At 74.4% G+C, this 54,612-nt stretch carries 54 protein-coding genes (2 of these 54 running past the window's edge); 15 read left to right on the top strand and 39 right to left on the bottom strand.

The genetic code is table 11. The annotated features are described in order from the left end of the window. From ACIA8Q_RS26205 to ACIA8Q_RS26195, 3 genes are all read right to left on the bottom strand, one after another. A protein-coding gene (locus tag ACIA8Q_RS26205) for an SPFH domain-containing protein (protein ID WP_360211876.1) crosses the window boundary here: on the bottom strand, positions 1-786 show its 5' portion. 267 nt of this gene lie to the left of the window's left edge; the window shows 786 of its 1,053 coding nt (coding positions 1-786); the start codon lies at positions 784-786; the stop codon falls past the left edge of the window. Positions 787-796: 10 nt separating this feature from the next. Beyond that, positions 797-1,219: an NfeD family protein gene (locus tag ACIA8Q_RS26200; protein WP_360211874.1), complete on the bottom strand. Its 423-nt coding sequence runs from the start codon at positions 1,217-1,219 to the stop codon at positions 797-799. 120 nt (positions 1,220-1,339) lie between these two features. Next, on the bottom strand, positions 1,340-2,131 hold the full coding sequence (locus ACIA8Q_RS26195) for an ABC transporter ATP-binding protein (RefSeq protein ID WP_360211872.1): 792 nt from the start codon (positions 2,129-2,131) through the stop codon (positions 1,340-1,342). A gap of 148 nt (positions 2,132-2,279) precedes the next feature. Between ACIA8Q_RS26195 and ACIA8Q_RS26190 the strand changes: the two genes are divergently transcribed. Further along, a complete protein-coding gene (locus ACIA8Q_RS26190) occupies positions 2,280-3,083 on the top strand; it encodes a hypothetical protein (RefSeq protein ID WP_360211870.1) in 804 nt (267 codons plus the stop codon). 29 nt (positions 3,084-3,112) lie between these two features. On the opposite strand, the gene ACIA8Q_RS26185 is transcribed toward ACIA8Q_RS26190, so the two are convergent. The 3 genes from ACIA8Q_RS26185 to ACIA8Q_RS26175 form a co-directional block, all read right to left on the bottom strand. Then, positions 3,113-3,763, bottom strand: a complete 651-nt coding sequence (locus ACIA8Q_RS26185; RefSeq protein WP_360211868.1) for a response regulator transcription factor — start codon at positions 3,761-3,763, stop codon at positions 3,113-3,115. Beyond that, the gene (locus tag ACIA8Q_RS26180; protein WP_396317756.1) at positions 3,756-4,955 is read right to left on the bottom strand and encodes a GAF domain-containing sensor histidine kinase; all 1,200 of its coding nucleotides are present in this window, start codon (positions 4,953-4,955) and stop codon (positions 3,756-3,758) included. The genes ACIA8Q_RS26185 and ACIA8Q_RS26180 overlap by 8 nt, the downstream gene beginning before the upstream one ends. 228 nt (positions 4,956-5,183) lie before the next feature. Next, the gene (locus ACIA8Q_RS26175; protein ID WP_360211866.1) at positions 5,184-7,760 is read right to left on the bottom strand and encodes an FHA domain-containing protein; all 2,577 of its coding nucleotides are present in this window, start codon (positions 7,758-7,760) and stop codon (positions 5,184-5,186) included. A gap of 213 nt (positions 7,761-7,973) precedes the next feature. Between ACIA8Q_RS26175 and serB the strand changes: the two genes are divergently transcribed. Then, positions 7,974-9,230 (top strand): phosphoserine phosphatase SerB, encoded by a 1,257-nt coding sequence (gene serB / locus ACIA8Q_RS26170; RefSeq protein WP_360211864.1) that lies wholly within the window; start codon positions 7,974-7,976, stop codon positions 9,228-9,230. A 296-nt stretch (positions 9,231-9,526) separates the two neighbouring features. Here the strand turns inward: serB and ACIA8Q_RS26165 are convergent, their stop codons facing one another. The 3 genes from ACIA8Q_RS26165 to ACIA8Q_RS26155 form a co-directional block, all read right to left on the bottom strand. After that, entirely contained in the window at positions 9,527-10,054 is a 528-nt protein-coding gene (locus tag ACIA8Q_RS26165; protein ID WP_360211862.1) for a histidine phosphatase family protein, read from the bottom strand. A gap of 145 nt (positions 10,055-10,199) precedes the next feature. Further along, a complete protein-coding gene (locus ACIA8Q_RS26160; RefSeq protein WP_360211860.1) occupies positions 10,200-10,322 on the bottom strand; it encodes an SGM_5486 family transporter-associated protein in 123 nt (40 codons plus the stop codon). Between the two features lie 163 nt (positions 10,323-10,485). Further along, on the bottom strand, positions 10,486-11,772 hold the full coding sequence (locus tag ACIA8Q_RS26155) for an MFS transporter (protein WP_396317755.1): 1,287 nt from the start codon (positions 11,770-11,772) through the stop codon (positions 10,486-10,488). 141 nt (positions 11,773-11,913) lie between these two features. Between ACIA8Q_RS26155 and ACIA8Q_RS26150 the strand changes: the two genes are divergently transcribed. After that, complete coding sequence (locus ACIA8Q_RS26150) at positions 11,914-12,588, top strand: FadR/GntR family transcriptional regulator (RefSeq protein ID WP_360211856.1); 675 nt, start codon at positions 11,914-11,916, stop codon at positions 12,586-12,588. Between the two features lie 73 nt (positions 12,589-12,661). Here the strand turns inward: ACIA8Q_RS26150 and fabI are convergent, their stop codons facing one another. Beyond that, complete coding sequence (gene fabI, locus ACIA8Q_RS26145; RefSeq protein ID WP_360211854.1) at positions 12,662-13,429, bottom strand: enoyl-ACP reductase FabI; 768 nt, start codon at positions 13,427-13,429, stop codon at positions 12,662-12,664. Between the two features lie 2 nt (positions 13,430-13,431). Then, complete coding sequence (gene fabG / locus ACIA8Q_RS26140) at positions 13,432-14,151, bottom strand: 3-oxoacyl-[acyl-carrier-protein] reductase (RefSeq protein WP_360211852.1); 720 nt, start codon at positions 14,149-14,151, stop codon at positions 13,432-13,434. A gap of 318 nt (positions 14,152-14,469) precedes the next feature. On the opposite strand from fabG, the gene ACIA8Q_RS26135 reads away from it, so the two are divergent. The 6 genes from ACIA8Q_RS26135 (at position 14,470) to ACIA8Q_RS26110 (ending at position 20,405) form a co-directional block, all read left to right on the top strand. Continuing rightward, the gene (locus ACIA8Q_RS26135; protein ID WP_360211850.1) at positions 14,470-15,615 is read left to right on the top strand and encodes an MBL fold metallo-hydrolase; all 1,146 of its coding nucleotides are present in this window, start codon (positions 14,470-14,472) and stop codon (positions 15,613-15,615) included. A 136-nt stretch (positions 15,616-15,751) separates the two neighbouring features. Further along, complete coding sequence (locus ACIA8Q_RS26130) at positions 15,752-17,305, top strand: TldD/PmbA family protein (RefSeq protein ID WP_360211894.1); 1,554 nt, start codon at positions 15,752-15,754, stop codon at positions 17,303-17,305. Continuing rightward, positions 17,305-18,702: a metallopeptidase TldD-related protein gene (locus tag ACIA8Q_RS26125; RefSeq protein ID WP_360211848.1), complete on the top strand. Its 1,398-nt coding sequence runs from the start codon at positions 17,305-17,307 to the stop codon at positions 18,700-18,702. Before ACIA8Q_RS26130 ends, ACIA8Q_RS26125 begins: the two co-directional genes overlap by 1 nt. A 32-nt stretch (positions 18,703-18,734) precedes the next feature. After that, complete coding sequence (locus ACIA8Q_RS26120; RefSeq protein WP_360211892.1) at positions 18,735-19,283, top strand: RNA 2'-phosphotransferase; 549 nt, start codon at positions 18,735-18,737, stop codon at positions 19,281-19,283. Positions 19,284-19,471: 188 nt separating this feature from the next. After that, positions 19,472-19,873: a DUF3099 domain-containing protein gene (locus ACIA8Q_RS26115; RefSeq protein ID WP_360211846.1), complete on the top strand. Its 402-nt coding sequence runs from the start codon at positions 19,472-19,474 to the stop codon at positions 19,871-19,873. A gap of 277 nt (positions 19,874-20,150) precedes the next feature. Further along, the gene (locus ACIA8Q_RS26110) at positions 20,151-20,405 is read left to right on the top strand and encodes a hypothetical protein (RefSeq protein WP_396317754.1); all 255 of its coding nucleotides are present in this window, start codon (positions 20,151-20,153) and stop codon (positions 20,403-20,405) included. 7 nt (positions 20,406-20,412) lie between these two features. Here ACIA8Q_RS26110 and moaA read toward each other — a convergent pair whose 3' ends face one another. The 4 genes from moaA to ACIA8Q_RS26090 all read right to left on the bottom strand — a co-directional run bounded on the left by moaA (position 20,413) and on the right by ACIA8Q_RS26090 (position 24,745). Next, positions 20,413-21,402, bottom strand: a complete 990-nt coding sequence (moaA, locus tag ACIA8Q_RS26105; RefSeq protein WP_360211842.1) for a GTP 3',8-cyclase MoaA — start codon at positions 21,400-21,402, stop codon at positions 20,413-20,415. A gap of 78 nt (positions 21,403-21,480) precedes the next feature. Further along, complete coding sequence (locus tag ACIA8Q_RS26100; protein ID WP_360211840.1) at positions 21,481-23,085, bottom strand: cation acetate symporter; 1,605 nt, start codon at positions 23,083-23,085, stop codon at positions 21,481-21,483. Continuing rightward, positions 23,082-23,438, bottom strand: a complete 357-nt coding sequence (locus ACIA8Q_RS26095; protein ID WP_360211839.1) for a DUF485 domain-containing protein — start codon at positions 23,436-23,438, stop codon at positions 23,082-23,084. The genes ACIA8Q_RS26100 and ACIA8Q_RS26095 overlap by 4 nt, the downstream gene beginning before the upstream one ends. A 263-nt stretch (positions 23,439-23,701) precedes the next feature. Beyond that, positions 23,702-24,745: a zinc-dependent alcohol dehydrogenase family protein gene (locus ACIA8Q_RS26090; RefSeq protein ID WP_360211837.1), complete on the bottom strand. Its 1,044-nt coding sequence runs from the start codon at positions 24,743-24,745 to the stop codon at positions 23,702-23,704. Positions 24,746-24,903: 158 nt separating this feature from the next. On the opposite strand from ACIA8Q_RS26090, the gene ACIA8Q_RS26085 reads away from it, so the two are divergent. Together ACIA8Q_RS26085 and ACIA8Q_RS26080 are read left to right on the top strand one after the other, a co-directional pair. Continuing rightward, entirely contained in the window at positions 24,904-25,899 is a 996-nt protein-coding gene (locus ACIA8Q_RS26085) for a DEDDh family exonuclease (RefSeq protein WP_360211835.1), read from the top strand. 31 nt (positions 25,900-25,930) lie between these two features. Continuing rightward, positions 25,931-26,731 carry an SURF1 family protein gene (locus ACIA8Q_RS26080; protein WP_360211833.1) on the top strand — a complete coding sequence of 267 codons (801 nt, stop codon included), beginning with the start codon at positions 25,931-25,933 and terminating at the stop codon, positions 26,729-26,731. A 40-nt stretch (positions 26,732-26,771) separates the two neighbouring features. Here the strand turns inward: ACIA8Q_RS26080 and trxA are convergent, their stop codons facing one another. Both trxA and ACIA8Q_RS26070 read right to left on the bottom strand, forming a co-directional pair. After that, positions 26,772-27,104: a thioredoxin gene (gene trxA, locus ACIA8Q_RS26075; protein ID WP_360211831.1), complete on the bottom strand. Its 333-nt coding sequence runs from the start codon at positions 27,102-27,104 to the stop codon at positions 26,772-26,774. 3 nt (positions 27,105-27,107) lie between these two features. After that, the gene (locus tag ACIA8Q_RS26070) at positions 27,108-27,536 is read right to left on the bottom strand and encodes a MerR family transcriptional regulator (RefSeq protein WP_360211829.1); all 429 of its coding nucleotides are present in this window, start codon (positions 27,534-27,536) and stop codon (positions 27,108-27,110) included. A 167-nt stretch (positions 27,537-27,703) separates the two neighbouring features. On the opposite strand from ACIA8Q_RS26070, the gene ACIA8Q_RS26065 reads away from it, so the two are divergent. Next, positions 27,704-28,471 carry an SDR family oxidoreductase gene (locus ACIA8Q_RS26065; RefSeq protein WP_396317753.1) on the top strand — a complete coding sequence of 256 codons (768 nt, stop codon included), beginning with the start codon at positions 27,704-27,706 and terminating at the stop codon, positions 28,469-28,471. A 56-nt stretch (positions 28,472-28,527) separates the two neighbouring features. On the opposite strand, the gene ACIA8Q_RS26060 is transcribed toward ACIA8Q_RS26065, so the two are convergent. The 9 genes from ACIA8Q_RS26060 to ACIA8Q_RS26020 all read right to left on the bottom strand — a co-directional run bounded on the left by ACIA8Q_RS26060 (position 28,528) and on the right by ACIA8Q_RS26020 (position 35,642). Then, on the bottom strand, positions 28,528-29,172 hold the full coding sequence (locus tag ACIA8Q_RS26060; RefSeq protein ID WP_360211824.1) for an alkaline shock response membrane anchor protein AmaP: 645 nt from the start codon (positions 29,170-29,172) through the stop codon (positions 28,528-28,530). Continuing rightward, complete coding sequence (locus ACIA8Q_RS26055; protein ID WP_360211821.1) at positions 29,169-29,780, bottom strand: DUF6286 domain-containing protein; 612 nt, start codon at positions 29,778-29,780, stop codon at positions 29,169-29,171. Before ACIA8Q_RS26055 ends, ACIA8Q_RS26060 begins: the two co-directional genes overlap by 4 nt. Positions 29,781-29,953: 173 nt before the next feature. Continuing rightward, positions 29,954-30,304, bottom strand: a complete 351-nt coding sequence (locus ACIA8Q_RS26050) for an Asp23/Gls24 family envelope stress response protein (RefSeq protein WP_360211818.1) — start codon at positions 30,302-30,304, stop codon at positions 29,954-29,956. Next, positions 30,304-30,495 carry a hypothetical protein gene (locus tag ACIA8Q_RS26045; protein ID WP_063349611.1) on the bottom strand — a complete coding sequence of 64 codons (192 nt, stop codon included), beginning with the start codon at positions 30,493-30,495 and terminating at the stop codon, positions 30,304-30,306. The genes ACIA8Q_RS26050 and ACIA8Q_RS26045 overlap by 1 nt, the downstream gene beginning before the upstream one ends. 54 nt (positions 30,496-30,549) lie before the next feature. After that, positions 30,550-31,056, bottom strand: coding sequence for an Asp23/Gls24 family envelope stress response protein (locus ACIA8Q_RS26040; RefSeq protein WP_360211815.1), 507 nt, complete (start codon positions 31,054-31,056; stop codon positions 30,550-30,552). Positions 31,057-31,204: 148 nt separating this feature from the next. Next, positions 31,205-32,011: an enoyl-CoA hydratase/isomerase family protein gene (locus ACIA8Q_RS26035; protein ID WP_360211812.1), complete on the bottom strand. Its 807-nt coding sequence runs from the start codon at positions 32,009-32,011 to the stop codon at positions 31,205-31,207. A 243-nt stretch (positions 32,012-32,254) separates the two neighbouring features. Continuing rightward, complete coding sequence (locus ACIA8Q_RS26030) at positions 32,255-32,488, bottom strand: helix-turn-helix domain-containing protein (RefSeq protein ID WP_030059940.1); 234 nt, start codon at positions 32,486-32,488, stop codon at positions 32,255-32,257. A 327-nt stretch (positions 32,489-32,815) separates the two neighbouring features. Further along, entirely contained in the window at positions 32,816-34,414 is a 1,599-nt protein-coding gene (gene abc-f, locus ACIA8Q_RS26025) for a ribosomal protection-like ABC-F family protein (protein WP_360211809.1), read from the bottom strand. Between the two features lie 205 nt (positions 34,415-34,619). Continuing rightward, positions 34,620-35,642, bottom strand: coding sequence for a hypothetical protein (locus ACIA8Q_RS26020; protein WP_360211806.1), 1,023 nt, complete (start codon positions 35,640-35,642; stop codon positions 34,620-34,622). 359 nt (positions 35,643-36,001) lie between these two features. On the opposite strand from ACIA8Q_RS26020, the gene ACIA8Q_RS26015 reads away from it, so the two are divergent. After that, positions 36,002-37,249: a glycosyl hydrolase gene (locus tag ACIA8Q_RS26015; protein WP_387901650.1), complete on the top strand. Its 1,248-nt coding sequence runs from the start codon at positions 36,002-36,004 to the stop codon at positions 37,247-37,249. 19 nt (positions 37,250-37,268) lie between these two features. On the opposite strand, the gene ACIA8Q_RS26010 is transcribed toward ACIA8Q_RS26015, so the two are convergent. From ACIA8Q_RS26010 to ACIA8Q_RS25970, 9 genes are all read right to left on the bottom strand, one after another. Further along, positions 37,269-38,429, bottom strand: coding sequence for a GNAT family N-acetyltransferase (locus ACIA8Q_RS26010; protein WP_360211800.1), 1,161 nt, complete (start codon positions 38,427-38,429; stop codon positions 37,269-37,271). Further along, positions 38,426-39,250, bottom strand: a complete 825-nt coding sequence (locus ACIA8Q_RS26005; protein ID WP_360211797.1) for a Wzz/FepE/Etk N-terminal domain-containing protein — start codon at positions 39,248-39,250, stop codon at positions 38,426-38,428. Before ACIA8Q_RS26005 ends, ACIA8Q_RS26010 begins: the two co-directional genes overlap by 4 nt. A gap of 46 nt (positions 39,251-39,296) precedes the next feature. Next, positions 39,297-40,412, bottom strand: coding sequence for a glycosyltransferase (locus tag ACIA8Q_RS26000; RefSeq protein WP_360211794.1), 1,116 nt, complete (start codon positions 40,410-40,412; stop codon positions 39,297-39,299). Then, the gene (locus ACIA8Q_RS25995; RefSeq protein WP_396317752.1) at positions 40,409-40,717 is read right to left on the bottom strand and encodes a polysaccharide deacetylase family protein; all 309 of its coding nucleotides are present in this window, start codon (positions 40,715-40,717) and stop codon (positions 40,409-40,411) included. The genes ACIA8Q_RS26000 and ACIA8Q_RS25995 overlap by 4 nt, the downstream gene beginning before the upstream one ends. A 178-nt stretch (positions 40,718-40,895) precedes the next feature. After that, complete coding sequence (locus ACIA8Q_RS25990) at positions 40,896-42,620, bottom strand: lipid II flippase MurJ (RefSeq protein ID WP_396317751.1); 1,725 nt, start codon at positions 42,618-42,620, stop codon at positions 40,896-40,898. Next, the gene (locus tag ACIA8Q_RS25985; RefSeq protein ID WP_360211786.1) at positions 42,617-43,966 is read right to left on the bottom strand and encodes an O-antigen ligase family protein; all 1,350 of its coding nucleotides are present in this window, start codon (positions 43,964-43,966) and stop codon (positions 42,617-42,619) included. The genes ACIA8Q_RS25990 and ACIA8Q_RS25985 overlap by 4 nt, the downstream gene beginning before the upstream one ends. Before the next feature lie 5 nt (positions 43,967-43,971). After that, positions 43,972-45,495: an exopolysaccharide biosynthesis polyprenyl glycosylphosphotransferase gene (locus ACIA8Q_RS25980; RefSeq protein ID WP_360211783.1), complete on the bottom strand. Its 1,524-nt coding sequence runs from the start codon at positions 45,493-45,495 to the stop codon at positions 43,972-43,974. Positions 45,496-45,866: 371 nt separating this feature from the next. Further along, positions 45,867-47,021, bottom strand: coding sequence for a glycosyltransferase (locus tag ACIA8Q_RS25975; protein ID WP_396317750.1), 1,155 nt, complete (start codon positions 47,019-47,021; stop codon positions 45,867-45,869). A 161-nt stretch (positions 47,022-47,182) separates the two neighbouring features. After that, positions 47,183-47,623 carry an SRPBCC family protein gene (locus tag ACIA8Q_RS25970; protein ID WP_360211777.1) on the bottom strand — a complete coding sequence of 147 codons (441 nt, stop codon included), beginning with the start codon at positions 47,621-47,623 and terminating at the stop codon, positions 47,183-47,185. A 129-nt stretch (positions 47,624-47,752) separates the two neighbouring features. Between ACIA8Q_RS25970 and ACIA8Q_RS25965 the strand changes: the two genes are divergently transcribed. Then, positions 47,753-48,655: a HipA family kinase gene (locus ACIA8Q_RS25965; protein ID WP_396317749.1), complete on the top strand. Its 903-nt coding sequence runs from the start codon at positions 47,753-47,755 to the stop codon at positions 48,653-48,655. Positions 48,656-48,710: 55 nt separating this feature from the next. On the opposite strand, the gene ACIA8Q_RS25960 is transcribed toward ACIA8Q_RS25965, so the two are convergent. The 4 genes from ACIA8Q_RS25960 to ACIA8Q_RS25945 all read right to left on the bottom strand — a co-directional run bounded on the left by ACIA8Q_RS25960 (position 48,711) and on the right by ACIA8Q_RS25945 (position 53,578). Beyond that, entirely contained in the window at positions 48,711-49,139 is a 429-nt protein-coding gene (locus tag ACIA8Q_RS25960) for a hypothetical protein (protein ID WP_360211771.1), read from the bottom strand. Positions 49,140-49,254: 115 nt separating this feature from the next. Then, the gene (locus tag ACIA8Q_RS25955) at positions 49,255-50,745 is read right to left on the bottom strand and encodes a S8 family serine peptidase (protein ID WP_360211769.1); all 1,491 of its coding nucleotides are present in this window, start codon (positions 50,743-50,745) and stop codon (positions 49,255-49,257) included. Between the two features lie 250 nt (positions 50,746-50,995). After that, complete coding sequence (locus ACIA8Q_RS25950; RefSeq protein ID WP_360211766.1) at positions 50,996-52,114, bottom strand: amidohydrolase family protein; 1,119 nt, start codon at positions 52,112-52,114, stop codon at positions 50,996-50,998. A gap of 3 nt (positions 52,115-52,117) precedes the next feature. Beyond that, positions 52,118-53,578: a glutamine synthetase family protein gene (locus tag ACIA8Q_RS25945; protein WP_360211763.1), complete on the bottom strand. Its 1,461-nt coding sequence runs from the start codon at positions 53,576-53,578 to the stop codon at positions 52,118-52,120. Between the two features lie 548 nt (positions 53,579-54,126). Here ACIA8Q_RS25945 and ACIA8Q_RS25940 point away from each other — a divergent pair. Beyond that, on the top strand, positions 54,127-54,612 hold the beginning of the coding sequence (locus ACIA8Q_RS25940) for a 3-hydroxybutyryl-CoA dehydrogenase (RefSeq protein WP_360211760.1). It continues 1,290 nt past the right edge of the window; only the first 486 of its 1,776 coding nucleotides appear in the window; it begins with the start codon at positions 54,127-54,129; its stop codon lies off the right edge, out of view.

Here is a 54,612-nt window from a genome sequence, read left to right as displayed (position 1 = left end):
CTTGGCCAGCTCGGGCAGGGTCTGCAGGTACTGGTAGGCGAGCAGCTTCTGGTCGGCGTCGCCGTCGTGGATGGCCTCGAAGACCGTCCGGATCGCGGCCGCCTCACCGTCGGCGCGCAGCACCGCGGCCTGCGCCTCACCCTCGGCCTTGAGCACCTCGGCCTGCTTCTCACCCTCGGCCTTGAGGATCTGCGCCTGGCGCTGGCCCTCGGCGGTGAGGATCGCGGCGCGCTTGTCACGGTCGGCGCGCATCTGCTTCTCCATCGAGTCCTGGATGGAGGTCGGCGGCTCGATGGCCTTCAGCTCGACGCGGTTGACGCGGATGCCCCACTTGCCGGTGGCCTCGTCCAGGACGCCTCGCAGGCCCGCGTTGATGACCTCGCGCGAGGTCAGTGTGGACTCGAGGTCCATCGAGCCGATGATGTTGCGCAGCGTGGTGACGGTCAGCTGCTCGATGGCCTGGATGTAGCTGGCGACCTCGTAGGTGGCCGCGCGGGGGTCGGTGACCTGGTAGTAGATCACCGTGTCGATGTTGACGACCAGGTTGTCCTGGGTGATCACCGGCTGCGGGGGGAACGGCACGACCTGTTCGCGCAGGTCGATGCGGTTGCGGACCCTGTCGATGAACGGGACGACGATGTTCAGCCCCGCGTTGAGCGTCCGGGTGTAGCGGCCGAAGCGCTCCACGATCGCGGCGCTGGCCTGCGGGATGACCTGGATCGTCTTGATCAGCGCGATGAAGGCCACCACGACCAGGACGACCAAAACGATAAGGACGGGTTCCACGGACTCTCCCCTAGACGACCAGGGCGGTCGCGCCCTGGATTTCGACGACGTCGACCTGCTGCCCCGGTTGGTACACGCTGTCCGGGTGGAGCGCGCGGGCCGACCAGATCTCGCCGTTGAGCTTGATCCGGCCGCCCTCCCCGTCGACGGTTTCCGCGACGACCGCGGTGGCGCCCTGGAGCGCCTCGATGCCCATCTTCACGTGCGGGCCCCGGCGCAGCTGCCGGTACGCGATCGGGCGCACCACCACCAGCATCGCGACCGAGACCCCGACGAAGGCCAGGGTCTGCCAGACCACTCCCGCACCCAGCCCGGCCACGCCGGCGGCGGCCGCCGCACCGACCGCGAACATGGCGAACTCCGGCATCGCGGTCAGCACCAGCGGTATGCCGAGCCCGACGGCGGCCAGGAGCCACCAGATCCAGCTGTCCACGCGTCCATCCTAGGGAGCGAAGGGTCTTCCAGGCGGACAGTTCCCGCAGGTCGAGGGGCGGAAACCGGTCGCACGTGCGACCGGTCTCCGCGGTCTCCCGGCGGCGTCGCGGACGGCGGGTCAGCCCAGCGGCAGGCCCTGCGCCGACCAGCGGTCCCCGTGGCGCTCCAGGGTGAGCGGCAGGCCGAAGCACTTGGAGAGGTTGCGGGCGGTCAGCTCGGTGTCGATCGGGCCGGCGGTGAGCACCTTGCCCTGCCGGATCATCAGGACGTGGGTGAAGCCCGGCGCGATCTCCTCCACGTGGTGGGTGACCATCGCCATGGCGGGCGCGAACTCGTCCTGGGCGAGCGCGCCGAGCCGGCGGACCAGGTCCTCGCGGCCGCCGAGGTCCAGGCCGGCCGCGGGCTCGTCGAGCAGCAGCAGCTCGGGGTCGGTCATCAGGGCGCGGGCGATCAGGGTGCGCTTGCGCTCGCCCTCGGAGAGGGTGCCGAACTTGCGGCCGGTCAGGCCCGCCATGCCGAGGCGGTCGAGCAGCGCGAGGGCGCGGGACTCGTCGGACTGCTCGTAGGTCTCCTGCCAGCTGACGGTCATGCCGTAGGCGGCGGTGAGCACGGTCTGCAGCACGGTCTGCTCGGCCGGCAGCTTGTCGAACATGGCGGCGCCTGCCAGCCCGATCCGCGAGCGCAGCTCGAAGACGTCGACCTCGCCCAGCTTCTCGCCCAGCACGGACACCTTGCCCGCGGTCGGGAACAGGTAGGTGGCGGCGATCTGCAGCAGCGTGGTCTTGCCGGCGCCGTTGGGGCCGAGGATGACCCAGCGCTCCCCCTCGGAGATGGACCACGAGACCTGGTCGACCAGCGCGCGCCCCTCCCGGACCACGGATACGTCCACCAGCTCCAGCACGTCGCTCATGCCTACGCCTTCCCCAATACAAGAATTTCGGCCGTCGGTGCGGGCGGCGAGCCTACTCCGGCAGCCGGTGGGCACGGGGTGGGTGCGCCGCACACGCATGGGCAAACCTACGCCACGCGGATGACCGCCGATTCCGTAGGCTGGCCGGATGCTCGTGACTCCTGCCGACAATCCGTACGAAGAACCCCGTTCGGGGCGGCTGACCGCCTGGGGCAACGCCCTGCTGGCCGGTCTGGTGCCGCCCGACGACGCCGCCGCGGCCGTGCTGGGCGACGACGAGAGCCATCGGGTCACCGGTCTGCCCGGGGACGGACCGGGCGAGCTGCACGGCCTCACCTGGGCCCTGGGGCGGCTGCGGGTCCTCGGCGTGAAGGGCCTGCGGCTGGCCCTGCCGTCCGCCGGGCACCCGCTGGGGCTGACCGGCCCGGCGCCGTTCAACGAGCGCGCCATGGGCGCGGGCGAAGCGGTGCTGGCGGTGGGGGTGCCGCTCGGCCTGGTCCCGGAGGTGGAGGTGTTCGGCCCCGCCGGTGACCGTTCGGCCACCGTCCTGTGGCGCTGCACCGAGGTCGAGGACGCCCCGCCGGCCGACGTGCCCTCGCTGCACGAGGCCGAGCGGGAGCTGGTGGACGGTCTGCGCGAGGCGACGCTGCTGCTGACCCGGCTGGACGTGGCGGGCGCGGGCCCGGAGGCGCTGCGGGCCCTGGAGGCCCACCGGCGGCGCGGGCACGTCGAGCTGCTGGCGCCCGGCTACCCGCCGCGGGCCGTGCGGGTGCTGGAGTCGGCCCGGCAGGTGTCGGCGCTGCTGGCGATCGCCGCGGGCGGGCACGGCGCGGCCGTGAGCGCCTCCGAGATGGCCGCGCGCGGGGCGGTGCTGGCGCCGCTGCGCCGCACCGCCCGGCGGGCCCAGGTGGCCGCCTACAACGCGTTGGTGGACGAGCGCGAGGCGCGCTGACCGCCCGGGGCCGGCGCGGGACTCGGACGCTAGCGGGCCTCGCCGTTGCGGACGGCCCACAGCGCCGCCTGGGTGCGGTCCGCGAGGTCCAGCTTCATCAGGATGTTGGAGACGTGGGTCTTCACCGTCTTCTCCGACAGGTGCAGGCTGCGCGCGATCTCCCGGTTGGAGCGGCCGTCGGCGATGTGGCCGAGGACCTCGCGCTCGCGCTCGGTGAGGGTGCCGCCGCGGCCCTGCGGGGCCCGCGGCCCCTCGTCGGCGAGCAGTGCCTCGGCCAGTTCCGGCTGGAGCAGGACGTGGCCCGCGTGCACCGAGCGGATCGCACCGGCCAGCGCCTCGGGGTCGACGTCCTTGTAGACGTACCCGGCGGCGCCGGCCCGCAGTGCCGGGACCATGGTGCGGTGCTCGGTGAAGCTGGTGACGATCAGGATCCGGGCCCGACTGCCCTCGCCCTTGAGCGTGCGCAGCGCCTCGATGCCGTCGACGCCGGGCATCTTGAGGTCCATCAGCACGACGTCGGGGTCGAGTTCGCGGGCGCGGTCGACGCCCTCCGCGCCGTCGGCGGCCTCGCCGACCACCTCGATGTCGTCCTGGACCTCCAGGAAGGTGCGCAGGCCGCGGCGGACCACCTGGTGGTCGTCGACCAGCAGGACACGGATCGACGCAGCGCTGTCAGGCACCGGGGACCTCCATCTCGACGAGCGTCCCCCGACCGGGGGCGGAATCCAGCATGAGCGTGCCGCCGACGGCGGCCGCGCGGTCGCGCATCGAGGCGAGGCCGAGGTGGCGGCCGGCCCGGCGGACGGACTCGGGGTCGAAGCCCCGCCCGTCGTCGCGCACCCGCAGGACGGCGCCGCGCCCCGGGGTGCCGGCCAGGGTGACGGTGACCCGGCCGGCGCCGGAGTGGCGCAGCGCGTTGTGCAGCGCCTCCTGGGCGACCCGCAGCAGTGCGGCCTCCTGGGCGGGCGGCAGGGCGCGGACCCCGTCGGCGGCGAAGGCGACGTCGGCGGTGTGGGCCCGGTCGAGGACCTGCACCTGGGAGGCGAGGGTGGCGCTCAGCCCGTCCTCCTCGAGGGCGGCCGGGCGCAGTTCGACGACGACGGCGCGCAGTTCGTCGGCGGCCTCGGCGGCCAGCCGGGCCACCTCGGCGAGTTCGGCGCGGGCCCGGGCCGGGTCGCGGTCGACGAGGGTGGCGGCGGCCTTGGCGGTGAGCCGCAGCGAGAAGAGCTTCTGCGAGACGGCGTCGTGCAGGTCGTGGGCGATCCGGGCGCGCTCGCCGGCGAGGGTGAGTTCGCGGCTGCGCTCGTAGAGGCGGGCGTTGGACAGGGCGAGGGCGGCGTGCGCGGCGAGGATCCGCAGCAGTTCCTCGTCGTGGTCGGTGAACAGGCCGCCGCCGCGCTTGTTGGCGAGGAAGACGACACCGATGACCTGGGGTTCGTCCTCGGCGGCCTCGGAGTCGAGGATCGGCATGCCGAGGAAGGCGTCCATCTCGGGGTGGGCGGCGGGCCAGCCGCCGAAGGCGGGTGCCCGGCGGACGTCGGCGAGCCGGGTGGAGCCGGTCTCGTGCAGCATCTTGGCGAGCACGCCGTGCTGGCGCGGCAGCGGGCCGATCGCCCGCCACTGCTCGTCGGTGACGCCGTCGACGACGAACTGGGCGAAGCCGCCGTGGTCGTCGGGCACTCCGAGGGCGGCGTACTCGGCGCCGAGGAGGTCGCGGGCGGAGGCGGTGATGCGGCGCAGCACCTCGCGGACCTCCAGGTGCCGGCTCATCGCGAGCAGCGCCTGGCTGACCTCCTCGATGCCGGCCAGGCAGGGGTCGCAGGCGGGCACGGGGCCGGCCGGGCTCCGCTGGTCACTGGGCGTGCTGGGCATGACGCCAAACTACCGCCGTCGCGGGGGCGGCCGCGTCCGTCCACGGCCGCGCGGGACGCAGGTCCCGGGACCTAGGTCGTCTGGCCCGGGCCGGGCGGCGGGGGCGACGGGCGACCGGGGGCGACGGGGGCTGCCGGGCCCGGGCCGGGCGGGGCCCGCCCCGGGAACGCCGGAGGGCGGCCCTCCCCGGGTGGGAGGGCCGCCCTCTGCTGGCCGGGCTGGCGGGGCTCAGCCCTTCTGCATGACCTCGGGCTCGTGGCGGCGCTGGAGCCTGGTGACGACGACGCCGATGACGATCGAGATGACCACCAGGGCGCCCGCGTCGATCGCCCACTGGGCGACGCTGTGCGTCCAGAGCGGGTCGTACTCGGGGTTCTGGAAGTCCTTGTTCCAGGGGCCCATGAGCTTCGACAGGTCGAGCGTGGTGGACACGATGCCGGTGCCCCAGCGGGCCGGCATCAGCCAGGCGACCTGCTCCAGGCCGGGCTTGCTGAAGATCTGGAACAGGCAGCCGGTGAAGACGACCTGGACGATGGCGAACATGACCAGCAGCGGCATGGTCTTCTCGGCGGTCTTCACCAGCGCGGAGATCATCAGACCGAACATCATCGCGGCGAAGCTGAGCAGGATCATGCCGATGGTCATCTCGATCAGCGGCACGTCCTTGACGATCAGGCCGTGCTCGGGCAGCTTGCGCGGCAGGAAGCCGACGGCGGAGATGATGGCGCCCTGGATCACGCTGAAGATGCCCAGCACGATGATCTTGGACATCATGTACGCCGACCGGGAGAGCCCGGTGGCCCGTTCCCGTTCGTAGATCGCCCGTTCCTTGATCAGCTCACGGACCGAGTTGGCCGCGCCGGAGAAGCAGGCGCCGATCGCCAGGATCAGCATGATCGTCGCGGCCCCGCTGTTGAGGTGGAGCTGCGTCTTCGGGTTGGGGGCGAGCCCCGGTTCGTTCGGGATCAGCACGCTGACCGCGCCGATGACCGCGGGCAGCAGCACCGACAGGGCCAGGAACCCCCGGTCGGAGGCGAGCACCGACATGTAGCGGCGCATCAGCGTCCACAGCTGCGAGCCCCAGCTCTGCGGCTTCGGCGGGCGGACGGCCTCCTGCGCGACCTGGGCGTGCTGCACCTCGCCGGACTCCACGTCGGGGGCGGAGTACTGCTGGTAGTGCACCGAACCGCGGTAGCGGCCGGCCCAGTCGTGGTCCGGGTAGTTCTCGAAGGCCTGGAAGACGTCGGCCCAGGTCTCGTACCCGAAGAAGTGCAGCGCCTCGTCCGGCGGCCCGAAGTAGGCCACCGAGCCGCCCGGCGCCATGACCAGCAGGCGGTCGCAGAGCGCGAGTTCGGCCACCGAGTGGGTGACGACCAGGATGGTGCGCCCGTCGTCGGCGAGGCCCCGCAGCATCTGCATGACCTCGCGGTCCATGCCCGGGTCGAGGCCCGAGGTGGGCTCGTCCAGGAAGATCAGCGACGGCTTGGTGAGCAGTTCGAGGGCGACCGAGACGCGCTTCTGCTGGCCGCCGGAGAGCGCGGTGATCTTGTTGTCGGCGCGCTTGTCCAGGCGCAGCTCGTAGAGCACCTCGTCGATCCGGGCCTCGCGCTCGCGGGCCTCGGTGTCGCCGGGGAAGCGCAGCCGGGCCGCGTACTTGAGGCCGGTGCGGACGGTGAGCTCCTTGTGCAGGATCTCGGACTGCGGCACCAGGCCGATCCGCGAGCGGAGTTCGGCGAACTGCTTGTAGAGGTTGCGCCCGTCGTACAGCACGTCGCCGCGGTCGGCCGGGCGGTAACCGGTGAGGGCGCGCAGCAGGGTCGACTTTCCGGAGCCGGAGGGGCCGATGACGGCGACCAGGGACTTCTCCGGGACGCCGAAGCTGACGTCGTTGAGCAGGATCTTCTTGGCGCCCTTGTGCTCGACCTCGACGGTCAGGTGGCGGGCGGAGAAGGAGACCGCACCGGTGTCGACGAACTCCTGCAGCTGGTCGCCGACCAGGACGAAGCTGGAGTGGCCGACGGTCAGCCGGTCCTGCGGGCCCATCAGCTGGCGCTGGACCCGCTGGCCGTTGAGGAAGATGCCGTTGTGGCTGCCGAGGTCGACGATCTCGTAGCGGCCGTCGGGCAGCTGATGCAGTTCGGCGTGGTGGCGGGAGACCTGGAGGTCGGAGACCACGATGTCGTTGTCGAGCGCACGACCGATCCGGACGGTGCGCATGGCCGACGTCAGGTTGCGGATCATCGTCGGCTGCGGACCGCCGCCGCCGCCGTGCTGCGGCGCCGACGGGAAGGCCTGCTGCTGCGGGAAACCGCCCTGCTGGGGCGGGAGGCCGCCCTGCTGCTGCGGGAACGGCTGCTGCTGGCCCGCCCACCCCTGCTGCGGCTCGGGCTGCGGGGCGTACGGGGCCTGCGGCGACCAACCCTGCTGCGGGGCCGGCGGCTGCGGCGTCGGGGTGGCGCTGCGGCTGGTGGCGGCCTCGTGCCAGGCGGGGGCCTGCGGGGCGGCGGCCTGGGCGGGCGCGGAGAAGCCGAGCCGGGGGCCGTTCTCCGGGTTGCCGAGGTTGACGGCGGCACCGGGGAACAGCTGGGCCTGCATCGTGCGGGCACCGGCGACGTAGGTGCCGTTGGTGCTGCCGTGGTCGTCCAGCTGCCAACCGCTGCCGTTGAAGGTGATGGTCCCGTGGTGCCAGGAGACCCTGGCGTCGTCGAACGGGAAGTCCGACTGCGGGTTGCGCCCGATGGTGTAGGACCGCCCGGGCTCCAGAGTCCGCTGCTGTCCGTTGATCTCAATGACGAGTTGCGGCACTGCTCGCCTGCCCCGCTCTCTCGGTCCCCCGAATTGTGGCCCCCGACCAGGGGTGCGATGTTCCTGAAACTGACGGGGGGAATCATTCCAGCCCGCCGACCGCCAATAAAAGTCACCCCGGGTGACTGTGACCAGGCTGCTACCCGGGCGCGCGTCCGCGACGTGGGACGGGTGCTCTGGGGCCCGCGGCCGACGGGTAGCGTGGGAGGCACCATGAACGCATCGCCCCTGGCCGCTGAGCCCCTCCCCGCCGCCCAGCCCCGGACCGCGGACGAGCGCACCCTGCTCGTCAAGGTGTTCGGCAAGGACCGCCCCGGCATCACCGCCGGCCTCTTCGCCACCCTGGCCGGCTTCGGCGTCGACGTGATCGACATCGAACAGGTCGTGACCCGTGGCCGCATCACCCTGTGCGCCCTGGTCACCCCGCCCACCGCCCCCGGCGCCGAGGGCGGTCTGCGGGCCACCGTGCACCGCTGGGCCGAGGAGCAGAAGCTCCAGGCCGAGATCCTCTCCGGCATCGGCGACAACCGGCCGCGCCGCGAGGGCCGTTCGCACGTCACCGTGCTCGGCAACCCGCTGACCTCCGCCGCGGTCTCCGCGCTCACCTCGCGGATCACCGCCGCCGGCGGCAACATCGACCGCGTCTTCCGGCTCGCCAAGTACCCGGTGACGGCGGTCGAGCTCGCCGTGTCCGGCGTGGCCACCGACGAGCTGCGGGCCGAGCTCGCCCAGGAGGCGGCCGCCCAGCGGGTGGATGTCGCGGTGGTCGCGGCCGGGCTGGAGCGCCGGGCCAAGCGCCTGGTGGTGATGGACGTCGACTCCACGCTGATCCAGGACGAGGTGATCGAGCTGTTCGCGGCCCACGCGGGCTGCGAGGAGGAGGTCGCCGGGGTGACCGCGGCCGCGATGCGCGGGGAGCTGGACTTCGCCGAGTCGCTGCGGGCCCGGGTGGCGCTGCTGGCCGGCCTGGACGCCTCGGTGACCGAGAAGGTGCGCGCGGAGGTCCGCTTCACGCCGGGCGCCCGCACCCTGATCCGCACGCTGCAGCGACTGGGCTTCCAGGTCGCGGTGGTCTCCGGCGGGTTCACCCAGGTCACCGACCACCTGGTGGAGCAGCTGGGGCTGGACTTCGCGGCCGCCAACACCCTGGAGGTGGTGGACGGGAAGTTCACCGGCCGGGTGGTCGGCGAGATCGTGGACCGCGCCGGCAAGGCCCGCTGGCTGGCCCGGTTCGCCGAGCAGGCCAAGGTGCCGCTGGAGCAGACGGTGGCGATCGGCGACGGCGCCAACGACCTGGACATGCTGAACGCGGCCGGGCTCGGCGTGGCGTTCAACGCCAAGCCGGTGGTGCGCGAGGCCGCCGACACCGCGGTGAACGTGCCGTTCCTGGACACCGTGCTGTACCTGCTGGGCATCACCCGCGAGGAGGTCGAGGCGGCCGACGCGCTCGACGGTACCCCGACCGAGTAGGGCCCGAGGACGTACGAGAGGGGGGGGGGGGCGGGGGCGCGCGCCCCCCCCCCCCCGGCCCGCCCCCCCCCCCCCCCCCCCCCCCGCCGGGGGGCGCCCCCCCCGGGGGCCCCGCCGGGGGGGGGGGGGGCCCCCCCCGGGGGGCGGGGGCCCCCGCCCCCCCGCGCGCCCGGCCCCCCCCCGGGGGGGGCCCCCGGGGGGGCCGGGGGGGGCCCCGGGGGGGGCCCCCCCCCCCCCTCTCCCGTGCCCGGCCAGGCCGGCCCGCCGCGCTCCGGCGGGGGCCGCTCCGGCGGATCTCAGTCCTGCGGCGTGTGGTACGCGACGAGCGCGGCGGCGCCCGGCTCGACGCCCTTCCAGGACCCGTTGAAGTCGAGCACCGCGATCGCCGCCGTCGGGAAGCCCCCGAGGCGCAGCCGCTCCAGCGCGTCCCGGTCGCCCTCGTCCCCGGCCAGCACCTGGGTCAGGCCCAGCACGCCGGGGTTGTGCCCGACCAGCACCACGTCCGAGTACTCCTCCGGGGTCTCCTGGAGGACGGCGATGATCTCGCCCGGGCTGGCCTCGTAGATCCGGTCCTCGTACACCGTCTTGCGGGCCCGCTTGGGCAGCTCGTGCGCCGCCAGCTTCCAGGTCTCGCGGGTGCGCAGCGCCGTGGAGCAGAGCACGTAGTCGGGGTTGATGCCGGAGTCGGACAGCCAGCGGCCGGCGTCCGGGGCCTGGTGACGGCCCCGGTCGGCCAGCGGCCGCTCGTGGTCGTCCACGCCGTTGGGCCAGTCGGCCTTGGCGTGGCGGAGAACGATGATCCTGCGGGGCGTGTCGGCGCTCATACCCAGCAAGCTTGGCAGAAAAGCCGCTCGGCGGCGCGACGCTCCCGGCCGCCGCCACTCCCAGGGGTGGCGGGTGCCGTCACGCGCCGTTCACCGCCGGGTCACCCCGGGTACGGCGGCGGGCGGGCTCCGACGGGCGGGCGGGTCAGCCCATGGACGAGGCGACGGAGGCGATGACCGCCACCAGCACCACGACGCCGGCGATCGCGAGGGCGAGGCGGCCGAGCTGCTTGCGGCCGTCGGTGGGGTTGGGATCGAGAACGGGCATGTCCGGAATTCTCCCACCCCGAACGCGCCCGCCCGGCACCGGCCCCTCGATCCGGGGCAGCCGTTGGCCCGCGCTTGGCCGGGCCTTGACCGACGCGGCCGGACCCGCACCCGGACGGGGCGGGGTCCGGCCCCGCCCCGCGCGGTCGGACCCCGCCGAGCGGTCAGGCCCTGACCCGCTCCGCGGGGTGGACCGCCTCGTCCTCGATGTGCCGGGCCCTCGCGGCCCGGAGCCCGAACAGCATCTGCGGCACCAGCAGCAGCGCCAGGAAGCCCAGCGGCAGGTACCACTCGCCGGTGAGGCCGTAGATCCGACCGATCAGGATCGGGCCGGGGACGGCGATCAGGTAGCCGACGCCCTGGGCGAAGGCGGACAGCTGCGCGACCCCGCCCGCGGTCCGGGCGCGCAGTCCGATCATGGTCAGCACCAGCGGGAAGGCGCAGTTGGACAGGCCCACCAGGACCGCCCAGACCCAGGGGGCACCGGCCGGGGCCAGCGCCAGCCCGGCGTAACCGGCGATGCCGAAGGCCGCCAGCACGACGACGAAGAGCCGCTGGTCGCCGCGGCGGGCGGCCAGGTTGGGCAGCACGAAGGAGACCGGCACGCCGATCACCATGGTCACGGCGAGCAGCACCCCCGAGGTGCCCTCGTCGACCCCGGCGTCCTGGAAGATCTTCGGCAGCCAGCCCATCACCACGTAGGCGCCGGTGGCCTGGAGGCCGAAGAAGCAGGCCATCGCCCAGGCCGTCCGGCTGCGGGTGATCGGCAGCCTGGCGGGCGCGGCGGGCGGGCCGTCGGCGCGTTCGCGCCGCTCGCGGTTGGCGCGCAGCACCGGCAGCCAGAGCAGCAGGGCCAGGGCGCCGAGGCCGGCCCAGACGCCCAGGCCGACGCGCCAGTCGCCGCCGAGCGCGCTGGTCATCGGCACGGTGACGGCGGCGGCCAGCGAGGTGCCGGCCGACAGCGACATCGAGTAGAGGCCGATCATCGGCCCGACCTTCTCCGGGAAGTAGCGCTTGATCACCACCGGGATCAGCACGTTGGAGACGGCCACACCGGCCAGCGCGAGCGCGGTCAGCAGCAGGAACACCGCGGTGCCGCCGGCGAAGGAGCGGGCCAGCACGCCCGCGGTGATCGCACCCATGCCCGCGGTGATCACCGCGATCGGGCCGATCCGCCGGGCCATCGAGGGCGCGGCGAAGCCGAACAGCCCGAAGCAGAGCGAGGGGACGGCGGTGAGCAGCCCGGCGAGCGTGGGGTTCATCCCGAGCTCGGAGCGGACCGGGTCCATCAGCGGCCCGAGGCTGGTGACCACGGGGCGCAGGTTGAAGGCGGCGGCGGCGATCGCGACGGCGAACAGCACGCCCAGGTAGCGGGAGGGGTGGGAGGGCCGCTCGGTCTGCGGCCGGGCCTCGGTTCGTGGGGAGGCGGCGGTGTCTGCTGCGGGAGGCATGGCGCCATCATAGAATGATGGGATGAATTGATGCACCTCGGACTTGGCATGATGTGCCGACCCCGTTCGTTCCCCCACCGGACGTCGGCCCCCACCGACCGGACCCGTTCGTCCTCCCACCCGCAGCCGCAAGGAGTCCCCGTGGCGCTGTCCTCGCCGAGGCGCACCCCCCTGTCCGACCAGGTGATCGCGCAGCTGCGCGCCCAGATCACCTCCGGGGAGTGGCCCGTCGGCTCGCGCATCCCGACCGAGGCCGCGCTGGTCGAGCAGCTCGGCGTCGCCCGCAACACCGTCCGCGAGGCCGTCCGCGCCCTCGCGCACAACGGGCTGCTCGACATCCGCCAGGGGTCCGGCACCTACGTGCTCGCCACCAGCGAACTCGCGGGGGTGATGCACCGCCGGTTCGCCGACGCCGACCAGGCCCAGGTCGCCGAGCTGCGGGCCGCCCTGGAGACCTCGGCGGCCGGCCTGGCCGCCGCCCGTCGCACCGACCGCGACCTCGGCCTGCTGGACGCCGCGCTGGACCGCCGCGAGGCCGCCTGGCACTCCGGCGACGCGGAGGACTTCGTCCAGGCCGACGCCGCGTTCCACCAGGCCGTGGTGGCCGCCGCCCACAACGACGTGCTCGCCGCCGTGTACGCCGACCTCGGCGAGGTCACCCGCGCCCACCTGCGGCACGACGTCGGCCCGGAGCTGATCGCCGAGCGTTACATCGGCCACGACACCATCCTCGACGCCATCCGGGCGGGCGACGCCCAGCGCGCCTCGGTCGAGGCCGGCCGCGCCATCGGCGCCTGCGGCCCGGCCGACGCCTGAGCGGCCCCGGACGCGGGAACGCCGCTGCCCGGCACCCCCACGGGGTACCGGGCAGCGGCGTACGGCGGAGCGGTCAGGCGCCGATGGCGTGCAGACCGCCGTCGACGTGGACGATCTCGCCGGTGGTCTTCGGGAACCAGTCCGACAGCAGCGCGACGACGCCGCGGCCGGCCGGCTCCGGGTCGCTCAGGTCCCACTTCAGCGGGGAACGGTGGTTCCAGGTGTCGGCCAGGTCGCCGAAGCCCGGGATGGACTTGGCGGCCATCGAACCGATCGGGCCCGCCGAGATCAGGTTGCAGCGGATGTCCCGGGAGCCCAGGTAGCGGGCCAGGTAGCGGTTGGTCGACTCCAGGGCGGCCTTGGCCGGGCCCATCCAGTCGTACTGCGGCCACGCGTACTGCGCGTCGAAGGTGAGGCCGACGACCGAGCCGCCGTCCTGCATCAGCGGCAGCAGCGCCATGGTCAGCGACTTCAGCGAGAAGGCCGAGACCTGCATCGCGGTGGCCACGGACTCCCACGGGGTGTCCAGGAAGTTGCCGCCCAGCGCGTCCTGCGGGGCGAAGCCGATCGAGTGGACGATGCCGTCCAGGGTCGGCAGGGTCTCGCGGACCTGGTCGGCGATGCCCGCCAGGTCCTCCTCGCTGGAGACGTCCAGCGACAGCACCTTGACCGGCTTCGGCAGCTTCTTGGCGATCCGCTCGGTCAGGCTCGGGCGCGGGAAGGCGGTGAGGATGATCTCCGCGCCCTGTTCCTGCGCCAGCCTGGCGGTGTGGAAGGCGATGGAGGACTCCATCAGCACACCGGTGATCAGGATCCGCTTGCCCTCGAGGATTCCACTCATGATCAGTGACCCATGCCCAATCCGCCGTCGACGGGAATGACGGCTCCGGTGATGTACGCGGCCTCGTCCGAACCGAGGAACCGCACGGTGGAGGCGACCTCGGCGGGCGACGCGTAGCGGCCCAGCGGCACGCCCGAGACGATCTCCGCGCGGCGCTCGTCGCTGAGCACGGCGGTCATGTCGGTGTCGACGAAGCCGGGGGCGACCACGTTGACGGTGATGTTGCGCGGGCCGAGCTCGCGCGCCAGCGAACGGGCGAAGCCGACCAGGCCCGCCTTGGACGCGGCGTAGTTCGCCTGGCCCGGCGAGCCGGAGAGGCCCACGACCGAGGAGATCAGCACCACGCGGCCCTTGCGGGCGCGCATCATCAGCTTGGAGGCGCGCTTCACGACCCGGAAGGCACCGGTCAGGTTGGTGTCCAGGACGGAGGTGAAGTCCTCCTCGGACATGCGCAGCAGCAGGGTGTCGTTGGTGATGCCCGCGTTGGCGACCAGCACCTGGACGGCGCCGTGCTTCTCCTCGATCTCGGTGAACGCGGCGTCGACCTGGGCGGCGTCCGTGATGTCGCAGCGCACCGCGAGGACGTCGTACTTCTCCAGGGCCTCGGGCACCTCGCCCGAGCGACTGGTGATGGCCACCTTGTCGCCGGCTTCGGCGAAGGCCTGGGCGATCGCGAGGCCGATGCCCCGGTTTCCTCCGGTGACGAGAACCGAGCGGCTCAACGATCCACCTCTCTCCGTGTGTGAGCGCGTACGTCGGAAACGCGTACGCAGTGTGACGCTATCGGGCGGTCGGCGGTGTCGACGCATCGAGCTCCCACAGCGCCGCACGATCGGAACTGTCGCAATCCGACAATCCGTACCCGGAGCGCCCGGTGCCCGCTCACCTGCCCCGATCGGGTCGAGGCCGGAGCCGGGCCGGGGGTACCGTACGGGAACAACACCCCCGGGCGCACCCGTTGCCCCCGTGGTGCGGACCGACCCGGGACCGGCCGTACCGCCTCCCCCCGTGAGTCCCGGCGAGGAACGAAGGCAGGGCGCATGACCAAGGCACGGCCCGGGAGCACCCCCCGGCGCGGACGACTGCTGGCCCTGACCGCCCTGGCGGCCGGCCTGGGAGCGGCCGCCTGGTCGCTGCGCGACCTGCCGGCGGCGTTCGGGCGCCGGCCCGACGGCGAGCGCGAGGAGCGGGTGCGCGACTCCCCGCAGTACCGCGACGGCGTCTTCCACAACGCCCCCTCGACCCTCGCCCGCGCCGCCGCCGGGCCGGGCTTCGACCGCGGGACGGCCCGGCGGATGCTGTTCGAGCGCGAGGGCCGCGTCCCCGCCAACCCGGTGCCCACCGTCCGCCCGGCCGGGGCCGCGGACGCCTGCGCCGAGGGGGTCGCGATCACCTGGTACGGGCACGCCTCGGCGCTGGTCGAGATCGAGGGCGCCCGGGTGCTGCTCGACCCGATCTGGAGCGATCGCTGCTCCCCGTCCGCGCACGTCGGGCCCAAGCGGCTGCACCCGGTGCCGGTCGAGCTGGAGGAGCTCCCGCAGGTCGACGCGGTGCTGATCTCGCACGACCACTACGACCACCTGGACATGGCGACGGTCAAGCGCCTGGTGCGCAGCCAGTCCGCGCCGTTCGCGGTGCCGCTGGGCATCGGCGGCCACCTGCGCCGCTGGGGCGTCCCGGAGCACCGGATCATCGAGCTGGACTGGGACGAGACCTGCACGCTCGGCGAGCTGGTGCTCACCCTCACCTCCGCGCACCACTTCTCCGGCCGCGGCCTGACCCGCAACACCACCCTGTGGGGCTCCTGGGTGATCGCCGGCCCGACCCGCAAGGTCTTCTACACCGGCGACTCCGGCTACTTCGAGGGCTACGCCAGGATCGGCGCCCAGCACGGCCCCTTCGACGCCGCACTGGTGCAGATCGGCGCCTACGACGCGGCCTGGGCCGACATCCACATGACCCCCGAGGACGCCGTGCTCGCCCACCGCGACCTCGGCGCCGGCCTGCTGGTGCCGGTGCACTGGTGCACCTTCAACCTCGGCCTGCACCCGTGGGCCGAGCCGGTGGAGCGGCTGCTGGCCGAGGCGAAGACGCAGGCCGTCCCGCTGGCCGTGCCGCGCCCCGGCGAGCGGGTCGACGTGGACAACCCGCCGGAGCTGGACGGCTGGTGGGAGGCGGTCGGCTGACCCGGCCGGCATGACGGCGGCGCACCGGTCGAAATGCGCTGGCCGAAACCCCCTGGACGGGCCATGATGCGGTGCGGGCGCCCCTGTGCGGCGCCGCACCGTCACCCTCCGCGACCAGGGAGCCCGATTGCCTCCGATCCCTCCGGCCGACAGCGTCGGCGCCCCGCACGGGCGCGCCGTCGACCCGCTGTTCCTCGAGCTGCCGCTGCGCACCCTCGCCGACGCCGCCCTCACCCGGGCCCGCGAACTCGGCGCCGGCCACGCCGACTTCCGCCTGGAGCGGGTCCGCAGCGCCTCCCGGCGACTGCGTGACGCCCGCCCGGCCGGCACCTCCGACAGCGTGCAGCTGGGCTTCGCCGTCCGGGTCCTGCTGGACGGCGCCTGGGGCTTCGCCGCCGGGGTCGACCTCACCCCCGCCGCGGCGGCGAGGGTGGCCGAGCAGGCCGTCGCGGTGGCCCGGCTCTCCGGGGGGATCAGCCGGACCGCGGGCTCCACCGAGCGGGTCGAGCTGGCCGACGAACCCGTCCACCGGGACGCCACCTGGGTCTCCTCCTACCGGGAGAACCCCTTCGAGGTGCCGGACGCGGAGAAGACGGCGCTGCTCGCCGACTGGAGCGCGCGGCTGCTGGCCGCCGAGGGCGTCTCGCACGTCCAGGCGAGCCTGCTGACCGTCCAGGAGAACAAGTTCTACGCGGACACCGCCGGCACCGTCACCACCCAGCAGCGGATCCGGCTGCACCCGACGCTGGAGGCCACCTCGGTGGACGAGCGCACCGGGGCCTTCGACTCGATGCGCACGCTGGCCCCGCCGGTCGGGCGCGGCTTCGAGTACCTGCGCGGCACCGGCTGGGACTGGGACGCCGAGCTCGCCGAACTGCCGTCCCTGCTCGCCGAGAAGATGCGGGCGCCCAGCGTCGAGGCCGGCCGCTACGACCTGGTGATCGACCCGTCCAACCTCTGGCTGACCATCCACGAGTCGATCGGCCACGCCACCGAGCTGGACCGCGCGCTCGGCTACGAGGCCGCCTACGCCGGCACCTCCTTCGCCACCTTCGACCGGCTGGGCTCGCTGAAGTACGGCTCCGAGCTGATGCACGTCACCGGCGACCGCACCGCCGAGCACGGCCTGTCCACCATCGGCTACGACGACGAGGGCGTCGCCACCCAGTCCTGGGACCTGGTCCGCGACGGCATCCTGGTCGGCTACCAACTCGACCGCGGCATGGCGCGGTTGAAGGGCTTCGAGCGCTCCAACGGGTGCGCCTTCGCGGACTCCCCGGCGCACGTGCCGGTGCAGCGGATGGCGAACGTCTCGCTCCAGCCCGCCGCGGGCGGCCCGGACACCGAGGGCCTGTTCGCCGGGGTGGAGAACGGCCTGTACATCGTCGGCGACCGCTCCTGGTCGATCGACATGCAGCGCTACAACTTCCAGTTCACCGGCCAGCGCGCCTACGCCATCCGCAACGGCGAACTCGCGGGCCAGGTCAAGGACTTCGCCTACCAGGCGACCACCACCGACTTCTGGGGCTCGATGACGGCGGTCGGCGGCCCGCAGACCTACGTCCTCGGCGGCGCCTTCAACTGCGGCAAGGCGCAGCCCGGCCAGGTCGCGGCGGTCAGCCACGGCTGCCCGTCGGCGCTGTTCCGCAACGTCAACGTGCTCAACACCCAGCAGGAGGCGGGTCACTGATGACCGCGATGCAGCCCCACGAACTCGTCGAGCTGGCACTCGGCCTCTCCCGCGCCGACGGCTGCGTGGTGATCGCCGACGAGGAGTCCACCGCCAACCTGCGCTGGGCCGGCAACGCGCTGACCACCAACGGCGTCACCCGCGGCCGCAGCCTCACCGTGATCGCCACGGTGGCCGGCGCCGAGGGCACCGCGTCCGGCGTGGTCTCCCGCGAGGCCGTCGCCCCGGAGGAGGTGGAGGGCCTGGTCCGGGCCGCCGAGGAGGCCGCCCGCGCGGCCGGCCCGGCGGAGGACGCCCAGCCGCTGCCCACCGGGCGGCCGTCCTCGCCGCACTTCACCGAGCCGCCCCGCGAGACCTCGATCGAGGTGTTCGACGCCTTCGGTCCGGCCCTCGGCGAGGCCTTCGCCCGGGCGGCCGCGCAGGGCGAGCTGCTGTACGGCTTCGCCCGGCACGAGATCGTCACCAGCTACCTGGGCACCTCGACCGGCCTGCGGCTGCGGCACGACCAGCCGACCGGCATGGTCGAGATCAACGCCAAGACCGCCGACCTGTCCGGCTCGGCCTGGGCCGGCGCCGCCACCCGGGACTTCACCGACGTGGACGTCGCCGCCCTGCACACCGAGCTGACCAAGCGCCTCGGCTGGGGCGCCCGCCGGGTGGACCTGCCGGCCGGCCGGTACGAGACGCTGCTGCCGCCCTCGGCGGTGGCCGACCTGATGATCTACATGCACTGGTCCTCCGGCGGCCGGGATGCCCACGAGGGCCGGACGGTCTTCTCCCGGCCCGGCGGCGGCACCCGGATCGGCGACAAGCTCGCCGCCCTGCCCCTGACGCTGCGCTCCGACCCGGCCGAACCCGGCCTGGAGACGGCCCCGTTCGTCCTCACCCACTCCACCGGCGGCGACTCCTCGGTCTTCGACAACGGTCTGCCGATCACCGCCACCGAGTGGATCCGCGAGGGCGCCCTGGCCGACCTGGTCACCAGCCGGCATTCCGCCGGCCTCAGCGGGCTGCCGCTGCGCCCGGCCGGCGACAACCTGGTGCTGGAGGCGGCCGACCAGGACGCCGCGCCGACCCTGGACGAGATGATCGCCCGCACCCGGCGCGGCCTGCTGCTCACCTGCCTCTGGTACATCCGCGAGGTGGACCCGGCGACGCTGCTGCTCACCGGCCTGACCAGGGACGGCGTCTACCTGGTCGAGGACGGCGAGGTCGTCGGCGCGGTCAACAACTTCCGGTTCAACGAGTCCCCGGTGGACCTGCTGGGCCGGATCACCGAGGCGGGCCGCACCGAACGCTGCCTGCCCCGCGAGTGGAACGACTACTTCACCCGCACCGCGATGCCACCCGTGCGTGTCGCGGACTTCAACATGAGTTCGGTCAGCCAGGCCTCATAGCCGGCGGCCGACGGGGGGATACGAGAGACATGATGGACGAGAAGCGGCTGGTCAAGACGAGCAAGATGCTGTCGCGCATCCTGCGGCACGACCCCGACCGGGTGGGCATCACCCTGGACGGGGCCGGCTGGGTCGGCATCGACGTGCTGCTCGGCGCGCTCGCGGCCAAGGGCAACCGGCTGACCAGGGCCGAGCTCGACCACGTGGTGGCCACCAACAACAAGCGCCGCTTCGGCTACTCCGCGGACGGTCTCTCGATCCGCGCCAACCAGGGGCACACGGTGGCGGTCGACCTCGGTCTGTCCGCTACCGTGCCGCCCCCGGTCCTGTACCACGGCACCGCCGACCGCCACCTGGCGTCGATCTTCCACGAGGGCCTGCGCCCGATGGCGCGCCAGGACGTCCACCTGTCCGCGGACACCGAGACGGCGGTGCGGGTGGGCGCCCGGCACGGCCGCCCGGTCGTGCTCACCGTGAACGCGGCCGCGATGTCGGCGGCCGGCCACGAGTTCCGGATCAGCGACAACGGGGTCTGGCTCACCGACGCCGTCCCCCCGCAGTACCTCTCCCGACGGCCGTGACGGCCCCGGCCGCCGGCCCCGCCGGGCCCGGACGCGCCGCCCGCCCTCCCCGACTGCGCCGGACAGGCCAGTAGCAGACCCGACCGGGTGGGCCCCGCCCACCCGGTCTCGTCGCCGCCCGCGCCCGGGCGTACCGTGAGGAGGCCGCGCGGCGAGGCGCGCGGGTGCGTGGACGAGGGCGGTAGGACATGGGCAAGGGCGCCGGCGGTGGGCAGGTCCACCGGATCACGGAGGCTCGCAGCAGCCTCACCGAGGACGTCCGCGGGCGGCAGCGCCGCTACGTGGTCTCCATGCTGCTCCGGACGGTCTGCGTGCTGCTCGCGGTGGTGCTGTGGGACGTCCAGCGCTGGCTGGCGTTCGGGGCGCTGGCCGGCGCCGTGCTGCTGCCCTACTTCGCCGTGCTGATAGCCAATGCCGGCCGGGAGCGGGCCCCCGGTCTGCCGAGCACCTTCGACATCCCGGCCGACACCCCGCTGATGCTCGGCCCGGGCGGGACGGGTGGGGCGGGTGCGGCGGGTGCGGCGGGTGCGGCCACCGGTGCGGCAGGGGCCGCGGGGGCTGCCACCGATCCTTCACAGAACGCGGGCTGAGCGCCCGGTTCACGGGGGTTGCTGGCGGTTCGGCTCAGGGAAAGCTCAAAAGAAGCTCAGATTAATCATGCAGGACCTCCCCAAGCGGGCCCCCCGGCGTGACATACTGCGTACGCGCTCCGCATCCCCCGTCGGAGCGACGGACCGACGCCGGGCGGCTCCCCCCGTGGCTGCCCGGCGTCGCCATGCCCCGATCCGGACGGCCCCGACCCGGGCGGCCGGAGGCACGTGAAAGACTGGCGGTGCAGACCACCCGCCAACGTTCGAGGACGGCCCGATGGACACCCCGCAGACCCCGATCTGCTCCGCCAAGGGCTGCCGGGCGGACGCCCTCTGGGTGCTGGCGTGGAACAACCCGAAGCTGCACACCCCGGACCGCCGCAAGACCTGGCTCGCCTGCGAGGAGCACCGCGAGTCGCTGTCCCAGTTCCTGGGGGTGCGCGGCTTCCTCAAGGAGGTCGTCGCCTTCGCCGACTGGACTCCCGAGACCTCCGAGACCTCCGAGACGTCCGGGACCTCCGAGGCCTCCTGACGCCGGCTCAGCCGCCGATCGCCGACATCGGCCGCTCGGGCTGGTGGAACTCCGGGTCGTCGATGCCGGCCCCGGCCTTCTTGCCCCACATCGCCGCCCGCCACAGTGCACCGAGCTCGGCGTCGTCCGCGCCCGAGCGCAGGGCGGTGCGCAGGTCCGTCTCCCCGGTCGCGAACAGGCAGTTGCGCACCTGACCGTCGGCGGTCAGCCGGGTCCGGTCGCAGGCCCGGCAGAACGGGCGGGTGACGGAGGCGATCACGCCCACCCGGCCCGGGCCGCCGTCCACCACCCAGCGCTCGGCGGGCGCCGCACCGCGGCGCGCGGAGGGCTCGGGCGTGAGCGTGAAGCGCGCGCGGAGCAGGTCCAGGATCTCCTCGGCGGTGACCATCGAGGAGCGGTCCCAGCCGTGCTGGGCGTCCAGCGGCATCTGCTCGATGAAGCGGAGCTCGTAGCCGCGCTCCAGGCACCAGGACAGCAGGTCGGCCGCCTCGTGGTCGTTGACCCCGCGCATCAGCACCGCGTTCAGCTTGACCGGCGCCAGCCCGGCCGCCTCCGCGGCGGCCAGTCCGTCCAGCACGTCCTGGTGGCGGTGGCGGCGGGTGAGGGTGTGGAACACCTCCGGGTCGAGGGTGTCCAGGGAGACGTTGACCCGGTCGAGCCCGGCCGTGCGCAGCGCGGTGGCCGTCCTGGCCAGGCCTATGCCGTTGGTGGTGAGGGAGAGCTCGGGGCGCGGCTCCAGCTCGGAGCAGGCCGCGACGACGGCGACCAGCCCGGGGCGCAGCAGCGGCTCGCCACCGGTGAAGCGGACCTCCCGGACGCCCAGGTCGCGCACGGCGACGGTGACCAGCCGGACGATCTCCTCGTCGGTGAGCAGGTCGGGCTTGGCCAGCCACTGCAGGCCCTCCTCGGGCATGCAGTAGGTGCACCGCAGGTTGCACCGGTCGGTGAGGGATACCCGCAGGTCGACGGCCTGTCGTCCGAAGGTGTCGAGCAGCACGTGCGTCCCTTCCCGAGAATGCGGCCGGCCCGGCCACCGTCACGGCGGGGCCGGGCCAGCATAGTCATCCCCGGATGATCAGTGGGCGCCCAGCCCGGTCAGCGAGCGGACCTCCAGTTCAGCGTACTTCGCCGGGTCGGCTCGTTCCTTCGACAGCAGGGTGCCGATCCACCCCGCCAGGAAGCCGACCGGGATGGAGACCAGGCCGGGGTTCTCCAGCGGGAACCAGTGGAAGTCGGAGTGCGGGAAGAGCGACTTCTCCCCGCCGGAGACGACCGTGGAGAAGACCACCAGCAGCACCGAGCTGATCAGGCCGGCGTACACCGAGCTGACCGCGCCGACGGTGGTGAAGCGCTTCCAGAACAGCGAGTAGAGCAGGGTGGGCAGGTTCGCCGAGGCGGCCACCGCGAAGGCCAGGGCGACCAGGGCGGCGGTGTTGAGCTTGTCCGCGAAGAGGCTGAGCACGATCGAGACGGCGCCGATCGCCACCGCGGCCCACTTCGCCGAGCGCACCTCCTCCTTCTCGCTGGCCTTGCCGCGGCGGATCACGTTGGCGTACAGGTCGTGCGCGAAGGAGGCCGAGGAGGCCAGGGTCAGACCGGCGACCACGGCGAGGATGGTGGCGAACGCCACGGCCGAGATCACCGCGAGCAGGACGGCGCCGCCGGTGGTGCCGACCCCGCCGAGCGCCTCGGCCAGCTGCGGGGCCGCGGTGTTGCCGGCCGGGTTGGCCGCCTTGATCGCCTTGGAGCCGACCAGGGCCGCGGCACCGAAGCCGAGCGCCAGGGTCATCAGGTAGAAGACGCCGATGATGCCGATCGCCCAGAGCACCGACTTCCGGGCGACCTTGGCGGTGGGCACGGTGTAGAAGCGGACCAGGATGTGCGGCAGGCCCGCGGTGCCGAGCACCAGCGCGATGCCGAGGCTGATGAAGTCGAGTTTGGCGGTGCCGCTGCCGTACTTCTGCCCCGGCTGGAGGAAGGCCTCGCCCTTGCCGCTGGCGCTCGCCGCCGCGCCCAGCAGCTCGGAGGGGTTGAAGTGGTACTTGGCGAGCACCATGACGGTCATCAGCGCGGCGCCGGCGATCAGCAGCACCGCCTTGACGATCTGCACCCAGGTGGTGCCCTTCATGCCCCCTATCACCACGTAGACCACCATCAGCGCGCCGACCGCGACGATGGTCCAGCGCTTGGCCGCGTCACCGTTGACCCCGAGCAGCAGGGCGACCAGCGTCCCGGCGCCGACCATCTGGGCGAGCAGGTAGAAGATCGACACCACGATGGTGGAGACGCCGGCCGCGGTGCGCACCGGGCGCTGGCGCATCCGGAAGGCGAGCACGTCCGCCATGGTGAACCGGCCGGAGTTGCGCAGGGGTTCGGCGATCAGCAGCAGCGCGACCAGCCAGGCGACCAGGAAGCCGATCGAGTAGAGGAAGCCGTCGTAGCCGGCCAGCGCGATGGTGCCGGCGATGCCGAGGAAGGAGGCGGCGGACATGTAGTCGCCGGAGATGGCCAGGCCGTTCTGGAAGCCGGTGAAGCCTCGACCCCCGGCGTAGAAATCGGCGGCGCTGCGGGTCTGCCGTCCGGCCCAGACGGTGATGCCCAGGGTGGCCAGGACGAAGAGCCCGAACAGGGTCATCGTCAGGCCGCGGTGCTCGGTGGCGGAACTGGCGAGCAAGGTCATTCGGCGGACTCCCGGGGGGCGTGGACGACGGCGCCGTGGGCCTCGCGGATCGCGGCGGCGGGCGGGTCGATCCGCCGGTCCGCGTAGCGGGCGTACCAACCGGCGATGACGAAGGTGGTGACGAACTGCAGGAGCCCCAGCACCAGGGCCACGTTGACGTGCCCGAGGACCTTGGTGCCCATCAGGCCCGGGGCGTAGCAGGAGAGCAGGACGTAGAGCAGGTACCAGAGCACGAAGCCGATGGTGACCGGGAAGGCGAAGCTCCGGAACGAGCGCCGTAGGGCGCGGAACTCCGCACTGTCATCGATGAGTTGGACATCCGTAGGGGCAGTGGTGATCGGCGGCGAATCCACTCTCTGGTCTCCTCACTCCTTCGGCGTAGCGGTCGCACATGAGGAACGATCCGACGTGAGGGGCGTCACATTCCGTGTGCGCGCCGCGCAATGCTAGGAGCGTCGTGCCCGCCCCGAAAGGGGTTGACCGCGATCAGCCAGCCGTTCACCCCCTCGCACTATCCAATTGGCCGAAAACCACCACTCGCGTCACGTCCGGCACACCACCCGCACACGCGGAAGGGGTGGCACCGCCCAGCGGTGCCACCCCTTCTGACGCATCGTCAGAACGCGATGCGGACCTTCAGCGCCGACCGGTCGTCCATCGCCCGGTAGCCGTCCGGGACGCCGTCGAGGTCCACGGTGCGGTCGAAGACCAGGCCCGGCTCGATGGCACCGGACAGGACGTCGGGCAGCAGCTCCGGGATGTAGGCGCGGGCCGGGGCGACCCCACCGTTCAGCGAAACGTTTCGGCCGAACATCTGACCGATGTCGACGCCCGCGCTGCCGCCGTGCGGAACGCCGACGTAGCCCACCGCACCGCCGTCCCGGGTGATCGACACGGCCGTGCGCATCGACTCCTCGGTCCCGACCGCCTCCAGCACCGCGTGCGCGCCCTGCCCGCCGGTCAGCTCCTTCACGGCCTCGATCGCCGCCTCGCCGCGCTCGGCCACCACGTCCGTCGCGCCGAAGCGCCGGGCCAGATCGGTCCGGGCGGCGTGCCGGCCCAGCGCGATGATCCGGCCCGCGCCCAGCCGGTGCGCCGCCAGCACGCCGCACAGGCCCACCGCGCCGTCACCGACCACCGCGACCGTCGCGCCCGGGCGGACCCGCGCCGACACCGCCGCGTGGTGCCCGGTGGCCATCACGTCCGACAGCGCCAGCAGGCCCGGCAGCAGCTTCTCGTCGCCCGCGGCCTCCTTCGGGAGCTTCACCAGCGTGCCGTCGGCGAACGGCACCCGCACCGCCTCGCCCTGACCGCCGTCCGACCCGACCTGGCCCCAGAACCCGCCGTGCGGGCAGGAGGTCTGCAGGCCCTCCCGGCAGAAGTCGCAGCTGCCGTCCGACCAGACGAAGGGCGCCACCACCAGGTCCCCGGGCGCGAAGCCGCGCACCTCCGCACCGGCCTCCTCGACCACGCCGAGGAACTCGTGCCCGATCCGCTGCCCCGCCACCCGCTGGGCCACCCCGCGGTACGCCCACAGGTCGCTGCCGCAGATGCAGGCGTTCACCACCCGGACCACCACGTCCGTCGGGTGCTGGATCACCGGGTCCGGGACCTCTTCGATCCGGATGTCGTTGGGGCCGTGGATCACGGTGGCGCGCATGGGTGTTCGTCCTTACGGAGACGGCCGTCAGGGGTGTCGGCGGCCTGGGGATCGGGGTCGACCGGATGTACGACACCGATGCGGACCACTCTATTCCGGCCGGTCGGCGGCAACATTTCGACCGGGGCGGTGCCCGGCGGCGCTTATCCTGTTGGACCATGCAACCGATCCAGCCCGAGACCCACGGCGCGCCGCGGACCGCCCCGGTCCCCGCCCAGCGCTCCGCCGACCCCTCCCCGGGGTTCGCGGTGGTCGACGTCGAGACCACCGGCCTCGGCCGCTCGGACCGCGTCATCTCGGCGGGTGTCTACCAGCTGGACCACGACGGCGAGGTCACCGACCACTGGTACACCCTGGTCAACCCCGAGCGGGACCCGGGCCCGGTCTGGATCCACGGGCTCACCGCCGAGCTGCTCGACGGCGCCCCGACCTTCCCGCAGATCGCCGACGACTTCGCCGACCGGCTCCGCGGCCGCGTGCTGGTCGCCCACAACGCGCTCTTCGACTGGAACATGATCTCCCGCGAGTTCTCCCGGGCCGGCCTGCGCGCCCCGGTCGAGCAGCGGATCTGCACCATGGTGCTCTCCCGCGACCTGCGCCTGCCGCTGCCCAACGGCAAGCTGTCCTCGCTGGCCGCCCACTTCGGCGTCCGGCAGCAGCAGGCGCACAACGCCCTCGACGACGCCCGGGTGCTCGCCGAGGCGTTCCGCCCCAGCCTGCGGCTGGCCCGCCTCGGCGGAGTCCCGCTGCCGCTGCAGACCTGCGTCGCCGTGACCGACCTCGGCGAGGAGGAGCCCGCCGCCCCCGGCCGCGCCTCCTGGACCGGCGCCGCCTACCGCCAGGCCAAGAAGCGCCCGCCCTGCCCGTACCCCAACCCGGGGCGCTGGGAGGACGGCAAGCCGCTCGTGCAGGGCATGCGGGTGGCCTTCACCGGCGACACCGCCACCGACCGCGAGCTGCTGGAGGACCGCGCCGTCGAGGCCGGCCTGCACATCGCCACCTCGGTGAGCCGGCTCACCAGCCTGCTGGTCACCAACGAACCCGGCAGCTGGAGCGGCAAGGCCCGCCGGGCCCGGGAGGTCGGCACCCCGGTGGTCGGCGAGGACGCCTTCCTGCAGCTGCTGCGCGAGGTAGCCCCGCACCCCGGTGCGTGAGCCCGTTGTGAGGTCGGCGTACCGTGCCCATGTGTACCGTTTTCTGCTGACCCGGCAGTGGCTGATCACCATGCTGATCGCGTTGCTGCTGATCCCCGCCACGATCGAGCTGGGCTTCTGGCAGCTCCACCGCCACGAGGCGCGGGTGGCCCGCAACGAGCTGATCGGCAGGGCCCTCACCGCCGCCCCGGTGCCGTTCGACACCCTGTCGACCGCGCCCGGCACCGCGGTGCCCAAGGACCTCACCTGGCGCGCGGTGACGGCCACCGGTCGGTACGACACGGCGCACGAGTTCGTGGTCCGCAAGCGGACCGACAGCAACGGCACCATCGGCTACTTCGTGGTCACCCCGTTGAAGCTCTCCGACGGCCGGGGCGACGTCCTGGTCAACCGCGGCTGGGTCGCCTCCGGCGACGACGCCACCGCCTACCCGCCGGTCCCGGCCGCCCCGGGCGGCGAGGTCACCCTGACCGGCCGGCTGCGCGCCGACGAGACCAGCGCCGGCAGCGGCATCAGGGACCGGGCCGGACTGCCCGACCGCCAGTTCAACCTGATCAGCACCGCCCAGCAGGCCGAGGACACCGGCGCCACGCTGCTCGGCGGTTACCTGGAGCTCACCGCCACCGCACCGGCCCCGGCCGACCAGCCCCAGCTGATCCCCGAGCCCAACCACTCCGACATCGGCCCGCACATGGCGTACGCGATCCAGTGGTGGCTCTTCACCGCGATGATCCCGGTCGGGGTCTGGGTCCTGGCCCGCCGCGAGGCCAGGGACCGCGCCAAGCAGGCCGCCGAGGCCGCGGCCCCGGTCGAGCCCGTCCCGGCGGCCTAGCCGGGCGCCGCCGCTCCTGATCGCCGCCGGCCGGGCCGGTTCACAGGACGTCGGCCAGCTCGCGCAGCAGCCGCGCCTTCGCCCGGGCACCGACCACCGAGCGCACCGGCTCACCGGCGCGGAACACCATCAGCGTCGGCATCGACAGCACCCCGTACGCCGCCTGGGTGCGCGGATTGTGGTCCACGTCCAGACTGACCACCCGCAGCCGGTGCGCCTCCTCGCGGGCGATGTCCGCCAGCACCGGCGCCATCATCCGGCAGGGCGGGCACCAGTCCGCCGTGAAGTCCACCAGCACCGGCCCCTCGGCCTGCAGCACCTGCTCGGCGAACGTGTCGTCCGTCACCGCCGGCACTCCGGGAATCCGCACCATCGTCTACTCCTCCACCCACTCGGTCGACAGTCCACACTGCGGCGGCCGCTGCCCGGAGGCCTCGGCCGCGAGCCCGTCCCGGGCCCTGACGGCCCGCTCGAACTGCCCGGCGACCCGCTCCCGGGCCTCCTGCAGCCGGGCGATGCACTCGTCCAGCTCGGCCAGCTTGCGCCGGTACACCTCCAGCGAGGCCGGACAGGAGTCCCCCTCGGGGTGGCCCGCCTGCAGGCACTCCACGAAGGGCCGGGTCTCCTCGAGGCCGAACCCGGCGTCCTGCAGGGTCCGGATCTGCCGCAGCAGCCGCAGGTCCCGCTCGTCGTACGCCCGGTACCCGTTGCCCGCCCGCCGGGCCGGCAGCAGACCGAGCTGCTCGTAGTAGCGCAACGCCCGGGTGGTCGTCCCCGCGCGCTCCGCCAGCTCCCCGATCCGCATGCCCGCCCCCGCTCTCCCGACCGCCTCCGCGCGCCGCCACGTCCGACGGTAGACCTTGACGCCGACGTCAACGCCAGCGCCTCGGGCGCCCTCCCCGCCTCCGCGGCGGCACCACCGACCCACCCCGCCTGCTGTCCCGGTCACCCGCCACCCGGCAGGATGGGCCCATGGATCTTGGACTGAAGGACAGGGCGTACGTGGTCACCGGCGCAACCCGGGGCCTCGGCCTCGCCAGTGCCCGGGAGCTGGCCGCCGACGGCGCGCGGGTGCTGGTGAGCGGCCGGAGCAAGGAGTCGGTGGACGCGGCCGTCGCCGAGCTGGACTCCCTCGGCGGCGGGCGCGCCCACGGCCTGGTCGCCGACAACGCCGACCCGGCCACCGCCAGGCGCCTGGTCGCGGAGGCGACCGCCCACTTCGGCCGGCTCGACGGCGTGCTGATCAGCGTCGGCGGCCCGCAGGCCGGCCAGGTGGTCGGCGCGCCCGAGGAGGCCTGGCGGGACGCGTTCGAGTCGGTCTTCCTCGGTGCCCTGCGGATCGCCCGCGCGGCCGCCGAGGCGCTCGGCGAGGGCGGCGTGATCGGCTTCGTGCTCTCCGGCTCGGTGCGCCAGCCGATCCCCGGCCTGGGCATCTCCAACGGCCTGCGCCCCGGGCTGGCGATGGCCGCCAAGTCCCTCGCGGACGAGCTGGGCCCGCGCGGCATCCGGGTGGTGGGGCTGCTCCCGGCCCGGATCGACACGGACCGCGTCCGCGAGCTGGACTCCCTGGGCGGCGATCCGGACGGCGCCCGCGCCCAGGCCTCCGCCGCGATCCCGCTCGGCCGCTACGGCACCCCGGAGGAGTTCGGCAAGGTCGCGGCCTTCCTGCTCTCCCCCGCCGCCTCCTACCTGACGGGCGTGATGGTGCCCGTGGACGGCGGCGCCCTGCGCACCCTCTGAGGAGCGCTCGGGGCGCGGGGCGGCCGCCCGGTCGGACGGGCCCCCGCGCCTCCGGCTCACTCCACCCGAGGGTGCCCGCGGCGCCGTCCGCGGCGCCGCGCGGGCTCGGTCGGGGCGGCCTGGAGGACCCTGATCCGCAGGTCGGCCGGCAGCTCCGGCAGACCGAGACTGCTGCAGGCGTCCGCCCTGGGGCCGGTCTCGAAGTGTTCGACCAGCGCCGCCGGGTCGCCGCCCGGGGTGAGCCGGACGGCGCCGCGCAGCCGGTGGCGGCCGGACGCCCGCACCAGGTGCACCCCGGCCCGCTCCACCTCGGGGAGAGTGGCCGTCCCGGTCTCGAGCGCCTCCTCCAGCGCCCGGGTGCGGATCCGCAACCGCAGACCGGTGGCACCGGGCGTCGGCACGGAGATGTCGCCCGGGCCGCTGCGCCGCAGCTGGGCCACCAGCCACCAGGCGGTGCCGACGACGATCACGGTCAGCCCGCCGATGACGACGGGCCACCACCAGACGGCGCCCGACCAGCGGCCGCGCGCGGCGGCACTGAGCACCGGCCGGCCGGGCGCGGCGAGGGGCCACCGGCCCGGCGGGTGGACACCGAGCCGCCCGTACAGGTCGAGCCCTCCGGCGAGGACCAGGAGCCCGACGGCCAGCAGCACCGCGCCGACCACCCCGAGCAGCACCCGGTTGACGGTCGTCCGTCTCATCCCGCGGCCCCCGTTCCCGTTCCCGTCCCCGGAGTCTCCGTCTCGGGCATCTCCGTCCCCGTCTCGGACGTCCCCGTCCCCGGAGTCTCCGTCTCGGACGTCCCCGTCTCCGGCTCGGGCGCGACGTCCCGTGCCGCTCCGCCTGCCGACCGGACGTCGAGCTGCGGCGGCCGGGCCAGGGTCACCCGGGCCAGCTCGTCGCGCAGTTGTCGCTCCACCAGCGCCGGATCGGCGCTCCCGGTGAGGGTGACCCGGATCCGCCGGCGGCTGAGACGGATCTTCAGGTGGTCGACGCCGGGGAGCCCGGCGGCCCGGTCGGCGAGCAGGTGTCCGATGCCGGCCCGGTCGATGGTGGCACCGGTCCCGCCGTGCGGGCGCAACGGGAGCCAGCGGCCGAGCCCGGGGGCGAGGGCGAGCCAGAGCAGGGTGCCGCCGAGCAGCACGGCGACGCCAGCGCCCACCAGGACCCACGGGTCGTCCAGGTGCCGGGTGGCCAGTTCGTCGGCGATCCGGGCGCGCCACCGCCGGGCGGGGAGCCCGGCGCGGACGGCGATCACGTCGTAGAGCAGTGCCCCGGCGACCACCAGCACGACGGTGGCGACGATCACCGCCGCGGTGGTCCGGGGTGCCCGCGGCCGCCGCACCCTGGGCGCCGCCTCGTCCTCCGGGCCCCCCGGGCCGTCCGGCGGCGCCTCCGGAGGCCCCTCCGCCACCGGGCCCTGCGCCTGCACCGGCCCGTCCGCGGACCCGCCGGCCGGCCGGCCCCCGGGCCCGTCCGCGGTCACGACGCTCCCCCGGCGACCAGCCGTTCGACGACGACGACCACCTCGGAGACCCTGGTCCCGGTGAACCCGGCGACCTGGGCGGCGACGCGCTCGCGCACGGCCCGGGCGAGCGCGGCGAGGTCGGCGGGGAAGGGCAGCTCGACGGCGACCCGCACGGTCACGGTGCTGCCGGGCGTGGCGACCGTGACGCTCGGCGGCGCGCCCTCGGCGCTGCGGCCGGTCCAGACGTCGGCGAGCGCCTCCCGGGCGGCGCGGGCGGCGATCCGGGCGTACACCCGGTCGGCGATCCGCAGGCGCCCCCGGACGGCGGGTTCACGGCGGCGGGCAGCGGGGGCCGGGGCCGCCATCAGCGGCGCCGGTCGCGGCCGCGGAGCAGGTCGCCGAGGTCACCGAGTTCGATGTCGCCCTCCAGGAGGCGCCCGGCCACGAAGCCGACCAGCCCGAGGGCGGCCACCAGCAGGAACGCCGCGAACCCGCCGAAGTACCCGGCGAAGCCGAGGGCCATGCCCACCACCAGGCCGACGATGGCCAGGTTCATCCGCTCACTCCTCGTCTCCCGCTGCCGCCCGCCGTCGGGCGCCGCCTGAACCCGCTATCTGAGCTTGGGCCGCTGCCCCGCCGGAACGGTCTCCTCTTCCTCCTCCTCGACGTCCGGCTCGTCGGGGAGGTGGACGTCGTTGACCGCGATGTTGACCTCGACGACCTCGAGGCCGGTCATCCGCTCGACCGCGTCGATGATGTTCTCCCGCACCTGACGGGCGAGTTCGGGGATGACCACGCCGTACTCGACGACCAGCGCGATGTCGATGGCGGTCTGCTTCTCGCCGACCTCGGCCTTGATGCCCCGCCCGATGCTGGACTTGCCGCCGGGCACCCGGTCGCGCATCGCGCCGAAGGTGCGGGCGAGGCCGGAGCCGAGGGCGTGGATCCCGGAGACCTCGCGGGCGGCCATGCCGGCGATCTTCTCGACCACGCCGACGGCCAGGGCCGTGCGGCCCCGTTCGCCGACCGCCCTCCGGCTCTCGGCCGCTGCGGGGGCGGCGGGGGCGGCGGCTCCGGCGTTCTTGTGCATGGTGGCGGGTGTCGGAGTGTCAGGCATGGGGCGGGTCTCCCGTCGTCACGGCTCCAGCTATATCGCAGATCCCCCCAACTCTGGCATTTCGCCACGTTTCGCGCCCGCCGGGAACGGCGGAGGCCCGGCTCCCGGGTGGCGCCCCGGGGCCGGGCCTCGTTCGAACGGCCGAAGGTCAGTCGCCGATCCCGGCGAGGTCGCGCAGTCGGCGGGCCTGCGCCGCCCGCTCGGCGGCGCGCTGCTCCTCGAAACTCCGCCCGGAGGCGCCCTGGAGCAGGGCCTTGGTCTCGGTGACGGCGTTGCGCGGTGCGGCCAGCAGCGCGGCGGCGAGGTCGCGGGCGGCGGCGTCCAGCTCGGCGCCGGGCACGGCCAGGTTGGCCAGCCCGATCGCGGCGGCCTCCTCGGCGCCGACCCAGCGGCCGGTGGCACAGATCTCCAGCGCCCGGGCGTAGCCGACGAGCTCGGTGAGCGGCTTGGTGCCGGCCAGGTCGGGGACGAGCCCGAGCGAGGTCTCCTTCATCGCGAACTGGGCGTCGTCGGCGACGACCCGCAGGTCACAGCCGAGGGCGAGCTGGAACCCGGCGCCGACGGCGTGGCCCTGGACGGCCGCGATGGAGATCAGGTCGGGGCGGCGCCACCAGGTGAAGGCCTCCTGGTAGAAGGCGATGGTGTCGTCGAGCTCCTGGTCCGGCGCGGCGGCGAGCCGGAGGAAGTTGGGCTCGCCGGGGATGCCCTCGGGGGTGAACATGGCGCGGTCGAGGCCGGCCGAGAAGGAGACGCCCTCCGCTCGCAGCAGGACGACCCGGACGGTGCCGGGCAGGTCACGGCCGGCGGCGGCGAGGGCGCGCCACATGGCGGGCGACTGGGCGTTGCGCCGCTTGGGCTGACACAGGGTGACGACGGCGAGCTCGCCGTCGATCTCCAGGCGGACGCCGTCCTGCTCCCAGCTCGGGGCCTGCGGGTCGGTGACGGGGGCGGTCATGCGGGGACCTCCGGTGGCGAGGGGCTTGGCTACCGGAGAGTAACAAACCTGGGGGCGCGGCGGCAGGCCACCGACAGGGAAAGATCGGGGCACGAAAAATGCCCGGGGGCGGTCGACACCCCGGGCATGACGATCGGCGGCCGGTCCACTCGACCCGAGGGCGGACGCCCAGCTGACGGTCAGCTGTCGTCTCCTCGGCCGGCGCCCTGCCGCCGCGTCATCCAGCCATGTGCTGACGGACCGTCAGGAACCGGCCCCTGCAGTCGCCTTGTTCTTGCCCCGCGTGGCACCGCCGCGGCCCCGGAGGATCACTCCGGACTCGCTCAGCATCCGGTGCACGAAGCCGTACGAACGACCGGTCTCCTCCGCGAGAGCGCGAATGCTCGCCCCGGAGTCGTACTTCTTCTTGAGATCGGCCGCGAGCTTCTCACGCGCGGCACCGGTCACCCGGCTGCCCTTTTTCAGAGTCTCGGCCACCCGTGCCTCCTCGTAGCGTTGCTCGGTCAGATTCCCATGATCACCCATCCACCGCGTCCTGGCCACCCATTCGACAAGGTCGATGTCGGGAATGTGCCGTCCTACGGTGGTGATCCGAGCGCACCAGGGCGCTCACGCAGAGTGCACGCCCCCGGGCGGATTGCGCCGACCGCCGTGAAAGGGCTGATCAGCAGTGTCGGCCCGACCACGATCGAGTGGCGGGCCGACAAGAAGTCCTTAAACGGAATCCAGGCCTACTTCATTCCCGGACACGCCGTAAGGACTAGTTTTTCTGGTCCGAAAAGAGGATCCCGTGTCTACTGCCGGTCAGGCGAGCGAGACCAGATCGGCGTAGGCCGGGCTCCAGAGGTCCTCGACCCCGTCCGGCAGCAGGATGATCCGCTCCGGCTGGAGCGCGTCCACCGCGCCCTCGTCGTGGGTGACCAGCACGACCGCGCCGGAGAACTCGCGCAGCGCGCCCAGGATCTCCTCCCGGCTGGCCGGGTCGAGGTTGTTGGTGGGCTCGTCGAGCAGCAGCACGTTGGCGCTGGAGACCACCAGCGAGGCCAGCGCCAGACGGGTCTTCTCACCGCCGGAGAGCACCCCGGCCGGCTTGTCCACGTCGTCGCCGGAGAACAGGAAGGAGCCGAGGATCTTGCGGATCTGGACCAGGTCGGTGTCCGGGGCCGAGGAGCGCATGTTCTCCAGCACCGTGCGGTCCGGGTCCAGCGTCTCGTGCTCCTGGGCGTAGTAGCCGATCTTCAGGCCGTGGCCCGGGATCACCTCGCCGGTGTCCGGCTGCTCCACCCCGGCCAGCATCCGCAGCAGGGTGGTCTTGCCGGCGCCGTTGAGGCCCAGGACGACGACCCGCGAGCCGCGGTCGATCGCCAGGTCCACGCCGGCGAAGATCTCCAGCGAGCCGTAGGACTTGGACAGGTCCGCGGCGGTCAGCGGGGTCTTGCCGCAGGGCGCAGGGTCCGGGAAGCGCAGCTTGGCGACCTTGTCGCTCTGGCGCACCTGCTCCAGGCCGGAGAGCAGCTTCTCGGCGCGGCGGGCCATGTTCTGCGCGGCCACCGTCTTGGTCGCCTTGGCGCGCATCTTGTCGGCCTGCGCGTTGAGGGTCGCGGCCTTCTTCTCGGCGTTGGCCCGCTCGCGCTTGCGGCGCTTCTCGTCGTCCTCGCGCTGCTGCTGGTACTGCTTCCAGCCCATGTTGTAGACGTCGATCGCGGAGCGGTTGGCGTCCAGGTAGAAGACCTTGTTGACGACCGTCTCGACGAGGTCGACGTCGTGCGAGATGACGATGAAGCCGCCCTTGTAGGTCTTCAGGAAGTCCCGCAGCCAGGCGATCGAGTCGGCGTCCAGGTGGTTGGTGGGCTCGTCGAGCAGCAGCACGTCCGAGTCCGAGAAGAGGATCCGGGCCAGCTCGACGCGGCGGCGCTGACCACCGGAGAGGGTGTGCAGCTGCTGGTTCAGGATGCGGTCCGGCAGGCCGAGCGCGGCGGCGATGGTGGCGGCCTCGGCCTCGGCGGCGTACCCGCCCTTGGTGAGGAACTCGGTCTCCAGCCGGGCGTACTTCTTCATCGCGGTGTCGCGGGTGGCGCCCTTGCCGTTGGCCATCCGGTCCTCGTTCTCGCGCATCTTCTTCAGCACGGTGTCGAGGCCGCGGGCGGAGAGGATGCGGTCCTTGGCGAGGACGTCCAGGTCACCGGTGCGCGGGTCCTGCGGGAGGTAGCCGACCTGGCCGGAGCGGATCACCGTGCCGGCGGCGGGCAGGCCCTCGCCGGCCAGCACCTTGGTGAGGGTGGTCTTGCCGGCGCCGTTGCGCCCGACCAGACCGATCCGGTCGCCGGCGGCGACCTTGAAGCTCGCGGACTCGATCAGGATCCGGGCACCGGCGCGCAGCTCGAGGGCGTTGGCGGAAATCATGGCGGTGGACTACTCCTGGGACGTGGGCGGGCGGCGGGCGGGGCCCGGGGCCGAGCAGCGGGAAAGGGGCTTCGTCGGTGTTCGGCACGGCGCGGAGCGCGGCGCCGCAACGCCTGCTAGTGCCCGGAGAAGTCAGCCATGGCGGCAAGTCTACCGGGCCGCGCGGGAACGCCCCGGGGCACCGCCTCCACCGCCGGCGCCGGTGCTACTGCTGCGGCTGCTGGGACGGCTGCGGCGCCTGCGACGACTGGTCCTGCACCGGCGGCTGGGCGGCCGGCTGGTCCGGCACCGGGACGTCCGTCGACGGGCTCGCCGCCGGGTCCGCGCAGCCGCCCTGCGGGCGCACCGCCGCGAACGGGACGGACGGGCTGCCGCAGGCCGCCTCGGGGGCGGCCGCCTTGGTGTCGAAGACCCGGGGCGGCACGATCGGCCCGTCGGTGATCAGCACCCGGCTGCCGTCCAGCGCCTTGATGGCGGCGGCCGGGCCGGTGTTCAGCTGCCAGCCGGTGCTGTCCAGCCGGTAGCCGCTGATTCCGCCGGAGACGGCCTGCCCGGAGCTGTTGGTGCAGCTGCGCGGCACCAACACCGCGTACTCGGTGCCGACGGTGCGCAGCGGGTCGTAGACGCAGTTGCCGGGCGGCTTGGAGTTGTAGCGCAGGTCGCCGTCGGCCTCGCGCAGGCCCATGGTCAGGTTCGGGGTGACCACCGCCACCCAGGCGGAGCCGCCCTGCTGGACGGTGTGCATCGCCGCGGCGGCGCGGTCCTGGGCGAGCTGTCTGCGCTGCTCGTCGGTCCGCTTGTCCGCGCCCGGCTCGCCGTCGCCGCGCAGCCAGTCCGCCAGGCCGGGCACCGCCCGGTGCCAGCGGACCTCGTGGTCGCCCGGGCGCACCGAGGTGATCAGCCCGTCGTCCCACACCACGACGGCATTGTCGCCCGCCATCGACAGGTACAACGCGGTGGCGCCCTCGCGGCGGTAGGACCAGGCCTGCTCGCCGGTCGCGCGGTGGAAGGCCTCCAGCCCGGGGCCCACCTTCAGCTCGAGGTCGGCCGAGCTCAGCGACTGCGAGTTCACCGGCGTGGCCTCCGCGTCCCCGGGGCCCGCCACCCGGTCGCCGAACGGCACCGGCTTGTTCGCGTGGGCCGCCGCTCCGGCCGCAAGGACCAGCATCACCGCCAGGGCAGGCAGGATCGAGCGGGGGGTCAGTACACGCAGCGGCTTCCAGGACACGGCCGGAGCGTACCCGGCACCGGGCACGCGAGTCAGCCTGGAATCGCCCGCCGTCCGCACTGCGGACCGCGCGCAGGGGCGTGCGCGCCCTCCCCGCGCACCCGCCCGCCGACCTGCGCCGTCGGGGGCGCGGCCGGGTCGCCGACCGCTCCGGAGTCAGGCCCGGAGGGTCGGATCGACCGTTACAGAGCTGATACACGCGGTGCACCCGGGTGGCCGCTGCGGCAGACGGCGTTCGAATGGCGCCCACTTTAGGGTGACATTCGGCTTTTCCGACGCCCGCCGGGCCTACTGTCGGCGAGCGGGGCGCCACGGTCCGTCCACCGCGCCCCCGCCCCGCGACGCCCGGAGGAGAGACCATGCGAATCGGCCGCCTGACGCTGGCCGCCGCCGCGCTGCTGCTGCTGGCCACCGCCAGTGTCCCGACCGGGACCCCGCTCAGCCAGACCGAGCGGCACTCCCTCTCCTCGGACGCCTTCGAGCCGCGCGGCGCCGCGCCCCGCCCGGCCGTGCAACGGCCCCGGCACGAGCCCCCGTTCGGTGCCTTCGTCGGCTCCTGGGACAGCTACATCCCGCAGATCGGGCGGTACGCGCAGTGGCTGGGCGACGCCAACCTCCAGGTCGGCCACACCTATCTGGCGGGCAACAGCTGGGCCGACGTCGAGGGCGAGCCGGTGGTGCTCGGCATGTGGTCGCAGTGGCGGCTGGCCGACCCGTCCAGGACGCTCGTCCTCGGCGTCCCGATGCTGGTGCCCAACGAGGCGAACGTGCCGGACGGCGAGGTCGCGAAGCTGCTCGCCCAAGGGGCGCGGGGGGACTTCGACCGGCACTTCCTGCGGCTCGCCCGCAGGCTGGTCGCCCTCGGCGGCGCGGACACCGTGCTCACCCTCGGCTGGGAGATGAACGGTGTCACCTACACCCACCGCTGCAAGCCCGACCCGAGCGCCTGGAAGGCCTACTGGCGGCGGATCGTCGGCGTGATGCGCTCGGTGCCCGGGCAGCGGTTCCGCTTCGACTTCACCCCGAACCGGGGCCTGGACGCCATCCCGTGGACCAAGTGCTACCCCGGCGACGACGTGGTCGACATCATCGGCATGGACAGCTACGACCAGCCCGCCGGGGGCACCTTCGACGAGTACGTGCGCGAGCCGTACGGGCTGCAGGACCAGGTGGAGTTCGCCGCCAGGCGCGGGAAGCCGGTCTCGTACCCGGAGTGGGGGCTGTTCCGCAACGGCGACAACCCGGAGTTCGTGCAGCGGATGGTCGAGTGGATGCGCACCCACGACACGGCCTACCAGACCATCACCGACTACTGCCCGCACGGCTTCTTCCAGTGCGACCGCAACCCGCGCTCGGCCGACCGGTTCAAGCGGCTGATGTCCGGCTCGAAGGGGGCGCCGGCGGTGGTGCCGACGGCGTCCGCGGCCCCCACCCCGCCGAACCGGCCCGCCCAGCCGGGGACGCCGACCGCGGCCACGAGCCCTGCGGCGAGCCCGGCCGCGGCCACCGGCCCGGGCCCCTCGCCGAGCCCGTCCACCGCGGCCACCGGCCCGGCGGCCGACCCGTCGCCCCGTCCGTCGGCCGCCGGGACGCCCGCGCGGCGGTGAGCCCCGGGGGCGGGCCCGGTCAGCCTCGGCGCCGGGCCAGCAGGGTCTCCTTGAGCCGGGGGAAGCGGGTGCTCAGCACCTCCGCCGCCGTCTGCCGGGCGCGCACCGCGCCGGCCCGGGCGGCGGCGGCCGGGGCCGGCCCGGGCGGGCCGAACAGCAGCCGCTGGTTGGGCAGTCGGTCCGGCCGCCAGCGCTGCTTGTAGGGCTCCTGGCCGCGCAGCAGGCCGAGCACCGGAATGCCCGCGCCGACCGTCTCGTCCAGCGCCGCGCCGAACAGCAGCCCGGCGATGTCCAGCCGCTCGCGCAGCAGCGGGTGCGCGCCGTACAGGTAGAGGCCGCCGAAGGACGGGCAGAGCAGCAGCAGGTTCACCGCGACCAGCTCGCCGTCCAGCCGGAACTGGTGGACGGCCGCCCGGCCGGTGGCGACCAGCCCGGTGGTGGACTCGGTCAGGTGCCGGGCGAACCGCTCGGTGCGGTGCTCCGGCGTGACGCCCCGTTCCTGCCACTGCTGGAAGTGCAGCCGCAGCAGGTGGCGCAGTGCCTCCGGCACCTCGGCGGGCGGCGTCGAGGAGACCTCCACCCCGGCCTCGGCGATCTTGCGCAGCTTGACCCGGCTGCGCTGCGCCGTCTTCCCGGGCACCCGCTTGAGCAGCCGCTCCATCGGGACGGCCGGCAGGTACTGGCAGAGCGAGTCCTGGTAGCGGCGGCGCCCGCCGCGCCAGTGCTCGTACACCCGCTGCACCGCGGCCTCGGGGTGCACCTCGCGCAGCTCCAGGCAGTGCCACGGGCGGGTGAGCGGGAGGGCGGCGGCGAACTCGGCGGCGGCCCGGTCGGCGCAGTCGTCGTCGAGCAGCACGTCGGTGTAGTCGGCCAGCCCGGCGCCCAGGCCGGTCAGGCCGCCGAGCGGGCCGCCGCGGCGCATGAAGGCGCCGGCGCCGACCAGCCGGCCGTCCCGGCGGACCAGCACCACCCGCAGGCCGCCGGGGCTGCCGTAGTGGCGCCACCAGGAGCGCTGCCAGTCGACGGCCTGGAAGAAGGTGGCCGTCCGGCAGCGGGCGGCCAGGTCGTCCCACTCCTCGGCGAGGGAGTCCAGGGCGTCGTCCTCGCGGCGCAGCTCGGTGGTCCACACCGGCGCCGGTGCCCGGTGCGGCAGGCCGGCCCGCCGGGTCTCGGTGCTCATCGCGGGCTCCCGGCGGCGCTCTTCGCCTTGGCCGGGGGCTCCGCGACCGTCGCGGCGGCCTTCGCGGGGGCCTCCGCGGGGGTTTTCTCCGCAGACTTCCCTCCGGACTTCTGCGCGGCCTTCTGCCCCGTCTCCTCCGACGCTGCGGCGCCGGCGGCCGCCGGCTCCTCGGTCCGCGGCCGGGGGGTGGTCGAGCGGTCGGCCGGGGCGGCCGGCGTCGCCGGGGCCTCCGGGGCCGGCGGGGCCGGCGGCTCGGCGTCCGCCCCGCCGCGGCGGCGGGTCATCATCACCAGCGCGCCGATCAGCAGGCCGGCCGCTCCGCCGACCGCGACGTCCAGGCGCCCGGACGGGGTGGTCGGCTTGTCCGGCTCGGCGGCCGGCGCCAGCGTGACCAGCCGGACGTTGGTGTCCCGGCTGCTCGTGTTGGCGAAGGAGACCAGCGAGCGGGCCACCGCGTCGGCGGTCCGGGAGGCCTCCTGCGGCCGGGTCCCGGTCCCGGTGATCTCGATCATCGGGGCGTCCGGGGAGGTCGTCCCGTGCACCAGGGACTCCAGCTCGGAGCGGGTGTGGCCGGTCTCGGCGGCCGCCACGGCGAGCACCTGCGGCTGGCCCGCCAGCCGTCCGTACGCCTGGGCGAAGTTGGTCGCGGTGGCGGCCTCCCCCGGGCTCTCCGGCACCACGAGGACGTAGGCGCTGGCCGCGTAGGAGGGGTGCGAGACGACGGCGTACCCGGCTCCGGCCGCGGCGCCCAGCGGCACCGCGAGCGCCACCGGCCACCAGCGGCGGACCAGGTGGCGGGCGCTTCGGCGCGGTGTGGTCATGGGTGTGACTCCTTGGGAATGTGACGGCGGTTCCGGCGGCGGGCGGTCAGGCGCGGGCCAGCCGGTCGTACAGGGCGCTCAGGTCGGCGGCGACCCGGGCGATGTCGTAGTGGCCGACCGCCGGGGGGTGCGGCAGCGGGTCCGCGGTGTGGTCGTTCAGGTGCCGCAGGTCGCGCAGCGCCGCGGCGTAGGCGGCGGCCTCGGACGGGATCCGGCGGGCCTGCGGGGCGGCGCTCGGCGGCAGTTCGTCGAGGGCCGGGCAGGCGCTGTGCCGCACCGGCAGTCCGGCCGCGAGGCCCTCCAGCACGCCGAGCCCGAAGGTCTCCGCGGTGGAGGGGGCGGCCAGGACGTCCAGGGCGGCGAGCAGGTCGGGGACGTCCTCGCGCTCACCGGTGAGCACCAGCCGTTCCCGGACGCCGAGGTCGACGGCCCGGCGCTCCAGCGCGGCGCGTTCCGGGCCTGCCCCGACCAGTACCAGTCGGCTGGCCGGGTCCAGTTCGGCGAGCGCGTCCACCAGCACCTCGAAGCGCTTGCCCGGGACCAGCCGGCCCACCCCGCCGATCACCCAGCTCTGCTCCGGCAGGCCGAGTTCGGCCCGCAGCCGGCGGCGGACGGCGGCCCGGTCGGCGGCCGGGCGGCGGAACCGCGCGGTGTCGATGCCGTTGGGGATCAGCTCGACCCGGCCGGGCGGCACGCCCCAGGAGTGCAGCGTCTGGGCGACCTGGCGGGAGACCGCGACGGTGGTGCTGCCGAGCCGCTCCGCTGCCAGGTAGAGGCCCTTCACGCCCCGGGTGACGGTGCGGCCCTCGATCACCCCGGCGTGCAGCGAGTGCTCGGTGGAGACCACCGCGCGGACCCCGGCGAGCCGGGCCGCCAGCCGACCGTACAGCTGCGCCCGGTACAGGTGGGTGTGCACCAGGTCGTAGCGGCCGGAGCGGACCAGCCGGACGAGCCGGGGCAGCGCGCTCAGGTCCCGGTTGCCACGCATGCCGAGGTGGTGGACGGTCACGCCGTCGGCGCGCAGCGCGGTGGCGACCGTCCCGGGGTTGGTCAGGGCGACCACCTCGCACTGCTGGTGCGCCGGCAGGTGCCGGATCAGCAGCTGGATCTGGCGCTCGGCGCCACCGGAGGCGAGCCCGGTGACGATGTGCAGGACCCTCACCCGGCCGCCCTCCGGGCGGTGGTCCGGCGCAGCTCGGTGACGGTGCCGCGCAGCCGGTGCCGGACCTCCTTGGCCCGCAGCCGCCAGGCGCCGTCGCGGTCCCCGACGTAGCTGCGGGGCAGTGCGAGACGGCCGGTGAGCGGCGAGTGCGCGATCGCGCAGGCGTGGTCGTAGCCGGCCTCGTGGACGGCCCGGGCGGCGGGCGGGTCGACGGCGCCGTACGGGTAGCAGAAGCCGGTGACCGGGCCGCCGACGACCTCCTCCAGGAGGCGCCGGCTCTCCCGGGCCTGCACCGAGTGGTACATCGGGATCCACGGCCAGGCGGGGCGCGGCCCGGGCGGTTCGCCAGCCGGGCGGCGGCTGCGCGGCGGCCCCGGCTCCGACCGCGCCGGGCCGGCGGAGCGGAGGTCGCCGCAGGGTCCGGCCACGGCCGGTGCGGCCCGGCGGTGCACGCCCGCCCGGGCCGAACGGACGGTTCCCCGTTCATTGTCCATGGGGGGGCTTCCCTTCATCGGCGACGGTTGCCGGGTTCAGGACCCGGGCGGCGGCGAGGACCGGGCCGCGCACCTCGTGCGCACCGAGGCCGGTGCCGAGAGCGGCGAAGGCCAGCGCCACGGTCAGGCCCCCGAGGAGTGTCGAGAGCAGCGGATCGGCGACCAGCCCGGAGGCGGCCGCGCCGAGGGCGGCGGCCCCCGCGGCGGCGGCGGCCAGCCGGCCGTGGCCGCCGAGCACCCTGCGCAGCCGCAGCGGGATGCCGCGCAGCACCAGGCCGCGCAGCAGCAGCGCGGCGGCGACGGTGATGCCCGCCGCGTTGCCGGCCGCGAGCCCGGGGGCGCCGAAGCGGGGGGTGGCGAGCAGGCCGACCGCGACGGTGACGCCGAGTCCGAGCAGCATCGCGGCGACCGGGTACCAGTCCAGCAGCCGGCGGCCGCCGTCCTCGGTCCCCGGGTCGTCGGCCCGCCGGACCACCGGGCGCAGCGAGAAGTACGGGCGGACCATCACGCCGATGAGCGCCTGGGCGGGCAGGCCGAAGCTGTAGACGCGGATCACCGCGGCGGTGGCGGCGGTGTCCTGCGGGCCGAAGGCGCCGCGCTGGAAGAGCAGCGCGACCACCGCGGGTGCGCAGGACATCAGGAAGGCGGTGCCCAGCAGGACGACCGCCGCGGCCTGGCCGAGGTCCTTCTCGACCCGGTCGCGGGCGGCGGTGAGGTCCCCCGCGGCCAGCGCCCGGGCGACCAGCGGGAAGGTGACGGTGCAGATCAGGATGCCGGCGGTCATGGCCAGTTGGGAGACCTTGGCGGCGTAGTTGAGGTGCGAGATGGTGCCGGGCGGCAGGGTCGAGCCGAGGTAGCGCTCGACGAAGACCTGCGCCTGGCGGGTCAGGGTGAACGCGGCCACCGGCAGCAGGGCGAGCGGCATCAGCACCAGGGCCTGGCGGGAGCCCCGGGCCCCGGCCGCCGACGTGCCCCGGCGCAGCCGGCGCAGGAAGGGCCCGATCAGCAGACCGGCCATCAGCAGGCTGCCGAGCGCCACGCCGAGGGCGGCCGAGCGCACCCCGAGGAAGGCGTGGCAGCCGAGCAGCACGGCGAGGATGCCGAGGTTGTAGGCGACGTAGATGCCGGCCGGTGCGGTGAAGCGGTGGTGGGCGCGCAGCGCGGCGCCGAGGTAGCCGGCCACCCCGAAGGGCAGCACGGTGATCGCGGTGATCCGGGTGCAGGCGACGGCCAGGCCGGGGTCGGCCAGGCCCGGGGCGAGCAGGTCGACCAGCTGCGGGGCGCCGAGCGCGACGGCCACGGCGAGCCCGCTGAGGGCGAGCAGCAGCCGGGGCAGGGTGGCGCGGACGAGCTGGCGGACCGGGTCGGGGGCGTCCGGGTGCTCCTCGCGCAGCACCAGGGCGAGGGCGAAGGCGGGCACCATGAGGAAGGACATGGCGTCCTCGATCAGCAGCGGCGCGGCGGTCTCCGGGACGGTCCAGGCGACGAGGAAGGCGTCGGTGCCCTGGTCGGCTCCGAAGTAGCGGGCGAGCAGGAGGTCGCGGAGCAGGCCGAGGCCGGAGCCGGCGGCGCTGAGGACGGCGGTGACGCCGAAGGCCTTGGCCAGGAAGCCGCGCCGGGGGCCGGCGGCGGGCCCGGGCATCCGGTCGTCGGCGGGGGCGCTGCGGGGGGCGGGGAGTGCGGCGAGGGTCGGCACGGGCTGGTCCGTGGTCACGCCGTCTCCTGCACGCAGGCGCGGGCCGCGAGGCCGAGGACGACGGAGGTCAGCACCGTGGTGGTGCCGCCGATGTCGGCGTACAGGAAGTCGACCAGGACCCAGGTGAGCAGGGCCAGCGCGGCCAGGGCCGGGCCGCGCGAGTGGCGCAGGCAGCCGAGGAGCAGGCCGAGGAAGAGCGCGGTGTAAGCGACGATCCCGATCAGGCCCTGCTCGCTGAGCACCAGGAAGTACATGTTGTGCGGGGAGAGCAGCGGTTCGCGCTGGAACCCGATGGTGGCGTCGGCGGCGTCGCTGCCGGAGGAGAGCCGCAGCGGGGCGTGGCTGTCGCGCAGCTGCTGGAAGGCCTTCGGGCCGGCGCCGTGGACGGGGTGGTCCTGCCAGATCCGCCCGGCGGTGGCCCACAGGTCGTAGCGGTCGGAGACGGACTGGTCGGGGGCGGCGGAGACCGAGCCGATCGAGCTGAGCCGCTCGGTGACGCCGGAGGCGCCCAGGCCGAGGCCGCCGACCAGGACGATCCCGGCGGCCGTGCCGAGGACGGCTCCGCGCACGGCGAGCCGGGCGTCTGCGCGCAGCAGCAGCACGGTGGCGGCGGCGCCGGTGGCGATCCAGCTGCCGCGGCTGAACGAGACGGCCAGCGGGAAGGTCAGGAAGGCGGCGGCGGCGAACATCGCGCGGCGCAGCCGGGCGTTGCCGCGCTCCCCCCGTTCGGCCAGGCCGAGCGCCAGGGCCGCGAGCAGCCCGTAGCTGACGACCGTGGACATCGCCATGATGTCCAGCGCGCCGAAGGTGCCGACGGCCCGGATCGGCTGGCCGGTGTAGGAGGCGCCGGTGCGGGTGAGGTACTGGTGGGCGCCGACCACGCCCTGGATCAGCGCGGCGAGCACGAAGGAGCCGAGGACCAGCCGCTGGTCGGCGCGGTCGCGCAGCGAGCAGAGCACCCCGGCGGGCACCAGGACGAAGATCTGGGTGAGCCGGACGAAGCCGGTGAGGCTCGTCGCCGGGTCGATCGAGCCCACGGTGGCGACGGCGGCCGCGACGACGATCCCGCCGAACAGCACGCAGCTCGCGCGGCTGAGCGCGGGCAGCCGGCCGCGCAGCAGGTTGACCGCGGTGAGGGCGACCAGCGCCAGCGAGGCGATGTCGGCGGCGGTGACGTGGACGGCGGCGGTGACGTCCTTCTCGCCGGTGGGCACGCAGACCAGCAGCACGGTGGCCGCGGCGAGCAGGCTGGGGCGGTCCGCGGCGGCGGCGAGGGACCTGCGTAAGGCCGCCGCCGCGCGCCCGTCCGCCCGCGGGGTGCCCGGGGAGTTCGGAGCGGGGTCGGCGGGGAGGGTCAGGGCCACGCGGGTCAGCTCCCGTCCGGGTGGAGCATCAGGACCGCGGTGCGGCACAGGATCTTGACGTCCTGCCAGAAGCTCCAGCTCTCGATGTAGCGGTTGTCGAACCGGGCCCGGTCCTCGATGGAGGTGTCCCCGCGCAGGCCGTTGACCTGGGCGAGGCCGGTGAGGCCGACCGGGACGCGGTGGCGGTCGGCGTACTCGGGGTAGGCCTGGCTGAACCGCATGACGAAGTAGGGGCGCTCGGGCCGCGGGCCGACCAGGCTCATGTCGCCGCGCAGGACGTTCCACAGCTGCGGCAGCTCGTCCAGCGAGCTGCGGCGCAGCAGGCGGCCGACGGCGCCCATCCGGTGGTCCTGGGAGATGTTCCAGCGGGTCGCCGACTCGTGCTCGTTGCTGGGGCGCAGGGTGCGGAACTTGAGGACGGTGAAGATCCGGCCGTCCAGCCCGGTGCGCTGCTGGCGGAAGAGCACGCCGGGGCCGGTGTCGAAGCGGACGGCGAGGGCGCAGAGCGCCAGGACGGGGGCGAGCAGCAGCAGGCCGAGCCCGGCGGCGGTGACGTCCAGGGCGCGCTTGGCGGCCCACCCGGGCCGGCGCATCGCCGGGCGGTCGACCCGCAGGCAGGGGAAGCCCCAGAGGTGGTCGGCGCCGGGGAGCCGGGAGGTGGGCAGCGCGCCGAACTCGCGCAGCGCCGGCACCAGCCAGACCTGGCAGCCGAGCCGGGCGGCGTCGCGCAGGGCGGCGGCGGTCTCGCCCTCGTCGGCGGCGCCCGCGGTGGCGACGACGTGGTGGACCCGGTGCCGGCGGACCTCGCGCTCCAGCACCTCGCGGCCGCCGAGGACGGGCAGGTCGGTGTCGGTGGCGAGCAGCGGCGGGTCGGCGTCGAGGAAGCCGACCGGGCGCATCCCGTACTCGCCCCGCTCGCTGAGGGCGGCGGCGACCCGGCGGCCGAGCCGGCCGGCGCCGAGCACCAGGACGGGGCTGGGGCGACTGCGGCGGATCCGCCGGACCAGGTGGTAGAGCACGCCGCGGCCGAGGGCGGCGATCAGCAGCTGGGCGCCGAGCAGGACGGTGAGACGGGCCGGGGTGGCGGGGCCGCAGTCGGGCCAGCGGCCGTCCAGGCAGCCGGCCAGGGTGACGGCGAAGGCGGTGGCGACGACGGCGCGCACGGCCAGTGCGGGCAGTTCGTCCAGGACGGAGAGGGTGAGCCGGGTCCGGTAGAGGCCGCCGGCGAGGTTGAGGGCGAGCAGCAGCGGGAGGACGGCGGCGACGCCGAGCAGCGGTGCGAGCGGGACGGCGGGGTCGATGGCCCGGTTGGCGAGGCCGGTGGCGGTGCAGAGCGCGATCGCGTCGACCTGGACCAGTGCGAGCGGCAGGGCGAGCCGGGAGCGGACGGCCCTGCGGTGCCGGCGGGGCGTCGGCACCGTACCGGTCCGGGCCGATCCGGCCGGGCGGTCGAGCAGCCCGGTGCCGGGCCGCCACGGGCCGGAGAGGGACTGGTCGGACCGCGGCACGCTGTCGTGGTCAATGGTCATCAGCGCACGAACTCCCCTGCTGTGTGCCCGGGGCGGCGGTGCCCCGGCACCGGATGGCGCGGAGCGGTCGTCCCGGGCCGGTGGGCGCGGTCCTGACAGCACCTGCTGCCGCCGGCGGCCTTCGGCTCTCGCGCGCGGGGCCCGGCGGGCCCGGTCGCGACGTGCTCACTCGCGAATTCCCGGCGTGAAGTCGAAATGAAGCAGGCGAAATCCGACAATACCGAACCGGGACTTGCAGGCCGGAAGGTGACTTGCCGTTTCATTCCAGCCGCCCATTAATAGGTATTTCGGATTGACGCCTCACCCTTATCCGGTTGAGGGTGCGAATACGCCGGCCCCGGAACGGCGGGCATTCACGGCATGTGAAACGATCAGATCGGCTCTGGGACACGGGTGCGGCGGCGCCCCGCGGCCGGGCCGGCACCCAGTAGATGGCGGTAGAGGACGTCCACCTGTTCGACCACCGTGCGGACGTCGTGACGGGCCACCACGTGGTCACGCAGTCGGGCACCGCGCCGCTCGCACTCGATCGGATCGGACAACGCTTCGGCCATTCGGGTGGCGAGCGCGGTCACGTCCTCCGGCGGCACCACCGCCTGCGCCCGCTCGGCCTGCGGCAGGCACTCCCGGGCCCCCGGCACCTCCGTCAGCAGCACCGGACGGGCGGCGGCCATCGCCTCCAACGGGGCCAGCGCCATGCCCTCCCAGCGCGAGGGCAGCACCACCAGGTCCGCCGCCGCCAGCCACGGCCGCGGGTCCGGCACGTCCCCGACCAGCCGGACCCGGGACGGCTCCGCCGACTCCCGGACCAGCTCCGCCACCCGCTGCTCCTCCGGGCCCCCGCCGACCAGCGCCAACCGGGCCTGCGGCACCGCGTGCAGCACCTGCGGCCACGCCGCCAGCAGCACGTCCTGGCCCTTCTGCCGGCACAGCCGGCCCACGCAGACCGCGAGCGGGGCGTCCAGGTCCAGGCCGAGCGCGATCCGCGCGGCCCGGCGGTCGGCGGGCGCGTAGTGGCGGACGTCGACGCCGTTGGGCACCACCGCCCAGTCCGCGCTCACGCCCGCGGCGACGCCGTCGGCGCGCTCCTGGACACTGACACAGAGCAGCCGGTGCGCCCAACGGCTGGCGAATCGCTCCCAGTTGAGGGTCGCGGTGGCCATCGGACCGTCGACGGCGGCGAAGGACCAGGCGTGCGGCTGGAAGACCGTGGGCACCGTGCCGCGCACCGCCAGCCGTCCGGCCAGACCGGCTTTGGCGCTGTGCAGGTGGACCACGTCGGGCGCCGCGGACCGGACGATCCGGCGCAGCCGCCAGACCTCCGCGGCGGAGCCCGGCCCCGGTGAGCGCTCCGCCGGCCAGTCCCGGACGAGCGCGCCCACCGCGGCGGCCTCCTCGGCCAGCCGGCCGCCCCGCGGGCAGGCCACCAGGACCCGGTGGCCCGCCTCCCGTTGTCCCCGGACCAGATCGACGACGACGCGGGCGACGCCGCCGTCGACCGGCTGCGAAATGTGAAGGATCGTCATATGCACGGCGGCGAGCCTAGGGTGGCTCCAGCGCGCCGGGCGGCCCTCGTCACCCGGAGGTGGCGGGCCGTCCACCCGTACGGCTTTCCGCTCGTACGGGCGGACGAACCACTCGAAACCCCGGGCGAATTGCCCGGGGGGTGGCTCCGGGGGGGGATCCGTCAGCGGACCTCGGCGGCCAGGTTGGCCAGCACCTGGTCGTGGATCCGGTTCAGGCCCTTCGGGGCGAAGGTCCGCTCGAAGAAGCCGCCGATGCCGGTCGCACCCTGCCAGGTGGCGGAGACGGTGACCTTCGACCGGCCCTCGCCGACCGCCGAGACGGTCCAGGTGATCACCATGGTGGAGTTGGCGTCCTTCTCCACCAGCTGGTCGGGCGCCGGCGCCGAGACGGTGAACAGGCAGTCCCGCACACGCTTCTCGGTGGCCTGGAGCTTCCAGTGCACCTGGGTGCCGGCACCGGTGCCGCCGACCCGCACCTCGTACTCGCTGTACTGCGCGGGCAGCAGCTTCGGGCGGGTCACCTGGTAGTCGGCCAGCGCCTCGTACACCCGCTCGGGGGCGGCGTCGTAGTCCCGCGCCGTGGTGGCCTGCACCTGTCCCATGGACGTGCTCTCCTCTGTCTGGTGGGTCTCCGGTCTCAGCGGCAAGCCAATCACAGCGCCGCGGGCGCGGCCCTCCGGGGCTCGCACCGGCCCGGCCGCCCGCCGGCCGGGCGGGATAGGGTGGCCGGTGTGCTCGATCTGGTGACAGCAGTGCGCTACGTGGACCCGCTGAGGGCCGGCGGCTCCGTCCCCGGCGTCGTGGAGACCGACGACCTGGGGACCTACGTGGTCAAGTTCACCGGCGCCGCCCAGGGCCGCAAGGCGCTGGTCGCCGAGGTGATCGTCGGCGAACTGGCCCGGCGCCTCGGCCTGCGCGTCCCCGAGCTGCGGCTGGTGGACTTCGACCCGGCCGTCGCCGCGGACGAACCGGACACCGAGATCCAGGACATGCTGCGGGCCAGCGGCGGCCTCAACCTCGGGATGGACCTGCTGCCCGGCGCCCGGGACTACCGGCCCGGGATGATCCCGGTGGGCTCCGCCGAGGCCGGACGGGTGGTCTGGCTGGACGCGCTCACCGGCAACGTGGACCGCACCGTGCACAACCCCAACCTGGTCGTCTGGCACGGGCGGCTCTGGCTGATCGACAACGGCGCCGCGCTGATCTTCCACCACCGCTGGGCCACCGCCGGGGCGGCCGTCGGCAAGCGCTACGACCTCAGTGCGCACGCCCTCGGCGGCTGCTCCCCGGACGTCCGGCTGGCCGACGAGGAGCTCGGCCCGCTGGTCACCGCAGCGCTGCTGGAGGAGGTGCTGGCCCTCGTCCCGGACGAGTGGCTGGCCGACGAGCCGGGCTTCGACTCGGTGGCCGCCGTCCGGGACGCCTACGTCACCCACCTGGCCGCCCGGGCGACGCTCTCCGGGCAGTGGCTGCCGGAGGGTTTCGCCACCCCCGAGCAGCTGCGCGAGGCCGAGCGGCGGCGGGAGGCCCGGACCCGCGCCGGCCGGCCCGCCTGGCTGCAGGAGGTCCCCGACCTGCACGGCAAACCGTCGGTGGCGACGGTCTGGGACCCGCACGTCGACCAGGAGCCGTAGCCCGTCCCCGCGGCCGTCTCCGTCCCCGGACGGGCCTCCTCGAGCCCGCGGGTGCTCAGCCGAGGGCTGGGGCGACCCAGCCGACGTACTCGACCGCGGTGCCGGCCAGCAGTCCGCCCATCAGGACGGCGAACACCACCGAGCGGCTGAACCTGCTCACCGCCGGGGCGAACAGCGCGATCGCGACCGCCGCCGCGGCCAGCCCGGCCACCGGTCCCGCGGCCAGCATCAGCACCAGTCCGACGGCCGCGTTCGCGGTGCCGCCGGCCGCCAGGCCCATCACCCCGGCCACCAGCCCGGTCATCGCGAACGCCACCAGCATCGGCCCGGCGGCGGCCAGTTCGACGAAACCCAGGACGAGCCACGGCCAGCGCCGGCCGCGGCCCGCGGGGGCGGACGGGCGGACCGGCGGGGCCTGCCAGCCGGGGAAGGTCTGCGCCATGCTGCTCAACTCCTGGGAGGACTCCGTGGGGTACGGGTCCATCCTGGCGAGCCGGTCACCCGGCGGCCTGAGTACGACTACTCAGAAACGACCGGGGAGCGGGACCAAGTGGTCCCGCTCCCCGGCTCAGTGTTCAGGTGGTGCCGCGGTCAGCGCGTCAGCGCCACCACTGGACCGCCTTCTCGGCGTTGATGATGCCCGCGCCGTAGAAGCCGTTGTCGTCCGCGCCGCCCTCACAGGTGGCCTTCCACTGGCCGGTGCCGCCCGGGTTGAACTCGCCGCTCGGGCACGGGTGCGACTCGGCCTGGCTGGTCAGCATCTCGGTCAGCTCCTCGGGGCTGGCCCACGGGAAGGTGCTGGCGAGCAGGGCGAGCACACCGGTGGTGTGCGGGGAGGCCATCGAGGTGCCCTGCATGTAGCCGTACTTGCCGCCCGGGATGGTCGACAGGATGCGGCCGTCCTTGTCCGGGGTGTCCGGCAGCTGGAAGCGGCGGTCGCCACCCGGCGCGGCGACGGTGACGACGCCCTTGCCGTAGCTGGAGTAGTACGACTTGTCGCCCTTGACACCCACCGAGGAGACGGCGATGACGCCCGGGAGCTCGGTCGGCAGCGACAGGCAGTCGTTGGTGACCGGGCGGGTGCCGGGGGTGGTGTCGTCCGGGCTGGAGACGTCAGTGGTCTTGTGCGCCAGGTCGATGTTCTCGTTGCCCGCCGCGGCGACGTTGAGGACGCCCTTGCGCTGCGAGAACGCGACGGCCTTGCGGACGGCGGCGGTGATGGCCGCCTGGTCCTTGTCGTTCGGGCAGTTGAACATCCACGGGTCGACGTAGTAGCTGTTGTTGGTCACCTTGAACTGGTGCTCACCGGCCCACACGAAGCCGCAGATCGCGTACTCGGGGTAGATGAACCCGCCGTCGTCGACGACCTTGACCGCGGCCAGCTTGACGTTCGGCGCGATGCCGACGATGCCCTTGCCGTTCTTGGCGGCGGCGATGGTGCCGGCGACGTGGGTGCCGTGGTCACCGTCGGGGCCCGGCTGCCAGGCCTTCCAGTCGGTGTTCGGCTTGCCGCCGTCGATGCAGGAGACCGACTGCGAGGCGTCCACGTTGGCGGCGAGGTCCTCGTGGGTGGCGTCGATGCCGGAGTCGAGCACGCCGACGGTGACGTTGCGGCTGCCGAGCGAGATCTTGTGCGCCTTGTCGACACCGATCTGGCGCATGTCCCACTGGTTGGCCTCGAGCGGCTCCTGGCCGGGGGCCGGGGCGGCGGCGGGCGCGGGGGCGACCTCGGCCTTCTGGGTGTCGGCGGCGGTGATGCCCTTGGTGCGGCTGGCGCCGACCGAGTCGACGCCCTTGGCCAGGCGCAGCTTCTCGGCGAACTTGGTGTCCGTCGAGCGCGCGATGACGACGCCGATCTGGTCGTACGAGTAGACCACCGTGCCGCCGAGGCTCTTGACGGCCTGCTCGACCTTCTGCACCTGGCCGTGGTTGGCCTTGGTGTTGACGACGTAGCTGAGCAGCGGACCGGTCGTCGAGTCGGCCACGGGGGCCGCGACGGCGGTGCCGGCCGGCAGCGCGAGGGCGCCGGCGGTGGCGAGCACCAGGCCCACCGCCGCGTACCGGGTCCGGCTGATCCGAGAAACTCTCATTGGGGTTGGCCCTCCCGAGTCGTCATGCAGCAGCTGCGGTGTGGCAGGTGCGATGTAATGATCGGGACGCTAATGAATATCCGATTAGATGCGCAAGAGGCAGACATCTAATCGTCACATCTCAACCAACAGCGGAACGTCAGGTTCCAGGCATCAACAGGAAAAACAGTCAGTCATATTGTTAAAAAGTGTTGGTGTGCCGACGAGCTGACGCCCTTGACCGCCGACCGTCATCGACGGGGACGCCGCCCTACAGCGCGTAGAGCCGGCGCGCCGTGTCGGCCGAGATCTGCCGCTCCAGCCGTTGCGCGTCCGCCGCCGAACAGGCGCCGTCCGCCCGCCAGCCGGCCAGCACCGACCCCAGCCCGTGCCGGAACTGGGCGGCACCCACCAGGAACAGCTCGGGCAGCCCGTACGCGTCGGTGGAGAACAGCAGTTTTCCGAACGGCGCCAGTTCCAGCATCTCCCCCAGCACCGCGGCCACCCGCGGCCCCGTGTAGGAGGCCGTCAGCCCGAGATCGGTGTAGACCGTCGGGAACGCCTGGGCCAGCCAGGCGGCCTGCCGGTGGTAGGGGTAGCAGTGCAGCAGCACCAGGGGGACGCCGCTCGGCTCGGCCGCGCGCACGAAGTCCGTCAGCAGCGACGGATCGGCCCGGTGCAGGGTGAGGTCCGGGTCGCCGAAACCGGTGTGCAGCTGGAGCGGCAGGCCGAGCTCGGCGCAGACGTCCACGGCCGTCCAGAGCAGGTGGTGCAGCAGCACCGGATCGGTCAGCCGGCCGGGCCCGCCCCGCAGCCGGGCACCGGCCGCGGCCACCACGGCCGCCCGCGCGGGGCGCTCGGCCGGGGCGGCCAGCCCGGCGCGGTAGGCCAGCACCGACTTGACCGCGACCGCGCCGGCGGCGGCCGCCGCGAGGGCCTCGCCGACGGCCTGCGGCCAGGCTCCGGCCGGCCCGGTGACCGCCGCGGCCACCGACTCCAGCCTGACCACCTCGCGCACCACCGCCCCGGTGGCCGCGGCGAGTTCACCGAGCGACAGCAGGGGCAGCCCGGCCGCGGTGGTCAGCCCGGTGTCCACCAGGCAGGCGCCCAGCCCGGCCGCCGCCAGCAGCCGGGCGGCGGCCTCCGCGGCGCCCACCTCGCGCCGGCGCGCCAGGTACTCGGCCACCGGGGCGTGCGCGGGCAGCCCGAGGACGGGCGGGCACCAGCGCCGCACGGCCAGGCCGAGCGCGCTGTCGAACGGGGAGCAGCCGGGTGCGGGCGGGCGGTCGGACTCGGTGAGCAGCCCGGCCAGGGCGTCGTCGGAGAGCTCGGCCGCCACCACGCTGTGGCAGTGGTGGTCGACCAGCGCCGGCACCGGCGACGGGGGCACCGCTCAGTACCGCCAGCGGGTGGCCGCCACCAGCCGTTCGGGCGCGGCCCCGGCGTACTGCTCGGCCTCGGCCCGGCGCACCGCCAGCACCGCCTCGTACAGCGGCTCGCCGAGTGCCTCGCGCAGCACCGCCGAGCGCTCGTACGCGGCCAGCGCCTCGGCCGGGGACGCGGGCAGCCGCGGCACCGTGCCGGGCTCGGCGGCGGCCGGGTCCCCGGTGAACTCCGGGGGCAGCGCCCGGCGCTGGTCGAGCCCGGCCAGGCCGGCCGCTAGCACCGCGCCGACCGCCAGGTAGGGGTTGGCGCTCGCGTCGAAGCACTTGACCTCGGCGTTCGCGGCGGCCGCCCGCTCCCCGGTGGAGCCCGTCACCAGGCGCAGCGCCGCCTCGCGGTTCTCCAGGCCCCAGCACTGGTAGGCGCCGGCCCAGTGCGAGGGCACCAGCCGCAGGTAGCCGGCCGGGCTGGAGCAGCCCAGCACCAGCAGCTCGGGCAGCGCGCCGAGCACCCCCGCGAGGAAGCCCTCGGCCTCCGCGGTGAGGCCGTGCGGGCCGGGGCCGCCGTGGCCGAGGTTGCGGCCGTCCCGCCAGAGGCTCAGGTGCAGGTGCCCGCCGTTGCCGACCGCGCCGGCCTCCACCACGGGGGCGAAGGAGACCCGCAGGCCGTGCCGGGCGGAGACGGCCCGGACGGTGTGCCGCACCAGGACGGAGGTGTCGGCGGCACCGACCGGGCCCTCGGGGGCCACCGAGACCTCGAACTGGCCCGGGGAGTACTCGGGGTGGATCTGCAGGACGGTGAGCCCCTGCTCGCCGAGCGCACGCAGGACGTCGCGCAGGTAGTCGGAGAGGTCGGTGAGCCGGTGCATCCCGTAGGCGGGGCCGTGGGTCGGGTAGCGCGGCTCCTCCTGCGGATCCCCGGCGAGCGCGACCACCCACTCGACCTCGATGCCGGCCAGCAGGCCCAGCCCGCGCGCGGCCGCCGCGGCCTCCATCCGGCGGGCGAACAGCCGCTGGCAGCCGGGGTGCGGGGCGCCGTCCTGGGTGTGCCGGTCCCCCGGGGCCCAGGCCCAGCCCGGCTGGGCGGCCAGCGGGACGACGCGCTCGACGTCGGGGTAGAGCCGGAGGTCCCCCGTGGGGCCGCCGATGACCGGGCTGGTGGTGACGGCGTCGTCGGCGAGGAAGACGTCGAAGCAGGGGGCGGCGCCGACGCCCCACTGCGCGGCGTGCACCAGGCCGCCGAGGGGGACGGCCTTGACCCGGGCGATGCCCGCGTTGTCGACCCAGGTGACGGCCACCGCCTCGACCCCGGCGGCGCGCAGCCGGTCGGCGGCCGCCGAGGCCCGCTCGGCGCGCTCGGCCCGCGGCGGCAGCGCGACGGCGGCGAGCGGGCCGGCCGGGCCGACGGGCTGGTCGCCCGGGCCGCCCGGGCCGGACGCGGTGGGGCCGGCGGTGACGGTTCCGATGGTCATGCCTCCATGCTGCCCCGACCGCCGGGGGCGCGTAACTCCCCTATCGGGTGGTCGAAACGGACGTCCGTCCATCCGTTCACCCGTTCGGGGCGGGCGGGTCGGGCGGGGCCCCGGCCGACCCGGGCGCCCGCGGATCCGGGCGGATTTCCCGCCGACGCCCCCTTTCCTACCCGTCGGTAGCTTCGCTACAGTGGCCGGACGCACCACCGTCGGGCTTCGGGAGCCGCACCGACGGGGGCCTGCGGTCGCCGTATCTGCGGCGCCCGCGCGGTGCGACTTCACCGGCCGGTGCCGCGAACCGCGGCCAGCCGGGCCCCCTTCCTCGTATCAGAGCCGCTTCCTTCCACCCTGAGCGCCTGAGTACCACGGCACACCCGCAGTTCGGCCGGAGCGGACCGGCCGCTGCGCCGGTGCGCCGGACCCGTCATCTCCCCAGCCCCCGCGCGCGGACCCTCCTCCGGCGGCGGCCGCCCCCGGCCCACGGCCGGGCGCGGCGGCGCGCCCGCCGGAGCGCGCGCGGGCCACCCATGACTAGGAGTGCAGGACACATGGAGCGTCCCTTTCCCACGGTCGCCGTCGTCGGCCTCGGCACGATGGGTGCCGGTGTCGCGGTCGCCGTCGCCAGGAGCGGCCGCCGGGTGATCGGCATCGAGGCCACCGAGGACTCGGCGGCCCGGGCGCTGGCCCGGATCGAGGAGACCACCGCGCACGCCGTGGACCGGGAGCGGATCACCGCCGAGGAGCGCACCGCGCTGCTCGCGCTGATCTCGGTCGGCCACGAGCTGGCGGCCGCCGCCGCCGCGGACCTGGTGATCGAGGAGGTGCCCGAGCAGCTGGAGCTGAAGCGGGAGCTCTTCGCCGAGCTGGACCGGATCTGCCCGGAGACCACCGTGCTGGCCACCGGCACCACCGCGCTGTCGGTGACCAGGATCGCCGCCGCGACCGCCCGTCCGGAGCGGGTGCTGGGCCTGCACTTCTTCAACCCGGTGCACAGCATGAAGCTGGTCGAGGTGGTCCGCACGGTGCTGACCTCC

This window comes from Kitasatospora sp. NPDC051705 (assembly GCF_044453265.1).
Lineage (GTDB): Bacteria > Actinomycetota > Actinomycetes > Streptomycetales > Streptomycetaceae > Kitasatospora.
Note: the sequence above shows the minus strand (reverse complement) of the source record. Positions and strands in the feature narration are given on the sequence as shown.

Excerpts from the sequence above, each read along its gene's own strand:
- ACIA8Q_RS26195 (WP_360211872.1), bottom strand. The coding sequence starts at position 2,131 with ATGAGCGACGTGCTGGAGCTGGTGGACGTATCCGTGGTCCGGGAGGGG.
- ACIA8Q_RS26190 (WP_360211870.1), top strand. The coding sequence starts at position 2,280 with ATGCTCGTGACTCCTGCCGACAATCCGTACGAAGAACCCCGTTCGGGG.
- ACIA8Q_RS26180 (WP_396317756.1), bottom strand. The coding sequence starts at position 4,955 with ATGCCCAGCACGCCCAGTGACCAGCGGAGCCCGGCCGGCCCCGTGCCC.
- serB (WP_360211864.1), top strand. The coding sequence starts at position 7,974 with ATGAACGCATCGCCCCTGGCCGCTGAGCCCCTCCCCGCCGCCCAGCCC.
- ACIA8Q_RS26165 (WP_360211862.1), bottom strand. The coding sequence starts at position 10,054 with ATGAGCGCCGACACGCCCCGCAGGATCATCGTTCTCCGCCACGCCAAG.
- ACIA8Q_RS26160 (WP_360211860.1), bottom strand. The coding sequence starts at position 10,322 with ATGCCCGTTCTCGATCCCAACCCCACCGACGGCCGCAAGCAGCTCGGC.
- ACIA8Q_RS26155 (WP_396317755.1), bottom strand. The coding sequence starts at position 11,772 with ATGCCTCCCGCAGCAGACACCGCCGCCTCCCCACGAACCGAGGCCCGG.
- fabI (WP_360211854.1), bottom strand. The coding sequence starts at position 13,429 with ATGAGTGGAATCCTCGAGGGCAAGCGGATCCTGATCACCGGTGTGCTG.
- ACIA8Q_RS26135 (WP_360211850.1), top strand. The coding sequence starts at position 14,470 with ATGACCAAGGCACGGCCCGGGAGCACCCCCCGGCGCGGACGACTGCTG.
- ACIA8Q_RS26125 (WP_360211848.1), top strand. The coding sequence starts at position 17,305 with ATGACCGCGATGCAGCCCCACGAACTCGTCGAGCTGGCACTCGGCCTC.
- ACIA8Q_RS26120 (WP_360211892.1), top strand. The coding sequence starts at position 18,735 with ATGGACGAGAAGCGGCTGGTCAAGACGAGCAAGATGCTGTCGCGCATC.
- ACIA8Q_RS26115 (WP_360211846.1), top strand. The coding sequence starts at position 19,472 with ATGGGCAAGGGCGCCGGCGGTGGGCAGGTCCACCGGATCACGGAGGCT.
- ACIA8Q_RS26110 (WP_396317754.1), top strand. The coding sequence starts at position 20,151 with ATGGACACCCCGCAGACCCCGATCTGCTCCGCCAAGGGCTGCCGGGCG.
- ACIA8Q_RS26100 (WP_360211840.1), bottom strand. The coding sequence starts at position 23,085 with ATGACCTTGCTCGCCAGTTCCGCCACCGAGCACCGCGGCCTGACGATG.
- ACIA8Q_RS26090 (WP_360211837.1), bottom strand. The coding sequence starts at position 24,745 with ATGCGCGCCACCGTGATCCACGGCCCCAACGACATCCGGATCGAAGAG.
- ACIA8Q_RS26085 (WP_360211835.1), top strand. The coding sequence starts at position 24,904 with ATGCAACCGATCCAGCCCGAGACCCACGGCGCGCCGCGGACCGCCCCG.
- trxA (WP_360211831.1), bottom strand. The coding sequence starts at position 27,104 with ATGGTGCGGATTCCCGGAGTGCCGGCGGTGACGGACGACACGTTCGCC.
- ACIA8Q_RS26070 (WP_360211829.1), bottom strand. The coding sequence starts at position 27,536 with ATGCGGATCGGGGAGCTGGCGGAGCGCGCGGGGACGACCACCCGGGCG.
- ACIA8Q_RS26065 (WP_396317753.1), top strand. The coding sequence starts at position 27,704 with ATGGATCTTGGACTGAAGGACAGGGCGTACGTGGTCACCGGCGCAACC.
- ACIA8Q_RS26060 (WP_360211824.1), bottom strand. The coding sequence starts at position 29,172 with ATGAGACGGACGACCGTCAACCGGGTGCTGCTCGGGGTGGTCGGCGCG.
- ACIA8Q_RS26050 (WP_360211818.1), bottom strand. The coding sequence starts at position 30,304 with ATGGCGGCCCCGGCCCCCGCTGCCCGCCGCCGTGAACCCGCCGTCCGG.
- ACIA8Q_RS26045 (WP_063349611.1), bottom strand. The coding sequence starts at position 30,495 with ATGAACCTGGCCATCGTCGGCCTGGTGGTGGGCATGGCCCTCGGCTTC.
- ACIA8Q_RS26040 (WP_360211815.1), bottom strand. The coding sequence starts at position 31,056 with ATGCCTGACACTCCGACACCCGCCACCATGCACAAGAACGCCGGAGCC.
- ACIA8Q_RS26035 (WP_360211812.1), bottom strand. The coding sequence starts at position 32,011 with ATGACCGCCCCCGTCACCGACCCGCAGGCCCCGAGCTGGGAGCAGGAC.
- abc-f (WP_360211809.1), bottom strand. The coding sequence starts at position 34,414 with ATGATTTCCGCCAACGCCCTCGAGCTGCGCGCCGGTGCCCGGATCCTG.
- ACIA8Q_RS26015 (WP_387901650.1), top strand. The coding sequence starts at position 36,002 with ATGCGAATCGGCCGCCTGACGCTGGCCGCCGCCGCGCTGCTGCTGCTG.
- ACIA8Q_RS26010 (WP_360211800.1), bottom strand. The coding sequence starts at position 38,429 with ATGAGCACCGAGACCCGGCGGGCCGGCCTGCCGCACCGGGCACCGGCG.
- ACIA8Q_RS26005 (WP_360211797.1), bottom strand. The coding sequence starts at position 39,250 with ATGACCACACCGCGCCGAAGCGCCCGCCACCTGGTCCGCCGCTGGTGG.
- ACIA8Q_RS25995 (WP_396317752.1), bottom strand. The coding sequence starts at position 40,717 with ATGTACCACTCGGTGCAGGCCCGGGAGAGCCGGCGCCTCCTGGAGGAG.
- ACIA8Q_RS25980 (WP_360211783.1), bottom strand. The coding sequence starts at position 45,495 with ATGACCATTGACCACGACAGCGTGCCGCGGTCCGACCAGTCCCTCTCC.
- ACIA8Q_RS25975 (WP_396317750.1), bottom strand. The coding sequence starts at position 47,021 with ATGACGATCCTTCACATTTCGCAGCCGGTCGACGGCGGCGTCGCCCGC.
- ACIA8Q_RS25970 (WP_360211777.1), bottom strand. The coding sequence starts at position 47,623 with ATGGGACAGGTGCAGGCCACCACGGCGCGGGACTACGACGCCGCCCCC.
- ACIA8Q_RS25960 (WP_360211771.1), bottom strand. The coding sequence starts at position 49,139 with ATGGACCCGTACCCCACGGAGTCCTCCCAGGAGTTGAGCAGCATGGCG.
- ACIA8Q_RS25955 (WP_360211769.1), bottom strand. The coding sequence starts at position 50,745 with ATGAGAGTTTCTCGGATCAGCCGGACCCGGTACGCGGCGGTGGGCCTG.
- ACIA8Q_RS25945 (WP_360211763.1), bottom strand. The coding sequence starts at position 53,578 with ATGACCATCGGAACCGTCACCGCCGGCCCCACCGCGTCCGGCCCGGGC.